Source organism: Holdemania sp. 1001095H_141210_F2 (assembly GCF_015558105.1).
In the GTDB taxonomy this organism is placed as follows: Bacteria; Bacillota_I; Bacilli_A; order Erysipelotrichales; family Erysipelotrichaceae; genus Holdemania.
On the sequence record NZ_JADNPO010000026.1, the window covers coordinates 1 to 44,040 of the forward strand.

Here is a 44,040-nt window from a genome sequence, read left to right on the forward strand (position 1 = left end):
AATCATGACAAACCCGGAAACAATGACCACAAAAACGACAATTCCCCTTTTGAAAATGGCACTGAGGCTGACAGACAAATTTTAGCCGGCATTCAAAGCGATGGAGGCAATCGTTCATCATGCGAGACTGAGGGTAAGAAGAACGATCGCGAATCAGCAGATGATTTCGAATCTCGCGGGAGAGAGTGGTAGAACTCTTGGAAATCAAACGAGCAATTGTGTTGAAAGAAGAACCCTGATTCAATTCGGATTGAATTGTAATCCGATCTTGCAAAGTTAAGTGACTCATAATGAGGACTCCTATCTGTACAGAGAGATACAAGATAACTATAACTTATTTGCACGAGTAAATGCAGTCCGCGTCTTTGCAAAAGTAAATGCAATTTCTTTTAGTCTTAAGGCTGCGTTTACTTTTTCAATTCACAACACTCTATCTTTAAGATACTTGCTTCAAATATCCAAGCAGTTTACTAAATTTCTATGTTATGATTGATATAGGTTTATGAATTAGATTTGAGGGATGGAAGATGGACGCAAGACAGTACCTGAAAAAATATTTTGGCTATGAATCTTTCCGAGAAGGTCAGGAGAAAATCATTAATGCAATTCTTGCGGGGCGCGATGCATTGGCAATCATGCCGACAGGGGCAGGGAAATCAATCTGCTATCAAATTCCTGCTGTGATGTTGCCTGGGATTACATTGGTAATTTCACCGCTGATATCACTGATGATGGATCAGGTCAAGGCTTTAAATGAGGCTGGAATTCGCGCCGCTTTTATTAATTCATCCCTGAGCGAAGCTCAATTTGCTAAAGCTTTACTGTTTGCTGAAAAAGGAGTCTATAAGATTATCTATGTTGCTCCGGAACGATTAGAAAGTCACGATTTTATTCATTTTGCCCGTCAAGCTGATATTTCCATGATTACCGTTGACGAAGCTCACTGCATTTCTCAATGGGGTCAAGATTTTAGACCAAGTTATTTGAAAATCATCGGATTTGTCAAAAGTTTGCCAAAACGCCCGATTGTCAGTGCATTTACGGCAACCGCAACGCAAGAAGTAAAAGTAGATATACTCTGTGTTTTAAATCTGATTGAACCGGAGGTGGTCGTGACTGGATTTGATCGGAAAAACTTATTTTATAGTGTAGAAAAAAGAAAAGATAAAGATCGTTTTGTTATAGAGTATGTTCAAAAACATGCGAAGGAAAGCGGAATTATCTATTGCGCGACTCGCAAAAACGTAGATAACCTTTTTATGTTGCTTTCCAAACAAGGTGTTTCTGTCACCCGCTATCACGCCGGATTAGACAAAGAGGAAAGAAAAAGAAATCAGGATGATTTTATCTATGACCGAACTCCGGTCATTGTGGCAACGAATGCTTTTGGGATGGGCATTGATAAATCGAACGTTCGGTATGTGATTCATTATAATATGCCTCAAAGCATGGAAAGTTATTATCAAGAAGCAGGCCGTGCAGGTCGGGATGGCGAGACTTCACAATGCATCCTATTATTTTCAGCCCAGGATATCATGATCAACAAGTTCCTGCTGGAAAATAAAGATTTTTCTGATCTTTCTTCTGAGGAAATTGAGATTATAAAACAACGGGATGCCAGGCGTCTTAAAATTATGGAAAATTATTGCAGAACCAATGAATGTCTGAGAAATACCATTTTAGATTATTTTGGGGAAAAAGTAATAAAACCTTGCGATAACTGCGGTAATTGCATGAAAGACTATAAAAAAATCGATATGACTGAAGAAGCGAAACAGGTTATCAATTGCGTTGCAGAAACAAGAGGCCGGTACGGATTAACGATAGTATTGGGAACCTTAATCGGTGCAAATCGTGCAAGACTCAAAGAGGTAGGTACGAATCGTTACAAAACCTATGGAGCATTAAAGGAATACTCTGTGTCACAGATCCGAGAGCTCATCTATGAACTTATTAATCAGAGATATTTGGTGCAGACAGAGGACCAATATGGAGTTTTGAAGCTTGGCGATATCACGATGCTGCAAGATGAGAATACCCATGTGATTTTAAAAGTCACTGAAGAAAAAACACAGGAAGCTGGAAAAATAAAGAGTAAGCAAAGAAATACAGACAAGCTTACTTCCGCTGGCTATGTTTTATTTGATGCTTTGCGTAAACTTCGGACAGATATTGCGAGGGAGGAAGGATTACCGCCATATATCATTTTCAATGATAAGACATTGATTGAAATGTGTGTTAGATTGCCGCTTGATGAAGAGGCCATGTTAGATATCGCAGGCGTCGGCGTTAATAAACTACAAAAATATGGACAACGATTTTTAGCGGTCATTGTGGACTTTAAAAAGACGCATCAAGAGGATAAAACCTCAATTCAAGATAATGTTTAAGTTTACGATATTTGAGTTAAAAGAAGAAAAATAAGTATTGTGAGATGAGTGGAAAGCAAGGAGTTCCCATAAAAGATTGAATTTAATGAGAAATGATGTTATAGCCATTGTAATTTGAATGATTGAATAAGAATCAGCCGGATAAATGTTTTAATCATAAAAGGATAAGAAAAAGGCCGGTAAAGCAGAGTGAGATTGTCTCTGCCTACCGGCCTCTTATATATGATTTTAATTTCTATTCATGTATTCTGACAGACAAGGATAAACCGTGATGGACATACTTTGAAAAAGCTTCTTCTTTACTCCCTACTGAAACACCAGCTGCTCCATCATCCGCGCGGCCCCGTCTTCTTTATGCGATAACGCATGATGCCGCGCCATCGCCAGCACTTCCTCCGTCGCGTTGGCGACAGCGACGCTGTGTCCGGCGACGTTCAACATCGGCAGGTCGTTGGCGTTATCACCAAATGCCGCCGTTTCCTCCGGCGTGCAGTTCAGCTGCCGCATGACCCATTTCAACGCTTCGCCTTTATTCGCCTGCGGATGCAGAATCTCCAGGTTTGACGGATGCGAAGACGTCAGTTCAATTCCCTCTTCATCCGATAACAGATTGATCAGCGCCTGCTTTTTTTCCGGATAATCGCGGCTGGTAATAAAATGAATCTTCGCGATCTGCGCGTCCGGCAGGGCATCCAAGAAATCCTTCCCCGATTCCCAAATCCGGTTTTTCAAAATATTTTTCAAATAAGAACCGTCGATCTTCAACGCCTTCCGGTCGTCCAGAATCGCCAGATGACTGTGAAGCCGGCCTTCAATCAAACAACTCCAATGTGGATTCATCGGTTCCGCCTTTGTCAATAACGCTTTGGCTCTGGCCGCAGGCAGCGTATTGGAAACCAGCGTCTCTCCCGTTTGATTATCCACGATCAAGCCTCCGTTGGCCGTGACGATCCAGCGAATTTTTTTCTGCTCCCGCAGCCATTGCGGAATCTCCCCTAAGGGCCGGGAACTGCACGGCACAAATTCCACGCCGCTGTCCAAAATTCGGCTGAGAATTTCCTTTGTGGTTTCGGTTAAGACAAAATGTTCGTTCAGTAATGTGAAATCCAGGTCGGTGGCGATCAGGCGTATTGAACTCATAAACAAAAATCCTCCTCTTTCCTCTTTCCGAATATTTTCTAACTATGATACCAAAGCCGCCGAAGGAATACAAGCCTGAAAATACAAATGGGTGGCAAGCTTCGCAAAATTCAAATCAAGCTCAGGCAGAAAGCCGGAAATGTCTGGAATTTGCGGATTATGTAGAGAAATCCTTGCTTTTTACCACCAGGTATGGTTTACTATTCCTGGTCTTTTTATCAAGAATGAGGGAGAGAGTCAGCTCGACGAACTCATACCAACCTGCTTGAAAGCAAGGTGGTAATGCTGGCAACGATAAGAAAGCAGGACGATGAATCATGAAGCCTTCTTTCTGAAGGCTTTTCTTATGCGTCATATCTGCCTTGATAAAAAAGACAAGGAGGATAATCTATGAAAAAATTTTTTACCAGCGAATCCGTCACCAGCGGACACCCGGACAAAATCTGCGACGCCATTTCCGACGCGATTCTGGACGAAGCACTTCGTCAGGATCCTGCCAGCAAGATGGCGGTGGAAACGACGATCAAAGACAATCTGATTTTTATCTATGGCGAAGCGAACACCAGCGCCGATCTGCCGTTTGAGAAAATTGCGAAGGACAAAATCCGCGAAATCGGCTACACAGAAGAATTTGAAGTCTTGACCAAGGTGTCGAAGCAGTCGGCGGAAATCTATGAAGCGGTCATGCATGATGAAGCTGATATGGGCGCGGGCGATCAGGGAATTATGTTCGGTTACGCCTGCAACGAAACAGAAAACTATATGCCGATGCCGATTGCGCTGGCTCACCGGCTGGCGGAACGGCTGGAACAAGTCCGCAAACAGGAAGCTTACTCCATCCTGAAACCCGATGGCAAAACTCAGGTCACCGTGGAATATGATGATAACAAACCAGTCCGGCTCGACACCATTGTCGTTTCCACGCAGCATATTGCCGAAGCGACCCAGGAAGAAATCCGGGCCAAGATCATCAATGAGGTCATCAAGCCGGTGATCGACGCCAACCTGATCGACAAGGACACGAAGATCCTCGTAAATCCAAGCGGATCCTTCGTCGTCGGCGGACCATTCGGCGACAGCGGCACAACCGGCCGTAAGATCGTCGTCGATACCTACGGCGGCATGGGACGGATCGGCGGCGGCTGCTTCAGCTCCAAGGACCCGAGCAAGGTTGACCGCAGCGCGGCCTATTACAGCCGTTTCGTCGCCAAGAACCTGGTGGCGGCCGGTCTGGCGGATCGTTTGGAAATTGAAGTCTCTTACGCTATCGGTAAGAGCGAACCGATTTCGATCTATGTCGAAACCTTTGGTACCGGCAAGGTCAGCGACGAGGAAATTCTGGAAATTATCCATAAGAATTTCGATTTCCGCGTCTCCAGCATCCTTCGCCAGTTAGATCTGAAAAAGCCGATTTACAGCCGCTATTCCGCTTACGGTCACTTTGGCCGCAGCGACTGCGCCTGGGAAAAGTTAATTGAGTTAAAGCGCTGACCGGCGCTTTTTCTTCGTCGCCGAGGAAGACAAAACGACAAAATTCAAGTACAATTAAAATGAACAAGTCGTTTGAAAGAAATTCAAATGGAGTTCAGACTGGACTGTGAGGCGGCAAAGTAACGCGGAACAACCCGCCAAGGAGGAAGACAATGACTGATTTTTTACCTGTAACCCGTGAAGAAATGGAACAACGCGGCTGGACCCAGCCCGATTTCGTCTATGTCAGCGGTGACGCCTATGTTGATCATCCGTCCTTCGGCCCGGCGATCATCACACGTATGCTGGAAGCTTACGGCTATAAGGTCTGCATGATCCCGCAGCCCGACTGGACGCGCGACGAACCCTTTATGGAATTTGGCGAGCCGCGGCTGGGCTTTCTGGTGTCCTCCGGCAACATCGACTCGATGGTCAATCATTACTCGGTCTCCAAACGCCGCCGTGATAAAGATAATTACACGGATAACGGCGAGATGGGCAAACGCCCGGACCGCGCGACGATCGTGTATTCCCAGAAAATCAAACAACTCTATCCCAAGACGCCGGTGATTCTGGGCGGGATTGAGGCATCACTGCGGCGGTTAGCCCATTATGACTATTGGGATGATCAAGTCCGGCGGTCGATCCTTTTAGATTCCGGCGCCGATCTCGTATTGTACGGCATGGGCGAGAATTCGATCATCGAGCTGGCGGAAGCACTGGACGGCGGCCTGCCAATTCAGGATATCATCTGGATTAAAGGCTCCGTCTACAAATGCAAGACGATCGATCATCTGTTTGAGCATAAGCTGCTGCCTTCCTTTGAAGAAGTGTCGCAGGATAAGCGCAAATATGCCGAGAGCTTCCGTATCCAGCATCTCAACATCGACGCCCTCAATGCCACGGTGCTGGTCGAGCCGTATCAAGGCTGGTATGTCGTCGCCAATACTCCGGCGCTGCCTCTGACGCAGCAACAGATGGATTTTACCTATTCACTCCCCTACAAACGAACCTTTCATCCGATGTATCATCACATCCCGGCGATTGATGAAGTCCGCTTTTCGATCATCGCCAACCGCGGCTGTTTCGGCAGCTGCGCTTTCTGCGCGCTGACCAATCATCAAGGCCGGGTGATTTCTTCACGAAGCAAGCAGTCGATTCTGGAGGAAGCAAAAAAGATAATCCAGGATCCGGATTTCAAAGGTTACATCCACGACGTCGGCGGACCGACCGCCAATTTCTACCATCCTTCCTGTCAGGATCAGCTGAAGCGCGGAACCTGTCCTGGTAAGGAATGCCTGCATCCCAAGCCATGCAAAAATCTTGAGGTTTCTCATCGCGATTATCTCAGCATCCTGCGCGATCTGCGGGTATTGCCGGGCGTGAAAAAGGTGTTTGTGCGCTCGGGCGTGCGGTACGATTATCTGATGTACGATCAAGACGATACCTTTTTCCGCGAGCTGGTGCAGTATCACATCTCCGGTCAGCTGAAGGTAGCGCCGGAACATGTCAGCGACAAGGTGCTGGATACGATGGGCAAATGCAATCACGCCCTGTATGAAAAATTCAGGGAGAAGTATCTGGCGCTGAACAAGGAATATGGAATGAATCAATTCCTCGTTCCATATCTGATGAGCTCGCATCCCGGCTGTGATCTGAACGACGCGATCGAGCTGGCCTGTTATCTCAAGTCGATCAATCACATTCCGCAGCAGGTGCAGGATTTCTATCCGACCCCGGCGACAATTTCCACGACGATGTACTGGACGGGGCTGGATCCGATGACGATGAAACCGGTCTATGTCGCCCGGGATCCGCATGAGAAGCAGCTGCAGCGGGCATTAATGCAATTCAACGCCCCGCGGAATTATAAGCTTGTGCATGAAGCGCTGACCCGCGCCGGCCGGACCGATCTGATCGGTTATGGCCGCGACTGTCTGATTCCGCCTGTTCCCTGGGGAAAACAGGAGGCAGGCAGTCGGCAGAAAACGGGACGGAGTGCAAAGGAAGAAAGCAAGCGGTCGGGGAGAAACAGTGGGAACTCCAGGTCTGGAAGCCGCTCGCAAAAGCTCACAAAGGGGCGTGAGAAAGCCGCTGCTGATGGAAAAAAGCAGGCTGCCTCAGACAAGCGTTTTGATCAGCGTGGGAAAACGTCCAAAAGCTCGATTTCATCTCAAGGCAAACGCCGGGGATAATCCATATCCAGACAAACAGAAATTAAATAAAGCAAGTAAAAACGCCGCAATCACCCCGCGGCGTTTTCTTGAAGCTTGCCTTCGGGTCTTCTCAGAAACAGCTGCCGTCGATTTTTTGTTTACCACTGCATCGCAAGATCGTGGTTGAAACGATTCATCCAATCGCATGCCGGACATTCAGACTGCCGCAGATCCCTCCTGTACTCTGAGCTGCAAATCAAAAACTGAATTTGAAAAGCGGGAATTCAGCGGCGACTCATTCGCGATTTGCCGCCTGTTTCCCGGTATTTTTCCAGGCAAAACCAAACCGCTTTCATTGCTGAAATTATTATCACAAATTATTGATGGATCAATGAATAAAAAAGCCATTTTTACAGTGTGCTATTGTTGAATTCAATTTTCAAAGGGGATATAATAAGAACATCAAGGGAGGACTAAAAGATGATTATTCAAAGTAAGCAGGTTTGGGTTTCCAGTACGTTCATTGAAGCGCAGCTGGAGATCATAGACGCGAAGATCACAGGAATTTACCCGTATGGAACCAAGCCGGTCGATAAGGATTACGGCGAGGATCGGATCCTGCCGGGCATGATTGATATTCATTGCCACGGAGGTCTGGGTTTTGATACGAACGACGCTAATCATGAAGGTCTGCGGACCTGGGCTGCCGGACTGCCGAAGGAAGGCATCACCGGTTTTTTGCCGACCACAGTCACGCAGAGTGAAGAAGTGCTGACCAAAGCGCTGATCAACGTCACGGAAGTCGTTGACGAAGGCTACGAAGGTGCGGAAATCCTCGGCATTCATTTTGAAGGCCCATACCTCAACGCGAAAAACAAAGGCGCGCAGCCGGAACAGTTCATCGTTACGCCGGATGTTGAGCAGTTCAAGAAGTATCAGGAAGCCGCCAAGGGCATGATCAAGGTTATCACACTGGCAACGGAAAAGGATCCGGACTGGGCTTTAACACGCTACGCCTCCAGCCATGGCGTCTGCGTATCCATCGGTCACTCCGGCGCAACCTATGAAGACGCGCTGATGGGCATTGCCAACGGCGCAAATTCCATGACGCATGTCTTTAACGGGATGAATGGTCTGCATCACCGCACACCGAATCTGGTCGGCGCCGCGATGCGCTGCCGCGACACCTATGGCGAAATCATCTGCGACGGCAACCATGTCAACTGGGCGGCGGTCAATGCTTACGTTACCGCAAAGGGCCGCGACTATGCCGTCATGATCGACGACGCGCTGTGCGCAAAAGGCTGCGAACCAGGCTACTATGAACTGGGCGGCAATCAGATTGATATCCGTGAAAACGGCTCCGCTTATCTGCACGGCACCGACACGCTGGCCGGCGGCACTTTGAAGTTTAACCGCGGTCTGCAGAACCTGGTTGAAAAGGCGCTGCTGCCGTTTGACTGGGCGGTCAACATGGTTTCCCTGAATCCGGCCCGTCTGTTGAAAATGGACGACCGCAAGGGTAAAATCATGGCGGGCTACGACGCCGATCTGGTTGTTCTCAACCGCGATTACGACGTGGTTCAGACATACTGCCTCGGAAAAGAAATGCTGTAAAAACCTGAACCTTTCAGGTTTTTCTTTGTAGTTGGACTTTGCCGGAGCAGAAAAACGGGACAGATTGCAGCGAATGCTGCCGGGGATTTCTGTTTTTCCCCCGCTTTCAGACTCCTTCCGCGCTCTGCGATGGCGAAGGTTTTTGTCCAAGCAGAAAAAACTGCTTCCATAACGTTCCGCATTTGAATAAGCGATTGATTTTAATTCCAAGATGCGTTTCCATTTTCACGAGTCTTAAACAAACAGCCTGTCCAGCTTCAATCTATCTCCATTATAAAAGCATATAAGAGTACAAAATAGAGACAAACTCCAAAGAAAAGAGGGAGCAAATATGAGAATTCAAAGCACGCGCGTCTGGCTGAACGAACAATTCGTTCCAGCTCAGCTTGTTTTTGACAACGGAAAGATCACGGCCATCGAATCCTATGATGCGCAGAAAGCCGACGTGGATTACGGCGATAAGCGGATCCTTCCAGGTCTGATCGACATTCACTGCCACGGCTACAACGGACTGGACTGCAACTATGCGACCCGCGAAGGTCTGCTGAACTGGATTGAATATCTGCCGCAGGACGGCGTCACCAGTTTTTTAGCGACGACCTCGACCGCTCCGGAAAGCAATCTGCTGGAATCCTTCGCGCTTATCAGCAAGATCATTGACGAAGATCACCGCGGGGCAAAAATTCAGGGCATCCACGTCGAAGGCCCGCAGATTTCCCATGAATTCAAGGGCGCGCACAATCCATACTTAATTCAGAAACCCAACATTGAACAATTTGACCGTTACCAGAAGGCGGCTGAAGGTAAGATCAAGATGATCTGCATCGCGCCGGAAAAAGATGACGATCACGCGTTGATCCGCTACTGTGTTTCCCAGGGCGTCAAAGTCGCGATGGGGCATACCGGAGCGAAATTTGATGAATGCGCCAAAGCGATCGAAGATGGCGCCGACAGCTTCACGCATACCTTCAACGGCATGCTCGGCCTGCATCACCGCGAACCGGGAACCGCCGGGGCCGCGATGTTCTTTGAGAACATTTACGCCGAGCTGATCGCCGACGGCGTGCATGTGCATCCGGCCGTCGCCAGTGTGCTGGGCCGCGTCAAGGGCAAGGATAAACTGATTCTGGTTACCGATTCCGTATCAATTAAGGGCCTGAAGCCGGGCTTCTATCACATGAAGGGCCGCGACGTGACGGTCGGCGAGGATGGCTGCGGACGGCTGCCTAACGGTAAGCTGGCAGGCAGCTCCAACCGCATGAACGTGCTGGTCGGCAACCTGATCGAAATGATGAAGCTGCCGCTGGCGACGGCGATCAACGCCGCGACAATCAATCCTGCCACGCGGATGGGCTTTGCCAACAAGGGCTTGATCGAAACCGGCTATGACGCCGATCTGTGCGTGCTCAATGACGATTACAGCGTAGCCCAAACCTGGGTGCTGGGCGAGGCCATGCTGCATGAGTAAAGCCCGCGCCGTCTTTTTCGACATCGATCACACGCTGTTCTCCCACACCCTTCACGATGTTCCCGCCTCGGCGTATACCGCGATTGAAAGGCTGAAGCAAAACGGCAGTCAGATCGCGCTGTGCACAAGCCGGGCGGTGGAGGAATTGGTCAATCTGCCGCCGAAGCTGACGGATCTGCTGGACGGGGTCGTCTGCGCTCAGGGTGGAATCATTATGGATCATGGGAAAATCATCGCCTCTAAAATCATTGACGAAGGCGATGCCGAACGGGTGATCGATTACTGCCGCCGCAACGATTTAGTCGTGCGTTACAGCGGCGTCCATGGTGAAAACAGCCACGATCTGCACTACACCCAGGAAATCAGCGATCTGTTCTATTTTCTGTATAAGATGCGTCCCGGCCAGACGCTGTGGAAGCACCAGCCGTTAGTCAATATCATCTTTTACACCCGGGAAGCCCAACATGTCGACGCGATCCGGCCGCTGCTGCACAATTCCCATCTGATGGTCATGCATTTCGCCAACGAAGTCACCGCAGCAGATGCGAACAAGGCCAGCGGAATGCTGGAACTGGCGGCGCACTGGGGCTTTGATCAACCTCAAACAGTGGCGTTTGGCGACGGCTACAACGATGTGGAAATGATCCGCCGGGCCGGGCTGGGCATCGCAATGGGCAACGGCTGCGACGAAGCCAAGCAGGCGGCCGACTACATCGCTGACGACATTGATCGTGACGGCGTCTACAAAGCCTGTCTGCACTTTGGATTGATCGAGGAGGAAAATCATGCCGAGAATTGAAAATGAAGTCGCCGCGGTGGAAGTAAAAACGCTGGCGGCGGAAATCACCAGCTTTTATGACAAAGAAAAGAATATCGAACACATGTGGCAGGGCGACCCGCAGTTCTGGGCCGGGCGCAATCCGATCCTGTTCCCGATGGTCGGCAGCACCTGGACCAAGGACTATCAGATCGACGGAAAAACCTATAAGATGGGCAACCATGGGTTTGCCCGTCACAGCGAATTCACCGTCGAAAGCGTGAGCGAAGACACGATCGTTTTATCTTTAAGCGACAATGAGGAAACTCGCGCGCAGTATCCGTTTGAATTCAAACTGACGGTGACCTATCGGCTGTCCGGCCGGAAGCTGACGATCACCTACCGGATCGACAATCATTCGCCGCGGATGATGCCGTTCTCCTTCGGTCTGCATCCGGCGTTTAACTGCCCGATGGCGCCGGGGGAACGCTTTGAAGACTACAAGATCGTTTTTGCGTGCCCGGAAACGCAGACAACCGCCAGCTCCAACGCGTCGCTGTGTTTAAAGGAAGAAAAGGAAATTGCGCTGGACTACGCAACCTTCAACAACATCCCGACGCTTCTGTTCGAGCATCTGCGCTCGCCTTACGTTACCCTGACTAACGGTAAAAACAGCGTTAAAGTCAGCGTCGCGGGCTATCGCTGGCTGGCTTTCTGGACCAAGCCGAACGCTCCGTATCTGTGCATCGAGCCATGGCATGGACACGGCGATTTTGCGGAAGTTCACGTTCCGTTTGAAGAACGCGAAGGCACGATTCAGCTGCGTGAAAACGCCAGCTTCACGACGTCCTACACGATCGAAATCGGCTGATTTTAATTTGGCAACAACAGCCCGAAGCGTTGAGTTTACACCGTTTTCGTGCTATTGTTATAGATGTAAAAGGGAGGAATTTCAAATGTTCAAAATTATTGTGACGGAAAACTATGACGAATTAAGCGAAAAAGCTTTTGAAGTCATGAAGGAAGTCATCACATCCAAGTCCAATCCGGTTCTGGGTCTGGCGACAGGCTCCAGCCCGATCGGTCTGTACCAGAATATGATCAAGGATCATAAGGAAAACGGGACATCCTATAAGAATGTCGTTACCTTCAACCTGGATGAATACATCGGCCTGAAGCGCGACCACAGCCAGACGTATTGGACGTTCATGCATGAAAACCTGTTCAACGGCCTGGACATTCCGGAAGCCAATGTTCACGTTCCAGTCGGCGACAGTGACAACATCCAGGCGGAGTGTGAAAAGTACGAAGAAGCGATGAAAAACTTTGAAGTCGATATCCAGCTGTTAGGCATCGGCGCCAATGGTCACATCGGTTTCAACGAACCGGGGACCTCGTTTGATACGCTGACCCACACCGTCGTTCTGAAGGAAAAAACACGTCAGGACAACGCGCGTTTCTTTGATCCATTAGGGGAAAAAGTTCCGACTGAAGCGATCACCATGGGGATCGCGACGATCATGAAAGCCAAGAAAATCCTGCTGGTTGCCAATGGCAAGAACAAGGCAGACGCGATTTACGCCATGATCAAGGGCCCGGTTACGGAAGATTGCCCGGCCAGCATCCTGCAGAACCATCCGGATGTGACGGTCATCGTCGACCGCGGCGCCGCAAGCAAGCTGTAAGCCGTTCCGAGTTTACATCAATAACTTCAAAACAGCCTCCGGGCTGTTTTGTTTTGGCGCAAATGAAGTCGGCCGCAAGGAAATACCGTTGATGTCCGCTGTGAGCATTTCGGTATGCAAAGGAAAAAACTGTGATATACTTAGATTACTGAACAGGAGGATGAAGACAATGAAAATTGTAAATACGCAGGAATTTGATGAAATAACAGCGAAGGACGGGCTGGTACTCGTGGATTTTTTTGCCGATTGGTGCGGACCATGCAAGATGCTGGCGCCGGTGCTGGAGGAAGTCGCGGCGAAATATGAAGGCAAGCTGGAAATTGTTAAGGTGAACGTCGATCAGTCGCAGGATCTGGCGCAGCGTTACGGCGTCATGTCGATTCCGACGTTAATCGCGTTCAAAGGCGGAAAAGCCGTGAAGCAGAGCGTTGGTTTCCAGCCGAAAAACATGCTGGAAAACATGATCGAAGGTCTGTTGTAAGCGGTCTGATTCAACAGATAAGGACTTTCGATTGTCATCACAATGCCGGGTACTCAGTGTATCCGGTTTTTTTGTGTTTGTCTGTTTGGACGTCCAAGCGGGATGAGACTGCCGGATTCGGGAAAACTGAGTACAGGCAAAAGGAGAAGACGAAGCAGGAAGCAGGCACACATAGGCCTTGAGTGCGGCCGGGGATCAAAAGGAGGGAGCGGCAGCGGGGCAGGAAGACATGAAAAGCGGAAATGTTCGCTCTGAGGGGAAACTGAATGGAAAGAGGCCATTTTTGAAACCTTGAAATCGGAATGCGTTTCAGCACGTTTTCAAGGTTTCCTACGCTTGGATTTTCCATCCCCCCCCCCTGCCAATGCGGCATGACAGCTGCGGTAGAATTCAGGAAAAAGTTTAACCGCAGTAATCTTTTTGTTTAAAACTATTGAATTTTACAGGCGCGTATGTATAATAATATCTGTGTTTATTAAATGCTTCCGGGAAGTTTAGTGTTACTAAACATCTGGGCGAAAAAGGAGGGGTTGGATGGATATCGGATATCGGATCAAACAGCTGCGGACGAAAAACAACCTGACGCTGGAGGAACTGGCCAGCCGCTGTGAGTTAACCAAGGGTTTCCTGTCGCAGCTGGAACGGAATCTGACCTCGCCTTCGATCGCGACGCTGCAGGATATCGTTGAAGCGCTGGGCACGACGCTGGCGAAGTTTTTCCAGGAAGAAACAGAGGAAAAACTGGTGTTTACCGACGACGACTACTTCGTCGACGAACGGGAAGACTGCACGATCCACTGGATCGTGCCCAATGCCCAGAAAAACGAAATGGAGCCGATTCTGCTGGAACTGCCGCCGCAGGGCCGGTCACACGAGGTCGCTGTTCACGAAGGGGAGGAATTCGGCTACGTGCTGTCCGGACGGATCAAGCTGATCAATCTGGATACGGGGAAAGTCTATATCGTCAAAAAGGGGCAGACGTTTTACATCAAGGGTTCGTTCAGCCATTGTCTGAAAAACGATTCGGCGCAGCCGGCCCGCGTGCTGTGGATCTGCACGCCGCCGATCTTTTAAGCCATTAGAGAAAGGGGATTTACGGATGAAAAAACTAATTCAGTTTAAGAATATCGTGAAGGAATTCGACGGCCAGATCGTCTTGAAGGGCGTCAATCTGGATATCTATGAAAACGAGTTTGTCACGCTGCTTGGCCCATCGGGCTGCGGCAAAACGACGCTGCTCAGAATTCTGGGCGGATTTCTGGAGCCGACAGAAGGAAAGATTATTTTCGACGGTCAGGATATCAGCCAGGTGCCGCCTTACAAACGGGAGATCAACACCGTGTTCCAGAAGTACGCGCTGTTTCCGCACATGAACGTGTATGAAAACATTGCCTTCGGCTTGAAAATCAAGAAGCAGTCCAAGGACGTCATCGAACAGAAGGTCATGCGGATGCTTTCCTTAGTCGGTCTGGAAGGCTTTGAAAAACGCAACGTCACCCTGCTTTCCGGCGGTCAGCAGCAGCGTGTCGCGATTGCCCGCGCGTTGGTCAACGAGCCGGAGGTTCTGCTTTTGGACGAACCGTTAGGCGCGCTGGATCTCAAGCTGCGCAAGGAAATGCAGCACGAGCTGAAAAAAATTCAGAAGGAAGTCGGCATCACGTTTATCTTCGTTACCCACGATCAGGAAGAAGCCCTGACGATGTCTGATAAGATCGTCGTCATGAAGGATGGCGAAATCCAGCAGATAGGCACCCCGGAAGAAATCTACAACGAACCGGAAAACGAATACGTCGCCCGCTTTATCGGCGAATCGAATATCATCGACGGGGTCATGAAGGAAGACTACCGCGTCATGTTTGACGATAAGATCTATGAGTGCGTGGACTTCGGCTTTAAAAAGAATGAAAACGTCGATATCGTGATCCGCCCGGAAGACATCGACATCGTGCCGCGCGGTCAGGGGATCCTTACCGGCGAGGTCAAGTCGCTGTTGTTTAAGGGCGTCCATTACGAAATCATGGTCCAGACGGTATCCGGTACCGCGAAGACGGTTAAGATGCACGTTCTGGCCAACCATGATAAAGTGAATCCGGAAGCGCATGAAAAAATTTCTGCCAACGACTTCACGATGGACCTGGAGGACGTCGCGGAGATGACCGACGCCGACGTCATCGCCCGCGCCAACGCACAGGCCTGGGATGAGGAAGATGAATTTATTTCTCTGTCCACCGTCGATTATGACATCAAGCCGCAGCCCGGCACCTATCCGGCGACCTTCGGCACCTCCAAGGGCACCTCGATCACGATTAAAATCAGCGTCGTCGAGCCGAAGTATGTCGAGGACAACAAGCATAACATCGGCATTACCGCCTTTGACTTCTATAAAACACCGGATGAAATCAAAGAGAGCGTCGCGCTGAACACCGATTTGAAAATGTGGGCCAGCGCCGAAGCCTGGGATCTGGAGGACGACAGTCCGATCGAGATCAGCGAAGTGAAATATGACTTCGATCCGGAAACGATCACGGAAGGCGACTTCGACATCACCTTTGCGACCAAAGGCCGTATCTTCAAGATCCACACTACGGATTTCCAGGAGGAAGGCAAGAAAGTCGATCTCAAATTCGCGCCGGAGGACATTCACGTCATGTCCAAGATGGGAGTGTAAGCCGCTATGAAATCATTTGCGCGCATGCTGTATCCCTATCTGATCTGGATCGCAATCATGATTCTGGCGCCGATGCTTCTGATCGTGCTGTACGCGTTCACCAAGCAGGGCAACTCCGTACTGACGCTGCAGTTTACGCTCGATAACTTCGCCCGCTTTTTCTCCGACAGTATTTTTCCCAACGTGCTGTGGCGGTCGTTAAAGATCGCGCTGATCACGACGGTCATCTGCGTGTTGTTAGGCTATCCGGCGGCGTATTTCATCGCCAAGCTCGACGGCAACCGCAAAGCGATCATGGTTCTGCTGATCACGCTGCCGATGTGGATCAACATGCTTGTCAGAACCTACGCCTGGCGCGGCATTCTGCTGAACTTTCCGGTCAGCAGCGAATTCAAGGTGTTTGTCGGCATGGTTTATAACTTTATTCCCTTTATGATTTTACAGATCTATACGTCGCTGACTAAAATGGATCAGAGCCTGTTAACCGCGGCGGAGGATTTGGGCGCCAACAAGGTGCAGACCTTCCTGCGCGTCACGCTGCCGCTGTCAATGCCGGGCGTCATTTCCGGCATTACGCTCGTCTTTCTGCCGGCGGTATCGAGCTTCTTCATTCCGAAGCTTCTGGGCGGCGGCGATTACGTTTTGGTCGGCAACCTGATTGAGAACTACTTCATTTCTACCGGCGACTGGAACTTCGGCTCGGCGATTTCGCTGATCATGGCGGTGATCATCATGATCTCGATGTTTATCACCAAGAAGGTCGACTATGAGAATAAGGGGGAAACCCGCGCATGAAAAAACTGAAATCCTTGTTTTCCCGGTTTTATCTGTTACTGGTTCTCGCATTCTTCTATCTGCCGATTCTCTATGTCATCGTCTTCTCCTTCAACGACAGTAAGTCGTTAAGCAAATTCACCGGTTTCTCACTGCAGTGGTATGAAAAGATGTTCGCCAACCGCACGATTATGGAGTCGATCTATTACACTGTGGTCATCGCGGTCATCGCAACGGTGGTTTCCACGATCGTCGGCACGATCGCGGCGATCGGTCTGTCCAAATCCAGGCGGATCGTCAAGGAACTCACGCTGCAGATCAACAATCTGCCGATGATGAACCCGGAAATCGTCACGGCGATCGGCTTGATGCTTCTGTTTACTTCGTTAAATATTAAAACCGGCTTCATGACGCTGTTATTGGCGCATATCGCATTCTGTATTCCCTACGTCATGCTCAGCATCATGCCCAAGCTCCGCCAGATGGATCCCAACCTGCCGGAAGCCGCGCTGGATCTGGGCGCGACCCCATGGCAGGCCCTGACGAAGGTCATCGTTCCGGAGATCATGCCGGGCATCGTTTCCGGTGCTTTGATCGCCTTCACGATGTCGTTTGACGACTTCGTCATCTCATTCTTTACAACCGGTCCGGGCATCAACAACATCTCGATTTACGTTTATTCGATGTACAAGCGGATCAATCCGAGCATCAACGCGCTGTCCACGATCATTGTGGTGATGATCACCGTCGTTCTGATTCTGGTCAACGTCGTTCCGCTGATGAAAGAAAGGAAATTGAAGAAAAATGAAAAACTGGGTTAAACTGGGTTTGTGCGGCCTGATGGTCGTTGCGCTTGGCGGCTGCGGGGGCGGCGGCAAGAGCGACATTGATCCGCAGGAGGTCTACGGCTGCAGCACGCTGAACGTCTACAACTGGGGCGAATATGTCGGGGAAAACGTCCTGTCCAACTTTGAAAGACAGTACAATGTCAAAATCAATTACTCCATGTTTGCCTCCAACGAGGAAATGTATACGAAGCTGCTGGGCGGCAGTCAGTATGACGTGCTGGTGCCTTCCGATTACATGATCGAGCGGATGATCGACGAAAATATGCTTCAGCCGCTGGATAAGTCGATGATTCCGAATCTGGCGAACCTGGCCGACGGCGTCAAGGGTTTGTCCTACGATCCGGATAACACCTACTCTGCGCCATATTTCTGGGGCATGGTCGGAATTGTCTACAACAAGAACAACGTCGATCCGGCAGATGTGGAATCGCAGGGCTTCGACGTGCTGCGCAATGAGAAATACAAGGGACATGTGTTCGTCTATGACTCCGAGCGGGATTCGTTCATGATGGCGTTTAAGGCGCTGGGGTATTCGATGAATACAGAAAATGAAGACGAGATTCAGGCAGCTTATGAATGGCTGCTGGACATGGATAAGAAGGTCGATCCTTCCTATGTGACAGATGAAGTCATCGACGGCATGGTCACCGGCGAAAAGGATATCGCCGTCGTTTACAGCGGCGACGCGGCTTATATTCTGTCTGAAAATGAGGACATGGCTTACTGGCTGCCGGAGGAAGGCACGAACCTGTGGAGCGACGCAATGGTCATCCCGGCGAATGCGAAATGTCCGAAGCTGGCCAATGAATTCATCAATTACATTTTGTCTGACGACGCTTCCTATGACAACTCCAGCACGGTCGGCTATGCTTCCAGCAACAAGAATGTGCTGGAAGAAATGAGCGCCGTGGGTGGAGAATATGATGGAAATCCGGCGTATCTGCCGCGCGTTGGTTATCCGAAGGATGAAGTATTCAAGCACAATGAGGTTTTAAAAAAGAAACTGGCAGATCTGTGGATCAAAGTTAAAAACAGTTAAAAAGCTGAGTCTTTGTGGACTGAGCGTATGAAAAAAGGCGTCGCAATCGGCGCCTTTTCCGTTTTGAAAAACGCCGAAAATCGTTTCATTTTAGCCTTGCATTTTGATAGGAGTTCATATATAATAATAAAGCACAGCGAAATGGTACCTTAGCCAAGTGGTAAGGCAATAGACTGCAACTCTGTGATCGCCAGTTCAAATCTGGCAGGTACCTCCAACAAATGGGGATGTGGCGGAATCGGTAGACGCATCGGACTTAAAATCCGGTGATGGAAACATCGTACGGGTTCGAGTCCCGTCATCCCCACCAATCCTAAAAATCAAGCTGTGAAAAAATAAAAAAAGTTGTTGCAAATCAACACGAACTCTGTTATAATAACAAAGCGTTGTTGATAAGAACAACAAGATACGCGCCCATAGCTCAACTGGATAGAGCGTTTGACTACGGATCAAAAGGTTGCGGGTTCGATTCCTACTGGGCGCGCCATTTTATTAAAAAAAACAGTTCCCATTGGGAACTTATATTTCGGGATGTAGCACAGCTTGGTAGTGCACTTGATTTGGGATCAAGGGGTCGCAGGTTCGAATCCTGTCATCCCGACCATGATTTAAATTTATGGCGAGGTAGCTTAGTTGGCTAGAGCGTTCGGTTCATACCCGGAAGGTCGTGGGTTCGAGTCCCACCCTCGCTACCATTTGATTGTTTAGGATCTGCGGACCCTTAGCTCAGTTGGTCAGAGCTGCCGGCTCATAACCGGCTGGTCGTAGGTTCGAGTCCTACAGGGTCCACCAAGTCATTCTGGAGGAATACCCAAGTGGTTGAAGGGTCCGGTCTTGAAAACCGGTAGGTCGGGAAACCGGCGCCTGGGTTCGAATCCCAGTTCCTCCGCCATTGAAAATTTCATACTTAGTTATCGCGGGGTAGAGCAGTCTGGTAGCTCGTCGGGCTCATAACCCGGAGGTCGTTGGTTCAAATCCTTCCCCCGCAACCAATGGTTCTGTAGCTCAGTTGGTAGAGCAATGGACTGAAAATCCATGTGTCGCCGGTTCAATCCCGGCTGGAACCACCACTTACTAAAAATCCTGTCGCTGGACAGGTTTTTTTGTTATCGGGGACAAAGTGAAATGAACGGCAGACAAAGCGCGGAAGGATTCCGAATGAGCCCGGCGACCCCGGCTGATCGCTGTACGTTGCTGCAATCTTAGCTAAAGTGAATTACATCTCAGGTCAAGAAACTGATAACAGTGTTGAGATTCGAAAGCAGAAAGCAGAACCAAAATGCAGCTGGCTCTCTCCCTTTTATTAAAAACGGCAGAAGCAACGGACTGGGCTGAACTGAAACAGGCGGATGATAATGCAGGAGGAAACACAATGACAGATCAACAAGTTAAGCGGATGAAACTCAATTCCGCGATGACCCAACTCGTTGCCGATTATCTGCAGGAAAATCCCTGCGCCATTGAGCGGAGAATGGTGGAGTCCCTGTGCTCTGGCTGCGGACTCTCGCAGACAGACGCCGTCTATACTCTCTTTTGTATTATCGCAGGGCTGGATCTTGACGAAAATCCCCAGCACCGCATGCTGGCCGAACAATATTTCAAGCCGGGATTCCGGCACTTGTCCGCGGCTGACTATGAAGCTGACGCCTATTTGCGCAACATTCATTTCCCGGACAGCACGCAAGGCGCCTGGACGGTGCGCTGGGAATGCTATCAGCCGTTTGAAATTTTGATCTATGACGATTACCGCGTGGATGAAACCGGGGCGGAATGTCCGCAGTTGGGCTATTTCGATACGGAATACCGTTATCCCTGTGTTTATGAGAATGGCGTTGAATGGATGAGCGTGATTCCCAGCGAGATCAACACGATGCGGCCGCTGCTGAAACAAGCCAGCGGAAAAGTGTTGGTTTGCGGACTGGGCTTGGGTTATTTCGCTTATCACCTTTCACGCAAAGCAGACGTTGAACAAATTGTTGTGGTTGAGAAGGAAGCGGCGGTGATCGCCTGGTTTACCCGCTGGATCCTGCCGCAATGGGAGAATCCTGAAAAATTAACAATCATCCATGACGACGCTTTCGCTGTGGTGGATCGTCTGAAACCCGGCGAGGCCGATACAATCTTTGTCGATCTGTGGCACAATGCGGCAGATGGCGCGCCGCTTGTCCAGACGATGCAAAAGCGCGAACCGCGTCTGCCGGGCACCCGTTTTCTTTACTGGCTGGAAACGTCCGTCAATTCCGTTCTGCGATGGAATCAGCTGATGGACGAACAGCACGCCTAATCAAAAAAGAGGAATTTCCAGGTGGGGCGCCAGACGAAACATGCGCTTTCTAATCCCGGAGTTCCTCTTTTCAGGTTTAAGCTTTCAAGGGTTTACTTTTGTAGATGATCGACGTCGATCAGTTCGTATTCACGCGAGCCAATCCCCAACGCGGCCGCCGCTTCGATAGTATAAATTCCATGGCGGGATTCAATTCTTTCAATTAAATCCTTCTTTCCCGGATCCTCGCACTGATAAACAAGATCGAGGCATGCCTGATCCAGTGCAACCGGATCGAGTGAGGACAGAATACCGATATCTCTGACCTTCGGATCCTCCGCTTTTGCGCAGCAGTCGCAGTCGACCGACATGTTGCACATCACGTTGATAAACGCAATGTTTTCTTTTTCATAATCCAAAATTGACTTTGCGGCGTCGGCCATGGATTCCAGGAACTGATCATGATCCGCGGTCCAGATGTTTTCCGCGACGCCAGCCCCATGGATGTAAGCTTTACCATAACTGGACGCCAGGCCAATCGAAATATTTTTCAGCGCTCCGCCGTAACCGCCCATCGGATGGCCCTTAAAATGCGTCAGCACCAGCATGGAATCATAATTTTTCAGATGATCGCCGACAAAGTTTTTCTGGATTACCTTTCCGCCGTTCACCGGCAATTCCAAATCGCCGTCTTCGTCGAGAATATCGACGGAAAACAGCTTGGACCAGCCATGCTTTTCCATTGTGTGCCAGTGGGCTTCCGTCGTATTGCGCTGTCCTTCATAAGCGGTGTTGCATTCCACGACCGTGCCGTTTACTTTGTCGATCACCGGTTTCATGAATTCCGGACGCAGAAAGTTCTGGTTGCCGACTTCGCCGCTGTGCAGCTTCACCGCGACCTTGCCTTTAAGCTGCCGGCCGAGAATTTCTTCCATTTCGATCATTTTCTCCGGAGTGATGATTTTGGTAAAATAGACCTTAGATTTTTCCATTGGATGTGCCTCCCTTACTTTGCAGACGGGGTAGTTCGTTTCCCCGTGGCTTTATTGTAACGCCTGAAGTTCACTCCAAGTCAATTCTTTTTTGTCAGATCAACGAACATAATCAAAAACTTTATAATTCTGACCGAAAAGCAGCCGCTGCTTTTTCTTTTTGGTATACTGAAAGCAGAAAGCAGAAAGCAGAAAGCAGAAAGCAGAAAGCAGAAAGCAGAAAGCAGAAAGCAGGTGAAATGATGAAACTGATATGGCAGGATGCAGGTCCGGTGCTGACCCGGATTGATCGGGGCTTACCCAACGTACTTCCGATTCCGATTCTTATTCAGGGTTATCCCGCAGTGGTTCTGTTTGATACCGGCGCCTCCTGCAGCGCTGTGCGCAGATCCATCGCCGAGGCGGCCAATCTGCGGCCGCTGCATGAACAAGTCGTTGGCGGGGGCAGCGGATTGGGGCGGATTCAAGCAGAAAAATGGCGGGCGGAGACCGTACAGATCGGGCCGCTTCTGGTAATGGATCAGACCTGGATGGTGCTGAGGGATGAAGCTTTCGACTTGGAGCTGGCAGCCGGACAGAGCGTAAAAATCGACGGACTGCTGGGGTGGGACGTCCTTCAATTATGTTGCTGGCAATGGGATGAGAAACGTCAGCGGTTGTCAGTGAGGGCTTCGGTTGCGGATCCAAGTGCTGAGCAGGAGTTGATCGGCTGGGATAATATGCCCATGGTGCAGGCGGAAACAGAAGGGCAGCTCATGCGCTGGGGATTTGACAGCGGCAATACCGATACTATAGGCGGTCCCCTGCTCGATCAAGGATTGCCCGATTCGCTGCCGCTGGAATTTGAAACGCTGACAGGTGTCGACGGTTCAACGCAGGTTCCCGCGCGCCGGCTGCCGGCGCTTTCTCTGCGGATCGGCAATGCAAAAATCATCCTTGACGGCATAGCGGTGATCAACCGCCCATTATATCCCGTACAGGGAGAGGCTGTCGCCGGCTTGTTGGGCGCGGATGTGCTGGCAGGCCGCGGTTGGCGCCTGGATTATCCTAACCGCCGGCTGATCCTCGAACCGAAAACGGCGGAATAAATTCACACAAACCGGGATCATTCTCTTTATTCATGCAAAAAGCGGAAATCACAAAAAAAACGCCGCAGATCAGAAAGCAGGGAGGACGTTCCACTTTGGCGTTTTCAGAGAATCAGAGATCAGTCAGGAATTAAAATCTGCGACAGCGGCATGTTCGGAGCGTTTAAATTCGGCGTTTGATTCAGCGCTCCGGATGAAAAATAGAAAACAGAGGCGATCACGATCAGAATAGCAGCTAACTTGTAGAGTGCAGTCAGTTTTTTTGGCATTGGGGAATCCCTCCTTTTATTTTCAGCATAAGCGCCAGACGCTCTTTTATTCTTGATCTTACTATATCATATCCTTTGGTCAGGGAAATGAAGTGCAGCTTAACAATTTATTACAGATTCCTGACAAGGGCTCAAAAAAGGGTTGAATTTAAAGAATAACCGTATGAATGCAGGAAGTCCGGCGTTTTGAAGCTATTCGTCCTCCATTTGAAAAAGGGCCGCAATGCGCTCAGCGGTCCGCGCGCAGCAGAATTCGACAATCTTCGTCGCAATCAGCCACTACAATAAATCTGATACGAGGTGGAATTTTGATGAAGGGAAACGCTTGTTTTTTAGAAGAATTAATGCAGCTGATCAAAATGGGAAAGCTGACGGAGCTTCACCATCGGCTGCGGCCGGAAGTAGCTATCCTGAGCGGTGATCTTGAAATTTATGGCCGGGAAGTGGCCGCGAGGTGGCTGCGGGAACAACCGCCGGTTACCGTCCGCGGCAATCCGAGGGTCCAGATGCTTTCCGGGCAGCTGATGCTGCAGCAGGGACAGGTTCTCTGCGAAGAAAAAACACTGCGGTATCTGCTTGTGATCGACGTACTTCTGGATCAGCTTGTCCATCTGACGCTGGTTGAAGAACCGGCAGTGAATAAAAATCGCAGTCTTGAAAAGAGCCGGTCCGCCCCTCTGGAACAACTCCTGATGCAAACGCGGAAATTCTGGCTGGAGTGGGATATCCGTCAGGATACGCTGCAGGTGTCAGAAAACTGGTTTGCGCATTTTCATTTCCAGCCTTCGCTTGTGGGACAAGTTCAGGATCTGCCTGACAGCCATCGTCGTTCTCCCTCCGCCGCTCAGATTGCGGAAATCCGCAGCCAGCTGCAGCGGGGGAATCTGGTTCCGACTGTGGATCTCAGTCTGGAATGTGGAAAGGAAGGCATTCGCTGGTATCGGCTGGAGCTGACGTTGGAAAAGGATGCGCAAGGTGAGCCGGTCAGAGTTCTGGGCTTGTTAAGCGATATGGATCAGCAGCGGCGCGAGCTCCAATGGCTGCGCCATCTGGCCCATCAGGACTGTCTGACCGGATTATATAACCGGTTTAAGATTCAGCAGCTGATTGAGGAAGCGCTGCGGCAGGCTCCGGTGGGAAAAAGCATGACGCTGGCGGTGATGGATATCGACAATTTCAAGCAGATCAACGATGCATATGGGCATGACTGCGGCGATGAAACGCTGCGGCGGACGGCGGCCGAGATCCGCGCTCTGTTTGCGCCGGAGGATTTGGTCGGACGGATCGGCGGCGATGAATTCGTCGTTTTAATGCAGGAAGCAGGCACATGCGATCAGGTCGGCGCGCGTCTGGATCACATTCGCCAGCAGCTGCAGCATCTGCGTCAGGCGCCGGCTGCGCTGCCGAAAATTTCCTGCAGTATTGGCTGCGCCTTCTTTCCCACGCAGGGAACGACGTACCGGCAATTATTCCTGAAAGCCGACGCGGCGATGTATCAGGCCAAGCGCCAGGGGAAAAACAGCTGCGTCTTTTACTGATGCGTTTCCATATATCGTTTTATTTCGCTGTCTCGGACCTGTTTTTCACTTCTTCTTTTAATTCTGTGAGGTTGCCGTTCGTTTTGCGGACCGGCATGGTATGATAAAACCAACGGAAAAAATAAGGGGACAAGAAAATGAAAACAACACTGATACTGGGATCAACCGTGATCGACATGATCGTCCGGGTACCGCATCTGCCGGTAACCCAGGAGGATATCAATACGCGCTCCATGACGATGGCGCTGGGCGGCTGTGCGTACAACGCAGCGCGGATGCTGCGGCTGTTCCGGCTGCCGCTGTTTCACTGTTCGCCCACCGGCGACGGTATTTTCGGCCAGATAACCGGGAAGCTTTTAAGCGAGGAGGGACTGTCGCCGGCGATCGTGGTGAAGGGATGGGATAACGGCTGCTGCCTGTGTCTGGTGGAAGACAGCGGCGAGCGCACATTTTTGTCCACGCACGGCGCGGAATATGGCTTTTGCGAAGAATGGCTGGCAGATCTGGATCCGGCGCAGCTCGATTACGTGTATGTCTGCGGGATTGAACTGGAGGAACCGACCGGGCTGGCAATGCTGAAATGGCTGCGTGAGCATCCCGGACCGCAGGTTTTCTTTGCGCCAGGAGCCCGGCTTATGCATTTGGACTCATCGCGCTGGCAGGCGATCGAAGCATGCCGGCCGATCCTGCATCTTAACGAAGCGGAAGCCTGCTGGTTAAGCGGGAACCAGTCAGTTGAAGCGGCAGCGAGAACGCTGCGCGGCCGCTTCGGCAGCGCCGTGATCATCACCCGGGGTGAACTGGGCGCGGTATGCTGCTCAGCGGATGGCAATTATCAAGCGCTTCCGGGGGTCAAGAGTGAAGTTGTGGACACGATCGGCGCCGGCGATTGTCATGCAGGAACCGTGTTAGCGGGATTGAAACAAGGATGGCCGTTGGCAGCCGCGGTGGATCTGGCTAACGCAATGGCCGCCCGAGTCGTCGCCCGGCCTTCCGCGCGTCTGGATGAAAACGAATTCCGCACAGTGCTTGGGGCATGGCGGCAAAAAATCGGAAAGGACTTGCCGGGGAACGGAAAGTGCGGTATCCTGTAACCAATTCATAGTGAGGTGGGAAACAACATGGAAAAAATACAAATTCAAGACTTAACAGACTATCGTTTCGTGCACAGTCTGGCTGCTTCCGGAGCGCATGTCCTGTGCCTGCAAACTCAGATGGACAAGGCGGAAAACAGCTACCGTACCAACTTGATGGAAGTCAATCCGCAAACAATGCAGCTGAAGCCGCTGATCAGCGACGGTCAGGTTTCGTCATTCTGTTTTGAGGATGAAGAAACGATCCTGTTTGCGGCGGAGCGCAAGCCGCAGGACAAACCGGAATCCAATGAACAGAAAACTGTTTATTACCGCTTGACGCTGAATCAGGGCGAGGCTCAGAAAGCCTTTGAAGTCCCTTATGCCGTGGTGCAGATGACGCCGGTAGCGGACAGCGATTGGGTTGTTTTAAAAATTCAGGAAAATCTGCATGCCCTGGATCCCAAAACCACGGCAAAGGAAGAACTCGACGACGCGCAGGACTATGTGATTCTGCACGAAGTCCCGTTTGTCGCCAACGGCGCCGGATTCATCGACTCAGACCGCTGCGGCTGTCTGATCTGGAATAAATGCACAGGCCGGCACCTGCGGATTACGCCGCAGGGCTATGATTGCGCAAGGGTGATCGTCAACGGTCATCAGGTGATCTATACCGGGAAAAACTGGCGCGACGTCCAGCCGAAAACATCCGAACTGGTCTGTTACGATCTGGAAAAGCAGACTTCGCGCACGCTTGTGCCGCAGGGACAGCTGCGGATTGGCGCGATCGCTGCGGAAAACGATGAACTGATGTTCATGGCGACGGACATGCAGGCTTATGGCAACGGAACCAGCTGCGATTTCTACCGCTGCGATTTAACGAGCGGAGCAGTCCGCAAAGTGCTGGATTACGAATATTCCATCGGCGGCTGCGTCAACAGCGACGTTCGTTACGGATCAGGCAAAACATTCATGTTGAACAACGGCGTGCTCTATTTTACATCGACGATCGGCTATCGTACGGAACTGATGCGGCTGCACGAGGACCGGGTGGAAAAAGCGGTCGAGTTCAACGGCGCTGTCAGCGGCTTTGACATCACAAAATCCGGTATTGTGTTCTGCGCGATGGAACCCGGCCGGCTGCAGGAAGTCTATACGGCCGACATGACAGGCGCGGTCACCGGCCGCACACAGATCAGCGAACAGTGTCTCAAGGATAAGGCCGTTCAGCCGGTTGAATACGCGGGCTTTGTCAACGCCGCGGGGCAGACGATCGACGGGTGGCTGATCAAGCCGGTCGGCTGGCAGCCGGATCAGACCTATCCGGCGATTCTGGACATCCATGGCGGGCCGCGTACGACCTATGGCGAACTGCTGATCCATGAAATGCAGGTCTGGGCGAGCGCGGGGTATTATGTGTTCTTCTGCAACCACCGCGGCTCGGATGGCTATGGCGATGCCTTTGCCGATCTGCGGCTGAAATACGGTACGATCGACTATGAAGACATCATGGAATTCACCGATCATATTCTGGCGCAGAATCCGCAGATTGACCCGCTGCGCTTAGGCGTGACCGGCGGCAGCTATGGCGGCTATATGACCAACTGGATCATCACGCATACCCATCGCTTTGCGGCGGCGGCCAGCCAGCGCAGCATCGCCGATTGGATCAGCGATTTTGGTACTTCCGGGATCAGCTATGACGACGATCTGCACCAGGGCGGCAAGCCATGGGATCACATGGAAAAGATGTGGGATCATTCGCCGCTGAAATACGCGGATTTCTGCCGTACCCCGACGTTGTTTATTCATTCTTTCGAGGACTATACCTGCGCTGTGTCGCAGGCGATGGAAATGTTCACGGCGTTAAAAGTGCTGAACGTCGAGGCTCGCGCCTGTCTGTTTAAAGGCGAAAATCATGAACTTTCCCGCAGCGGCAAGCCGATGCACCGCTTCAAGCGGCTGCGCGAGATCACCGACTGGATGAATCAGCATTGCCAAAAATAAAGAAATTTAAGGAAAAAGTTTAACTTCAGCCTGCGTAACAGCGGGCTGAAACCGGAATTTTAATTGTGGTGAAAGATTAAAGTTCCGCCACCACAGTGGTTTTCAAACTGCGTTTTGTGTATAATTAAGATCAGAAAGCTGCCGGCGAAGCCCGGCAGTTTGCATGAGAAAGTGGGGGAAACAAACATGGAAACAGGGATATTCATTCTGGCAGCCATCGCCGCCGGATTGGCGTTATTCTGCGGGATTCAGCTGACCGCCCTCAACCGCCGACTGGCAAAGCTTGAAGCGCAGGATTTCGATAAGAAACTGACTGTGCTGCAGACAACGCTGGCGGAACAGGACCGGCAGAGCCGGCAGGAAATCGTCGATGGCGCGCAGAATGCCGTGCGGCTGGTCGGTGAAATGCTGAGCGCCAATCAGCAGACTGCTTTTCAGGCGGAAAGTCAGAAGCTGGACGCGATGAATCACAGCGTTTTGCAGCAGCAGGCGGCCCAGCGTGAAATGCTGCAATCTTTAAGCGCGCTGCTAAGCTCCAATCAGCAGCAGATTTCCGAGCTGCAAAGCCGGAAGTTCTCCGAGATCAGCCAGTCGCTCTCAGAGAAGCAGAATACGCTCAACACCGCGATGGCCAACCAGTTCAGCGTGTTGGAAAACCGTTTGAAAACCTTTGAAACCGGCAACGAACAAAAACTGGAAAACATGCGCCAGACGATAGAAAAGCAGCTTACTGCGATCCAGCAGGACAACAACCGCCGGCTGGATGAAATGCGTCAGACCGTTGATGAAAAACTGCAGAAGACGCTGGAAGACAAAATGACGCAGTCGTTCCAGTTGGTGAACGACCGTCTGGAACAGGTCTATAAGGGGTTGGGAGAAATGCAGACGCTGGCGGTCGGCGTCGGCGATCTGAAAAAAGTGCTGTCCAACGTCAAGGCCCGCGGCATCGTCGGGGAAATCCAGCTGGGCGCAATCCTCGAAGAAATTCTGTCGCCGGAACAATATGCCACCAACGTCGCAACGGTGCCGGGAAGCAAAAACGTCGTCGAGTTTGCGATCAGACTGCCGGGCGATGATGATCAGCCGGTCTGGCTGCCGATCGACTCCAAATTCCCGGCGGACGCTTACGCCAATCTGCAGGACGCCTATGATTCAGGCAATCAGGAAGCGGTGACGCAGGCGGTCAACGTACTGTCGCAGCGGATCCGCTCGTTCGCCAAGGACATTCACGATAAATATATCGAGCCTCCCTACACGACCGATTTCGCGATCCTGTTTCTGCCCTTTGAGGGCTTATATGCCGAAGTCGTTAACCGCGGACTGGTCGAAACGCTGCAGCGGGATTACCGCATCAACATCGCCGGACCCAGCACGATGGCGGCGCTGCTCAACAGCTTACAGATGGGCTTCAGGACGCTGGCAATCCAGAAGCGCAGCAGCGAGGTCTGGACAATTCTGGGCGCGGTAAAAACCGAATTCGACAAGTTCCACGATGTGCTGGCGATGACCCAGCAGCGGCTGAATCAGGCGAATAATGAACTTGACAAGCTTGTCGGCACGCGCACGCGGATGATTCAGCGTAAACTGAAGGCAGTCGATAAGCTGGATCCGACCCAATCGGCACAGCTGCTGGAGGCGAATACCGAGGACGACAATCCGGTCGAAGCCTGAGTCAGTTAAGCATTTAAATCAATTCCCAGAGTTTTGATAGGCAAGGAAACTTGAAGTCAGAAACCAGAAAAGAAGCGCAGAGGGAAGCGCGGTTCTTACTCGAATTTGGACAACGATCAAAAAGGCAGGCAGGATGAAGCGTTAGATAACACATTATTCTGCCTGTTTTTTTGTATGGAAATTCCATGCCTGCCCTGAACTGAGTAAGAACGGAAGAAATCGACGCTTCTTTTTCTTGTGATGAGAAATTGGATATTCTGGCATGTAAGGAAAAAGGACAACGGACTTCAGGTTCATGGACTGCTTTACAGAAGGTATCGCCGCCTCGTTAAAAGATCGGAAAATGATATTTCTTTACCTGCGAATACCTTGATGAAGAATGTAAACGTGCAGTACAGGCATGCGTACTTTCTGAGGCTTCAATAATGAAAAGACGCAAATCTGATCATGGCTGTCTTTGAAATAAGCGGAGATCATTGAAAATCATTCTCCAGCTTGGCAAATCAGGCCGCATTCGAAAAGGATTTTCCTGCTTGCAAGATGTGCCTGAATCCTTTTTTACTGCGCAGTTTGAGCCGAACGGAAGAGAAAACGGAAAATTGCATCGGATCCGACTTCTGGATAAATTTGTTTCTGTTCGTTACGATCAGAAGCAAAGGTCATTGTGTAAGAAAGACTGGTTGGAAAGCTCTGGAAAACGATAATTTCTCCTGTTTGTTGATTGTATTTTTAAGCGGAAAGGAATACAATAGCGAAGTGACCGACCAGTCGGTCGGATAAAAGGAGAGGCCTATGTTTTCTAAGTTTAGTGTTAAAAAACCCTATACTGTAATTGTGGGCGTGGTTATGTGCCTGTTATTGGGCGTGATTTCATTTATGAATTCAACAACTGACCTCTTGCCCGAAATGGAGCTGCCCTATGTCGTCATCTATTCGACCTATCCGGGGGCCAGCGCCGAAAAAGTAGAAACCAGTCTGACCCGGATTTTGGAATCCGCCGTCAGCACGACAGAAAACCTGTCGAATATGAGTTCGATTTCTTCGGACAATTTATCGTTAATTATTCTGGAGTTTGCCGACGATACCAACATGGACACGGCGATGCTCGATCTGAACGCCAAGATCGATCTGGTGAAGGGCTATCTGGACGAAACGATTTCCAGTCCGACGCTGATGGCGATCAACCCGAACATGATGCCGATCATGATGGCGACGGCAGATTATGATAGTCATGACCTGCAGGGATTGAGCGACTTTGTCAATGAGAAGGTCGTGCCGGAGCTGGAGAAGACCAAGGGTGTCGCATCGGTCGATCCAACCGGTTTATTGGAAGAAACCGTGCAGATCGTGCTCGATCATGACAAGATCGACCAGATCAACAACAAGGTGCTGGACAGCGTTGATTCCGAGCTGGCCAAGTCGGAGCGGGAGCTGCGGGAAAAGCTGCAGGAGGTCAACGACGGTCTGCAGAAAATCGCCGACGGGGAATCCGAATTGTCCAGTACAAAAAATGAAACCTATGACAAGCTGGCGCAGTCTTCCGTCCAGCTGCAGCAGGCGGCGACGAACCTGATCGCGATGGATTCGCAGATCATCCAGCTGAAAGCAGAGAAGGCAGCCTTTGAACAGATCGTCAGCGGCGTGGATCAGTTAAGAACACAGGTTCCGGATAATCCAGATGCTACAAATGAGGAATTAATAGAATATCTAGAAAGTTTGCCTGCAAAAATTGCTATGTTGACACAAAGTAAAGATGCACTTGCAAACTATCAAATTCTTATTAATGAAATATCAGATGATACTTCGTTAGCTGATCAGCCATTACCTGAGGAAATAACTTTCATTTTAAGCCAATTTAAAGTTGATTTGACTAAAATAACAAATTATGGAGAGGTTAAAGCCGCTTTGTCAAACGCTGTAGCAACTATAGATCAAATTTTAACCCCTTTAAATGCGCTTTCGTCCAATTTAGACGCCATGAAAGAGATGGTAGGAAAGTACGACGATGCGAAGGTCAAGTTAAGCAATGTTGAAATCGAAATCGCGACGGCTGAAGGCGTGAAGCAGGCGGCCAGCAGTATGCTGACAAAAGCCGGGATCGACGTTTCCGACCTCAACAGTCTGCAGTCCAAGCTGGAATCCGGCAAATTGACCGCGGCCGGTGAGATCACCAAGGGCGAAATGACGATCTCCACGACCAAGACAACGCTGGAATCCGCTAAGACGCAGATTGAGGACGGCTTGAAACAGATTGCCGACGCACGTGATGAAGCGTTGAAAAAAGCGAATATTTCCGAAGCCCTTTCGCCGAGCATGATCTCGACGATGCTGACGGCGGAGAACTTCTCGATGCCGGCCGGTTATATCGCCTCCAATGACGATTCGCTGCTGATCAAGGTCGGGGATCAGTTCGCTTCTCTGGAAGAAGTGGAAAATCTGCTTCTTATGTCAATGGATATCGACGGGCTGGAAGAAGTCCGGCTGAAGGATCTGGCCAGCGTCCAGATCGTTGATAACAGCGAAGAATTATATACCCGTGTCAACGGCAATCCGGGCATCATGCTTTCCTTCCAGAAAAGCTCGACCGCCTCGACCGCGGACGTCTGCAAAGCCCTGCATAAAACCTTTGACAAGCTGGGCATGCAGTATGAAGGTCTGCATTTTTCAACCCTGATGGATCAGGGCGTCTATATCGACATGATCGTCAATTCCGTTCTGGAGAATTTCCTGTACGGCGCCATTCTGGCGATTATCGTTCTGATCTTATTCCTGCGCGATCTCAAGCCGACGGTGATCATCGCCCTCAGCATTCCGATCTCGCTGATGTTCGCGATGGTGCTGATGTATTTCAGCGGCGTGACGTTGAACATCATCTCGCTGTCCGGCCTGGCGTTAGGCGTCGGGATGCTTGTCGACAACTCCGTTGTTGTTATTGAAAACATCTACCGGATGCGCAACGAGGGCGTCGGCTTGATCGACGCGGCGATTGAAGGCGCCAAACAGGTTGCCGGAGCGATCATCGCTTCGACGCTGACGACGGTCTGCGTCTTCTTGCCGATTGTGTTTGCGACCGGTCTGGCCCGTCAGCTGTTCGTCGATATGGGGCTGACGATCGCTTACTCGCTGCTCGCCTCACTGATCGTCGCCTTAACTTTGGTGCCGATGCTTGCCAGCAAAATGCTGAAAAAGCAGAATGAAAAGAAGCACGGCTTCTTTGAGAAGCTGGTCAGCGGATATACCGGGCTGTTGAAATGGTCGCTGGGTCACAAGCTGATCGTCATGGGCGGCGTCATCGCGTTGTTGATTTTCAGTACGATCGGCGTTATGAACATGGGGATGACGCTGATTCCGTCAATGGATTCCGGCCAGATGTCGGTCAGCGTAACGATGCAGAATGAGGAGGCTTCCGATCAGGAATGCTTCGCGATGTACGATCAGGTCATGGAACGGCTGATGCAGGTGGAAGGCGTCGAAACCGTCGGTGTTACCAGCGGCGGCAGCGGCCTGTCCACGATGATGGGCGGGGGCGGCAATACCTCCACGACTTTCTATATCATCACGGAAGAAAAAGCGAATACGAAAACAATGGAAGCGGAAATCCCGCAGGTTCTGGCGGATCTGCCTGTTGATGCGGCAGTTTCCACAAGCAATATGGATTTAAGCGTGCTGGGCGGCAGCGGCGTCGCGATGACGCTGTATGGCGATGATCTGGACGAACTGCAGGAGGCCGCAATCCAGATCGGCAATCAGCTGAAGCAGATCGACGGCATCGACGTTGTGGACGACGGCCAGCAGGATCCGGTCAAGGAAGTCCGCGTCATCGTCGATAAAAACGAAGCGATGAAATACGGCCTGACCGTAGCGCAGGTTTATCAGAGCGTCGCTTCCAGTATCAAAGAAGAAACGACCAGCACGACCCTGGCGATTCAGGACAAGGACTATCCCGTCGTCATCGTCCAGGACGCCGCTTCCTTAACCCAGCTGGATAACCTGCAGGACATGAAGCTGAAGGGAACTGAAAATCAGGAAGAAAAGGAAGTTGAACTGTGGCGGATTGCCGACATTGAAAACGGCACCGGCATGAACAGCATTTACCGCGAGAACTCCCGCCGCTTCGTCAACGTCAGCGGCACGATCAAGGAGGGCTACAACGTAACAATCGTCAGCCGGGAAGTACAGAAGCAGCTGGATACCAGCGGACTGCCGGAGTCGGTGAGCTTGGAATTCAGCGGTGAAAATGAGACGATTATGGAAACGATGGTCACGATGATCCAGATGATTCTGTTGGCGATCGCGTTCATCTACATGATCATGGTCGCTCAGTTCCAGAGCCTGTTATCGCCGTTTATCGTCATGTTTACGATTCCGCTGGCCTTTACCGGCGGTTTCCTGGGCCTGTTGATCACCGGTCAGGAATTGAGCATCGTCGCGATGCTGGGCTTTCTGGTGCTGTGCGGCGTCGTCGTCAACAACGGCATCGTCTTTATCGACTATGCCAACCAGCTGAAGGAACAGGGCTATGCCACCCGCGAAGCGATCATTGAAACCGGCCGGACCCGCCTGCGTCCGATTTTGATGACAGCGCTGACGACGATTCTGGCAATGACGACGATGGCGCTGGGAATCGGCACCGGCAGCGATATGATGCAGGGCATGGCGATCGTCACGATCGGCGGTCTGACTTATTCCACGGTGCTGACGCTGTTTGTCGTGCCAATCATGATCGAAGTGACAAGCCGCCGCAAGGACCGCAAAAAAGCAAAGGCAGAACCGGCGCATGAGTGAGGAGAAAAAGATTCAGGTCTATCTCGGCGTGATCAGCCTGGTTCAGCAGGGCCGCTCGCTCAATGAGCTGAAGGTTTCGGAAATTGCCGAAGCCAGCGGGATCGGCAAGGGCACCTGTTACGAATACTTTTCTTCAAAAGAGGAAATTATCCGGGAAACGTTGTTGTATACGTTCCATAAGGAATTCGACAGCTTCTGCGGCCTGCTTCAATTCGATCAGGGCTTCGAGGCCGGCTTCCGTCAGATCCTGGCGGCGATGGAAAAAGCGCTGAGCCAGTTTTCGCCGTTTCAGACGCTGCTGTCCAGCGTCGGCAAGCGGGAACTAAAACAATATGTCAGTGAAGAAACGATGGAAAATATTATGCGCCAGATGATTCGTTTGATTGATTTATTGCTGGATCAGGCGCAGGGTGACGGATGGATTCAGCCGCAGCGGCCGCGGGAATACCAGCGCTTTGTGTTGATCGGCGTCATGCAGGCATATTGCTTCCAGATCACTAACCCGCAGTTGAAAATTACCGCTGCCCAGGCCGCAGATTATGCCTGTCAGAGCTTGCGGGAAGCGTTGTCTTAGCGGAAAATCAATGCGAAAATGAGAAATCGACAGACAAGGCTTTAAAAAAAGAGATCATAAAAGCTGTAAAGGACAATAAAAAAAGAAGCGGAAGAGTACAGCCAACCTGTAAATTTCCGCTTCTTTTTCATTACCGGATAAAAACTTAATTAGCGCCAGTGACAAACTGGAACGGCGTTGCCGACGTGTAAGCGTCCGCTCCTTCCGCAAGCAGGTTGATGGTGACGTCTTCAAGATGAAGTGTCTGGAAGTTATTTTCAACATGTCCGCTCTCGTTGATAAATTCCAAAGTCTGTGCATAACCTTCGGCTTCCTCTTTTTCCGCTTCGACTTCAATCGTCACACTCTGTCCATCCGCAAGACCGCCTTCAGCGTAATTCTTGCCTTTGTCTTCTGAACCGGTCTTGTAAATATACAGTTCAGTAATTGTTTCGCCTGTCGTATTATTCACGATATACGTTCCGTGCGTCGTCATTTCCTTTTCCGTTTCATTGGTTTCTGCGGCTGGCGTTGTTTCTGCCGTTTTTGCCGGCTCTTTTTCCGCAGGTGCACTGCATCCTGCAAGCAACGCCAAGACTAAGAACAAGGATAAATATTTTTTCATTGTCTGTTACCTCCTATGCTTATAAGCATCCTGTGCTTTTTACGATAAACTGTATTGCTGCAATACAGTCAAGTTATTTCAATTTGTTAAATTTTGAATAATCAAGTTTACTGAATCTTTTTTTCCAGGTCTCGGATATCGAAGCGGCCTTTCTGTCAGGCTGACATCACTTTGAACAAGTTTTTTTTCTAAAATGAACTGCTGCCGATAAAAAAGTACAGCCGTAAAAGGGCTGTACTGCTTGCAGGCGCAACGCTTATAAGTATGTGCGTCTTATTTTTCAAAATCAAGTTTTCGAACCGGGACTTCCAGAAGGCTTAAATCATTTTTGCCGACGATATAATGATTTTCAACGATATTATGAAAAACCAGACTGCCGGTTACTTCGTAATGATGGTCCGCAATATAATGCATGACGTCGCAGATAAGATCAAACTGTCCGGGATTGCCATAGAAATATTTTTTAATCTTTAACCCTCCGGGAAGCGTAATCAGATTCGGATGATCGGCAGAAAGATTGTCGATCATGAAGAAGACACCGCTACCGCGGTAAGGATCGTCGCTGTGACATGCGCCTTTCCGGAATACGATCCCGCAGCCCTGAAACTGGACGTTCGCATACTGAAGTGTTAATTCTACGCACCGGCGGTAGGCCGCGTCGATCATCGGATCCTCGTCCAGGGATAAATCGAAAGGTGCGTAAAATGCGGTTCTCTCTTTTTCTTCACTTATAAATATTTTATTGAGTTCATATTTTCCAAATAATGATTGATAATACATTTTCCGGTGGTGGGTAATGAGTTTGTTCATCTGGAATTGAACGATTTGTTCATCCAGCTTGGCGATTTGCGCATCGAAAATGGATAAAATGGAATCAGCGCTTTTTGTTTCCATCACCCGCATGATGTCGGACAAAGACATGCCTGAATCTTTCAACTGCATGATCTCGATCATTTTCGGCTTTTGTTCCCGCGTATAGATACGATAGCCGCTTTGATTGATCCGGGCGGGCTTGAATAAACCGATTTTATCGTAATGAATTAATGTTTGCCGAGTCAGATTAAACATCTCTGCAAACTCTGTAATGGTATAAAATTCTTTGCTTTCCACAACATTCACCTTATTTCATAGCTGAGATTGAGCTTGTCTTTATTATAATCTTCAGGTTCGATGGGATTCAAGAATAAGGCTCAGCGGCAAAGACAGTCCGCCTCAACAGACTCTGCAGCCCTTATTGGCATCATAAAAAAAGACTCAAAAAGAGTCTGATGCAGGGCGTGGGTACGCTGGAGCTTTGGCATTCGATGAGCGCAAAAGCTTCTTGTTCATTCTCTGAAGCTAAGCGGCGCATTGACGGCGTGTCCTGAGCAGCAGCCAGGCCATTGCAGTGGTATAAAACATTTCCAGCAGGGAATTGACGCTGAGAAAGCGCATATAGATCAAAGCGCAGATGACCAGAATCACTGCGGTCATTTCCATTCCCCGGCGGCCTAACGACCAGCGCCGTTTTTGTCCTTGATAGAAGACACGCAGGATTAAGAGATTCAACGCAATGAAGGCAAGGTTGCTGATCAGGATATGCAGCTGCGCCAGAAGAGGAAATGTTTCGGGCAGATAAGGCACGACCATCGAAAGCACCATCAGAAGAAACGTTAAATCCTCCCGGGGCTTTAATGAAACATGGAGGGCTTCTGCCAACGCACGGATCATCGCGCGGAAAACAAGCGCGCCAGCCACAGCCCAGATCAAGAGCAGCAGGCGATAACCCAGGCCGTTTCCAATCCAGGACAGATTGGTTTTCAGCGGGTCGTCGCGCAGGATCAGAAATAACGTGAACAATGGAAATAATACGCCGCCCAGCAATTCAGTTTTGTCGAAAGAAGAAGCTTGTTTTTTCATGCATTCATTATAGCGAAAAGCACGAGGCAATTCAAATCCAGACTTCGCAGCGGAAAAAAGTATGATACAATAAAACCACTTCGGAGGATGAACATGAATAAACAAATAAAAGTGGGATATCAGGGAGCGCACGGCACCTTCAGTGAGATCGCGGTTCAGGAATTTTTTAAGGACAGAGCATTCGAAGCATGCAATTATACCAATTTCAAATCCATCATTGCCGACGTGGAAAGCGGCGTGATTGATTACGCGCTGCTGCCGGTTGAGAATACGACGACGGGAATTATTTATCGGACTTATGATTTGTTGAAGGATAGCGATATCTTCGCAGTCGGTGAAATTTTAGTGCGGATTGACGAACAGCTGATCGGTCTGCCGGGAACCAGAATCGAGGATTTGTGCGAGGTCTATTCCCATCCGGAACCGCTTGATCAATGTTCCGGTTTCTTTGCGGCGCACCCATGGATCAAACCGGTGACCTATCAGGATACGGCGAAAAGCGTGGAATATGTGGCGCAGTGCCAGGATCCGTCGAAAGCGGCGCTGGGGAGCTGGCTGGCGGCGGAATATTATCATCTGCCTATATTAAAAGAACGGGTTCAGGATAATCAGCTGAATACTACGCGTTTTTTCTGCGTGGCAAAAGGCGTACAGGCCGTCCAGGAGGCAGATAAGATCAGCATGTATTTCGTGGTCAATCATGAACCGGGCGCGTTGTACGAGGTCATCCGCGTGTTCGCTCAGCGGGGCATCAACATGCTGAAACTGGAATCCCGGCCGATCCGCGGACGGATGTTTGAGTATTGCTTCTATATTGATTTCGACGGCAGTCTGCTTCAGCCAAAGACGCAGGAAGCGATTGCCGAGGTTCGCGAGCATTGTCTGGAGGTCAAAGTTCTGGGCAGCTACAAACGGGCGTTTAATGGAGAGCTGTTATGAGAAGAAAAATTGTGATCCTGTTGAGCGCGCTGATTCTCAGCGGATGCGCCGGTGCGCCGGAAGTGAAACCCATGCCGTCCCTTACGCCTTCGCCGGAAATAGAACAGACGCCGACATCGTCGTCTTCGCCAATGGCGACTCCCGATCAGACGCTGAACGACAAGCCCGCAGACCTGAGCGCTTATGAAGGCTTCGCGGACGAGCAGAATGCTTTCGTTGAAATCAGTCTGGAAGCTTCGTTGGAAAAAATCGAACAGGGCGAATCGTTCATGATCTATTACGGCAAGCCGAATTGTCCATGGTGTATCGAAGCAGTGCCGGTTTTAAATGAAGCGGCCAAGGAAAACGGCGCAGTTGTTTATTATGTCGACACAAGCAAGCCTGAAAATTACTCGGAAGCGATGATTGAAAAGATCATGACGCTTTTTGAAGGCTGGCTGCTGAGGGACGAGGAAGGCGAAGAAGGGTTTTATGTGCCGGACGTCGCGTTGATTGTTAACGGCCGGGTCGCGGCCAATCACATCGCGACCGTTGATTCACACGATCCGTATGTCGCGCCGATGAGCGAAGCGGAACAGGCAGAGCTGAAACAAATTTATACAGAGATGATAAAAAAGTTGACCTCTGCGGCTTAAAACTCTGGATTTCTACAAGACAAAAAGATTCGGTTATTGAAGCTGTAATGATATAATGAATATGGAGTTCCGGCAATGTTGATCGTCGGAAACAAGATAAGGCAGGGATAAACGATGAAACGGCGGAAAAAGGGGTTTACATTAATTGAATTGATCGTCGTTGTGGCGATTTTAGTGCTTTTGATGTTGATGCTGGTACCGAAACTGACAGGTTTTACCGAAACGGCGTCAGATACAGTTTGCCACGCCAATCAGGCCAACGCGTATAAAATCATGGTCATGGAATATACTTTAGGTGAAAAACCGTTTAATGAGGAATCTGCCAGTAAAGCTATTGAAGAAAAGTTAGGCCCTTTGACCAAACTGTGTCCTAATGGCGGAACAATTACCGTTCTGGTTGATCCTGTGGATCCAAGTAAATTTTCAATCACCTGTTCCAAGCACGGCGGTTCAGAACAACAGATTCTGGGGAATTATTCCAAAGATATGTTGAAAATGGCGGTTAGTGAATTTTATGGAAGCAATAAAACCGGTCAGCTGGACTCTACAGGGCCGAACTTTGGAAAAGGATTTAAGCAGAGAATCGCGGAGAAATATGGTTTAAATGCCGATAACTTTGATTTCACCGTTATGAAAAATAACAATGGCACGTATTCCGTTTATATTTTTGATGGAATTTCGGATATGAAAGTAGGAGATTCAGTTCAAGGGGTGGTCTATGAATACGATAAAGATCAGAATCCCATCGGCAATTCTTCAGGAACTACTTTTACCGGAAAGATTACGTCAAAGGAAGTAAGCGGCGTTAAATTTAATTATCTGGATTTGGGATCTGTGAAATAATCGTTTTCTCAGGTTGTAACAAAGAGCTGAAGTTTCAGAAAAAGATTGCATTTCAATCGAATTGTGATATAGTAAAAACATCGAGGTGTTGAGTATGCTGAAAAATATCTGCGAAAAAATTGAACATCCGAGTTCTTCTTACTTTTATTTTACCTTTAGATAGAGGGCTGGTTCACTTTGGACATTAGCCCGTTTTGATTTGAAATCAGGCTAATTCTGAAGGGGAATGCGAAAAGAAATGCTGAACCGTACAGGATAAGCCTGTACGGTTTTTTTGCAGGTTGTGTGAGAGGGGAGAAGTTAATATGATGAAAAAAATCACAGTCAATCTCAAAGACAAGAGCTATCCGATTCTGATTCAGCGGGGACTTCTGAATCTGGTGGGACAGTATCTCGAAGGTCACCGGAAGGTGATGATCGTGACGGACGAGGGGGTGCCGGAGGAATATGCCCAGCGCGTGTTGGCGCAATGCGCTCAGGGCTATGTCGAACGTGTGATTCAGGGCGAAGGCGCTAAAAGTATGGAAGTCTATCAACAGATTCTGAGGCGGATGCTGAAAGAACGGTTTTCCCGCAAAGATCTGATCGTCGCTTTAGGCGGCGGAGTGATCGGCGATCTGTCCGGGTTTGTCGCCGCGACGTATATGCGGGGGATTGAGTTTATCAACATCCCGACGACGACGCTGTCGCAGATTGACAGCAGCATCGGCGGGAAAGTCGCGATCAATCTGGACGGCATCAAGAACTGCGTCGGCGCGTTCTGGCAGCCGAAAATGGTACTGATCGATCCGGACGTACTGGCCACTTTGCCGCAGCGGCATATTAACAACGGTCTGGCCGAGGCGCTGAAAGCCGGTTTAATCCGCGACGAATCGTTGTTTGAGTTGTTTGAAACGGACGATCCGATGGAGCACATCGAGAAGATTTTATACAAGTCGCTGATGATGAAAAAGAAGGTCGTGGAGATTGACGAACGGGAAATCGGCGTTCGCCGGATCCTGAATTTCGGACATACGATCGGCCACGGTATCGAGAGCTATTACCATCTGCACGATGTGTACCATGGCGAAGCGGTTGCGCTGGGCATGATGAAAATGATCAAAGATGAAACGATCCGCGAACGGCTGCATCCGATTTATCAGCGACTGAATCTGAAAGAAGATATCGACTACGACCGCCAACAGGTTTACGACTTTATCACCAAAGACAAGAAGATCGACGGCGGAACGTTAACGATCGTGCTGCTGCGGAAGATCGGCGAAGCGTATTTAAAAGATATCCCGACGGAGAAGATCAAAGAATATTTGTAATCGAAAACTTCTTTTAATGAAAAGAATATAAGGAAAATAAGCCGTTCTGCGTTCAGGGCAGAACAAGGAAAGACAACAAAAAAGCCAGAAAAAACAAGGAGATCAAACGATGAAAAGTGCGATTGGACAGTGTATCGAGCTATCGCTGTTCGGCGAAAGCCACGGTGAAGCGATCGGCGTCGTGATTCAAGGTCTGCCTTCGGGCATCCGCATCGACGAAGCCTGGATGGGCAAGCAGATGGAGAAACGCAAACCTAAAGGCAAAATATCGACTCAGCGGCAGGAAGCAGACGTTCCGGAAATCGTCAGCGGCGTTTTTGAAGGCCGGACGACGGGCACACCGCTGTGCATTCTTATCCGCAACGAAAACATGCGAAGCAAGGATTATTCGAAAACACGGTATATTCCACGCCCTTCGCATGCCGATTACACGGCCGAGATTAAATATCTGGGCTATCAGGATTACCGCGGGGGCGGTCATTTCTCCGGCCGAATCACCGCGCCGTTAGTGGCAGCGGGCGCAATTTTCCTCCAGATGCTGAAAGCGAAAGGCATCGAGGTCGGAACGCATGTCGCGCAGATGCAGGAATTAACGGACGCTCCGTTTGCGGACGAGGAAGCAGAGCTGCGGGCGCAGCTACTAGGCTTAGAGGATCAATATCTGGCATGTCTGAGCGGTTCAACGCGGACGGCGATCCAGCAGCGGATCGAACAGGCTCAGGCCCAGGGCGATTCGATGGGCGGGATTCTGGAAAGTGCGGTTGTCGGCATGCCGGCCGGAGTGGGCGAACCCTTCTTTGATTCGGTGGAGAGCCGGCTGGCGCACCTGTTGTTCAGCATCGGCGCCGTGAAGGGCGTGGAATTCGGCGATGGTTTCGACTTTGCCGCAAAAAGGGGCAGCGAAGCCAACGACGGCATCACGATCGACAACGGGCATATCCGGACTCTGACCAATCATAACGGCGGGATTAACGGCGGGATTACCAACGGCATGCCGCTGCGCATCCGCACGGTCGTTAAGCCGACCCCTTCGATCTACAAGCCGCAGCCCAGCGTTAATCTGAAAACCGGCGAACCGACGACGCTGCAAATTGAAGGCCGGCATGATCCGGCGATTCTGCATCGGGCGCGGGTCGTCGTCGACAGTCTGATCGCTTTCGGGCTGGCAGATCTGTTGACTGAGCGCTTCGGCATTCTGTGGTGGGAAGGAGAACGGCCATGCGGCGAGGACTGATCGGCGAACATCTGGGTCACAGCTATTCCCAACGGATTCATGAAACGCTGGGCGGCTATCCTTACGAGCTGATTGAGGTGGCTCCCCAGGACTTGGACGCCTGGATGAAAAACAAGGATTTCGCGGCGCTGAACGTCACGATCCCCTATAAGAAAGCAGTGATTCCTTATTTAGAAGAACTGGATGAACGGGCGCGGCGGATCGGGGCCGTCAACACGATCGTCAATGACCATGGCCGCCTGATCGGCAAAAATACTGACTATTACGGCTGTCGGTTCATGCTGGAACAAGCGGGCATTGAAATTCAGGGCCGGAAAGTGATCCTGCTAGGCAACGGCGGGGCGGCGCAGGCCGTACAGGCGGTGCTGGAGGATTTAGGCGCGGCGGCGATCGTCAAGGTCAAGCGCAATCCGTCGCCGGAAACACTGACCTACGAAGAAGCGTACCGCGATCACAGCGGCGCGCAGGTCATCGTCAATACCAGCCCGGTCGGCATGTTTCCGGCTCAGGAAGGCATTCCCGTGGAACTGGATCGGTTCCCTCAGCTGGAAAGCGTTGCGGATGTGATCTACAATCCGCATCGAACCCGCCTGATTGTCGAAGCACAGAAACGCGGCTGTCGGACAGCGACGGGATTAAGCATGTTAACGGCGCAGGCCGCCGAGGCGATTGAAGCGTTTATCGGCAAGCCGGTCGCTCCAAAATCCATTCTGCGCATGACGGCGGAACTGGCGCGGGAAAAAATGAATCTTGTCTTAATCGGGATGCCGGGCTGCGGCAAAAGCACGATCGCCAAAAAAATGGCGGAAATCAGCGGCCGTCCGGCAGTCGATATTGATCAGCGGATCGTTGAGCGGATCGGCATGCCGATCCGGGATTTCTTTGCCCAACAAGGCGAAGTTCGGTTCCGTCAGATCGAAGCGGAAATTCTGGCGGAAGTCACGCTGCAGACGGGGCAGATTATCGCCACGGGCGGCGGCATTGTCAAGGATTGGGAAAACGTCAGACGGCTGCGGCAGAGCGGCAAGGTTTATTTTTTGGACCGCAGTCTGGATCAGCTGGAAACCGATCCGAGCCGGCCGCTGAGCTCCAGCCGCGAAGCCCTGCGGCAGCTCTATGACCAGCGGATTGATTTATACCGGGCAGCCTGCGACCAACAGATCGAAAACAACGGCAGCGCTGATGAAACCGCCCGCCGGTTATGGCAGGACTGGCTGATGGAAACGACGGGATTGATTGATCAGAATTAACTAAAATAAAAGTGAGGATCCACCCTCATTGAATTGGAATAAGGAAGGACTAAGAAACAAGTCTGACAGCAAAAACGAGTGGAGAAACTTAACAGCGGTCACGGACATGGAAGGAATCACACCATGGAAAGATCGAATTATATTTGATCAAAGGACCGAATGGAGATTGAAATAACAGGGGGAATAAAACCATGATTATCACATTAAAAAAGAATACGCCGCAGCCGGAAATCGACCGGCTGATCCAGAACTTTGAAAAACAGGGCGTTCAGGTCAACATGATCTCCGGCGCCAATTACAACGTGTTTGGATTGGTCGGCGATACGGCGAAGCTGGATGAGCGGCGGATTATGGCGAACGAATGGATTGAAGACGTCACACGGATTGCCGCTCCATACAAACTGGCCAACCGGATGTTCCATCCGCAGGACTCGGTGATCGACGTCAGCGGCGTCAAGGTCGGCGGTCAGGAGAAGATCGCCGTGATCGGCGGCCCCTGCTCAGTCGAGGGCGAGGCCATGATCTGCGACATCGCCCAACAGGTCAAAGACGCCGGCGGCGTGATGTTGCGAG

35 protein-coding genes, 9 tRNA genes, 2 pseudogenes and 1 riboswitch are annotated in these 44,040 nt (G+C 50.4%); of the genes and pseudogenes, 39 read left to right on the forward strand and 7 right to left on the reverse strand.

What is annotated here, in order from left to right:
• Window positions 1-192, forward strand: a 192-nt coding sequence (locus I2G61_RS16530; protein WP_229100760.1) for a hypothetical protein, incomplete at its 5' end; no start/stop codon positions are given.
• 31 nt (window positions 193-223) lie between these two features.
• On the opposite strand, the pseudogene I2G61_RS16790 reads toward I2G61_RS16530, so the two are convergent.
• A pseudogene (locus tag I2G61_RS16790) lies at window positions 224-289 on the reverse strand (hypothetical protein); the annotation flags it as partial.
• Window positions 290-527: 238 nt separating this feature from the next.
• Here I2G61_RS16790 and recQ point away from each other — a divergent pair.
• On the forward strand, window positions 528-2,390 hold the full coding sequence (recQ, locus tag I2G61_RS12910; protein ID WP_072684876.1) for a DNA helicase RecQ: 1,863 nt from the start codon (window positions 528-530) through the stop codon (window positions 2,388-2,390).
• Window positions 2,391-2,696: 306 nt separating this feature from the next.
• On the opposite strand, the gene I2G61_RS12915 is transcribed toward recQ, so the two are convergent.
• Window positions 2,697-3,530, reverse strand: a complete 834-nt coding sequence (locus I2G61_RS12915; RefSeq protein WP_072684877.1) for a Cof-type HAD-IIB family hydrolase — start codon at window positions 3,528-3,530, stop codon at window positions 2,697-2,699.
• A 212-nt stretch (window positions 3,531-3,742) separates the two neighbouring features.
• Window positions 3,743-3,831: riboswitch (SAM riboswitch) on the forward strand.
• Window positions 3,832-3,920: 89 nt separating this feature from the next.
• Between I2G61_RS12915 and metK the strand changes: the two genes are divergently transcribed.
• The 23 genes from metK to I2G61_RS13030 all read left to right on the forward strand — a co-directional run bounded on the left by metK (window position 3,921) and on the right by I2G61_RS13030 (window position 20,777).
• Entirely contained in the window at window positions 3,921-5,021 is a 1,101-nt protein-coding gene (gene metK, locus I2G61_RS12920) for a methionine adenosyltransferase (RefSeq protein WP_072684878.1), read from the forward strand.
• 152 nt (window positions 5,022-5,173) lie between these two features.
• Window positions 5,174-7,195, forward strand: coding sequence for a YgiQ family radical SAM protein (locus I2G61_RS12925; RefSeq protein ID WP_072684879.1), 2,022 nt, complete (start codon window positions 5,174-5,176; stop codon window positions 7,193-7,195).
• Between the two features lie 441 nt (window positions 7,196-7,636).
• On the forward strand, window positions 7,637-8,773 hold the full coding sequence (gene nagA / locus I2G61_RS12930) for an N-acetylglucosamine-6-phosphate deacetylase (protein WP_072684880.1): 1,137 nt from the start codon (window positions 7,637-7,639) through the stop codon (window positions 8,771-8,773).
• Window positions 8,774-9,104: 331 nt separating this feature from the next.
• Complete coding sequence (gene nagA / locus I2G61_RS12935; protein ID WP_072684881.1) at window positions 9,105-10,241, forward strand: N-acetylglucosamine-6-phosphate deacetylase; 1,137 nt, start codon at window positions 9,105-9,107, stop codon at window positions 10,239-10,241.
• A complete protein-coding gene (locus I2G61_RS12940) occupies window positions 10,234-11,040 on the forward strand; it encodes a Cof-type HAD-IIB family hydrolase (RefSeq protein ID WP_072684882.1) in 807 nt (268 codons plus the stop codon). Before nagA (I2G61_RS12935) ends, I2G61_RS12940 begins: the two co-directional genes overlap by 8 nt.
• Window positions 11,027-11,869 (forward strand): aldose 1-epimerase family protein, encoded by an 843-nt coding sequence (locus I2G61_RS12945; protein WP_072684883.1) that lies wholly within the window; start codon window positions 11,027-11,029, stop codon window positions 11,867-11,869. Before I2G61_RS12940 ends, I2G61_RS12945 begins: the two co-directional genes overlap by 14 nt.
• Window positions 11,870-11,954: 85 nt before the next feature.
• Complete coding sequence (nagB, locus tag I2G61_RS12950; protein ID WP_072684884.1) at window positions 11,955-12,683, forward strand: glucosamine-6-phosphate deaminase; 729 nt, start codon at window positions 11,955-11,957, stop codon at window positions 12,681-12,683.
• A 160-nt stretch (window positions 12,684-12,843) separates the two neighbouring features.
• Window positions 12,844-13,164 carry a thioredoxin gene (gene trxA / locus I2G61_RS12955; RefSeq protein WP_072684885.1) on the forward strand — a complete coding sequence of 107 codons (321 nt, stop codon included), beginning with the start codon at window positions 12,844-12,846 and terminating at the stop codon, window positions 13,162-13,164.
• Between the two features lie 534 nt (window positions 13,165-13,698).
• Complete coding sequence (locus I2G61_RS12960) at window positions 13,699-14,238, forward strand: helix-turn-helix domain-containing protein (protein WP_072684886.1); 540 nt, start codon at window positions 13,699-13,701, stop codon at window positions 14,236-14,238.
• 25 nt (window positions 14,239-14,263) lie between these two features.
• Window positions 14,264-15,832, forward strand: a complete 1,569-nt coding sequence (potA, locus tag I2G61_RS12965) for a spermidine/putrescine ABC transporter ATP-binding protein (RefSeq protein ID WP_072684887.1) — start codon at window positions 14,264-14,266, stop codon at window positions 15,830-15,832.
• A gap of 6 nt (window positions 15,833-15,838) precedes the next feature.
• The gene (locus I2G61_RS12970) at window positions 15,839-16,627 is read left to right on the forward strand and encodes an ABC transporter permease (RefSeq protein WP_072684888.1); all 789 of its coding nucleotides are present in this window, start codon (window positions 15,839-15,841) and stop codon (window positions 16,625-16,627) included.
• Complete coding sequence (locus I2G61_RS12975; protein WP_072684889.1) at window positions 16,624-17,427, forward strand: ABC transporter permease; 804 nt, start codon at window positions 16,624-16,626, stop codon at window positions 17,425-17,427. Before I2G61_RS12970 ends, I2G61_RS12975 begins: the two co-directional genes overlap by 4 nt.
• Entirely contained in the window at window positions 17,411-18,493 is a 1,083-nt protein-coding gene (locus tag I2G61_RS12980; RefSeq protein ID WP_072684890.1) for an ABC transporter substrate-binding protein, read from the forward strand. The genes I2G61_RS12975 and I2G61_RS12980 overlap by 17 nt, the downstream gene beginning before the upstream one ends.
• A 143-nt stretch (window positions 18,494-18,636) precedes the next feature.
• Window positions 18,637-18,710: transfer RNA gene (locus tag I2G61_RS12985), tRNA-Cys, on the forward strand.
• Window positions 18,711-18,716: 6 nt separating this feature from the next.
• Window positions 18,717-18,803, forward strand: a tRNA-Leu gene (locus I2G61_RS12990).
• A gap of 100 nt (window positions 18,804-18,903) precedes the next feature.
• Window positions 18,904-18,980 (forward strand) — tRNA-Arg (locus I2G61_RS12995).
• Window positions 18,981-19,020: 40 nt separating this feature from the next.
• Window positions 19,021-19,097, forward strand: a tRNA-Pro gene (locus tag I2G61_RS13000).
• A gap of 14 nt (window positions 19,098-19,111) precedes the next feature.
• A tRNA-Met gene (locus I2G61_RS13005) sits at window positions 19,112-19,188 on the forward strand.
• A gap of 20 nt (window positions 19,189-19,208) precedes the next feature.
• Window positions 19,209-19,285 (forward strand) — tRNA-Ile (locus I2G61_RS13010).
• Between the two features lie 9 nt (window positions 19,286-19,294).
• A tRNA-Ser gene (locus I2G61_RS13015) sits at window positions 19,295-19,385 on the forward strand.
• A 23-nt stretch (window positions 19,386-19,408) separates the two neighbouring features.
• Window positions 19,409-19,485, forward strand: a tRNA-Met gene (locus I2G61_RS13020).
• Between the two features lie 2 nt (window positions 19,486-19,487).
• Window positions 19,488-19,563, forward strand: a tRNA-Phe gene (locus tag I2G61_RS13025).
• 302 nt (window positions 19,564-19,865) lie between these two features.
• The gene (locus I2G61_RS13030) at window positions 19,866-20,777 is read left to right on the forward strand and encodes a hypothetical protein (protein ID WP_139248630.1); all 912 of its coding nucleotides are present in this window, start codon (window positions 19,866-19,868) and stop codon (window positions 20,775-20,777) included.
• A gap of 92 nt (window positions 20,778-20,869) precedes the next feature.
• On the opposite strand, the gene I2G61_RS13035 is transcribed toward I2G61_RS13030, so the two are convergent.
• Entirely contained in the window at window positions 20,870-21,748 is an 879-nt protein-coding gene (locus I2G61_RS13035) for a DUF362 domain-containing protein (protein ID WP_072684892.1), read from the reverse strand.
• Between the two features lie 242 nt (window positions 21,749-21,990).
• On the opposite strand from I2G61_RS13035, the gene I2G61_RS13040 reads away from it, so the two are divergent.
• Window positions 21,991-22,836: a retropepsin-like aspartic protease gene (locus tag I2G61_RS13040; protein WP_195548322.1), complete on the forward strand. Its 846-nt coding sequence runs from the start codon at window positions 21,991-21,993 to the stop codon at window positions 22,834-22,836.
• Window positions 22,837-22,955: 119 nt separating this feature from the next.
• On the opposite strand, the gene I2G61_RS13045 is transcribed toward I2G61_RS13040, so the two are convergent.
• A complete protein-coding gene (locus I2G61_RS13045) occupies window positions 22,956-23,105 on the reverse strand; it encodes a hypothetical protein (RefSeq protein WP_159432807.1) in 150 nt (49 codons plus the stop codon).
• A 311-nt stretch (window positions 23,106-23,416) separates the two neighbouring features.
• Here I2G61_RS13045 and I2G61_RS13050 point away from each other — a divergent pair, with 311 nt between their 5' ends.
• The 6 genes from I2G61_RS13050 (at window position 23,417) to I2G61_RS13075 (ending at window position 34,753) form a co-directional block, all read left to right on the forward strand.
• Window positions 23,417-24,643, forward strand: coding sequence for a GGDEF domain-containing protein (locus I2G61_RS13050; RefSeq protein ID WP_072684894.1), 1,227 nt, complete (start codon window positions 23,417-23,419; stop codon window positions 24,641-24,643).
• A gap of 137 nt (window positions 24,644-24,780) precedes the next feature.
• Entirely contained in the window at window positions 24,781-25,737 is a 957-nt protein-coding gene (locus tag I2G61_RS13055) for a carbohydrate kinase family protein (RefSeq protein WP_072684895.1), read from the forward strand.
• A 27-nt stretch (window positions 25,738-25,764) separates the two neighbouring features.
• Complete coding sequence (locus I2G61_RS13060; RefSeq protein ID WP_072684896.1) at window positions 25,765-27,723, forward strand: S9 family peptidase; 1,959 nt, start codon at window positions 25,765-25,767, stop codon at window positions 27,721-27,723.
• A gap of 186 nt (window positions 27,724-27,909) precedes the next feature.
• Window positions 27,910-29,394 (forward strand): DNA recombination protein RmuC, encoded by a 1,485-nt coding sequence (gene rmuC, locus I2G61_RS13065; RefSeq protein ID WP_072684897.1) that lies wholly within the window; start codon window positions 27,910-27,912, stop codon window positions 29,392-29,394.
• Between the two features lie 792 nt (window positions 29,395-30,186).
• Window positions 30,187-34,179 carry an efflux RND transporter permease subunit gene (locus I2G61_RS13070; RefSeq protein WP_195548323.1) on the forward strand — a complete coding sequence of 1,331 codons (3,993 nt, stop codon included), beginning with the start codon at window positions 30,187-30,189 and terminating at the stop codon, window positions 34,177-34,179.
• Window positions 34,172-34,753 (forward strand): TetR/AcrR family transcriptional regulator, encoded by a 582-nt coding sequence (locus I2G61_RS13075; RefSeq protein WP_072684900.1) that lies wholly within the window; start codon window positions 34,172-34,174, stop codon window positions 34,751-34,753. The genes I2G61_RS13070 and I2G61_RS13075 overlap by 8 nt, the downstream gene beginning before the upstream one ends.
• A gap of 145 nt (window positions 34,754-34,898) precedes the next feature.
• Here the strand turns inward: I2G61_RS13075 and I2G61_RS13080 are convergent, their stop codons facing one another.
• The 3 genes from I2G61_RS13080 to I2G61_RS13090 all read right to left on the reverse strand — a co-directional run bounded on the left by I2G61_RS13080 (window position 34,899) and on the right by I2G61_RS13090 (window position 37,256).
• On the reverse strand, window positions 34,899-35,357 hold the full coding sequence (locus I2G61_RS13080) for a lipoprotein (protein ID WP_072684901.1): 459 nt from the start codon (window positions 35,355-35,357) through the stop codon (window positions 34,899-34,901).
• 273 nt (window positions 35,358-35,630) lie between these two features.
• Window positions 35,631-36,467: a MerR family transcriptional regulator gene (locus I2G61_RS13085; protein ID WP_072684902.1), complete on the reverse strand. Its 837-nt coding sequence runs from the start codon at window positions 36,465-36,467 to the stop codon at window positions 35,631-35,633.
• Between the two features lie 228 nt (window positions 36,468-36,695).
• Window positions 36,696-37,256, reverse strand: a complete 561-nt coding sequence (locus I2G61_RS13090) for a hypothetical protein (RefSeq protein WP_072684903.1) — start codon at window positions 37,254-37,256, stop codon at window positions 36,696-36,698.
• A gap of 93 nt (window positions 37,257-37,349) precedes the next feature.
• Between I2G61_RS13090 and pheA the strand changes: the two genes are divergently transcribed.
• The 7 genes and pseudogenes from pheA to I2G61_RS13125 form a co-directional block, all read left to right on the forward strand.
• Window positions 37,350-38,195, forward strand: coding sequence for a prephenate dehydratase (pheA, locus tag I2G61_RS13095; RefSeq protein ID WP_072684904.1), 846 nt, complete (start codon window positions 37,350-37,352; stop codon window positions 38,193-38,195).
• Complete coding sequence (locus I2G61_RS13100) at window positions 38,192-38,830, forward strand: thioredoxin family protein (RefSeq protein WP_072684905.1); 639 nt, start codon at window positions 38,192-38,194, stop codon at window positions 38,828-38,830. Before pheA ends, I2G61_RS13100 begins: the two co-directional genes overlap by 4 nt.
• Window positions 38,831-38,944: 114 nt before the next feature.
• Window positions 38,945-39,673 carry a prepilin-type N-terminal cleavage/methylation domain-containing protein gene (locus I2G61_RS13105; RefSeq protein WP_072684906.1) on the forward strand — a complete coding sequence of 243 codons (729 nt, stop codon included), beginning with the start codon at window positions 38,945-38,947 and terminating at the stop codon, window positions 39,671-39,673.
• Window positions 39,674-39,978: 305 nt separating this feature from the next.
• Window positions 39,979-40,983, forward strand: a complete 1,005-nt coding sequence (aroB, locus tag I2G61_RS13110) for a 3-dehydroquinate synthase (protein ID WP_072684907.1) — start codon at window positions 39,979-39,981, stop codon at window positions 40,981-40,983.
• A gap of 109 nt (window positions 40,984-41,092) precedes the next feature.
• Window positions 41,093-42,217 (forward strand): chorismate synthase, encoded by a 1,125-nt coding sequence (aroC, locus tag I2G61_RS13115; protein WP_072684908.1) that lies wholly within the window; start codon window positions 41,093-41,095, stop codon window positions 42,215-42,217.
• Complete coding sequence (locus I2G61_RS13120) at window positions 42,202-43,467, forward strand: shikimate kinase (protein ID WP_072684909.1); 1,266 nt, start codon at window positions 42,202-42,204, stop codon at window positions 43,465-43,467. The genes aroC and I2G61_RS13120 overlap by 16 nt, the downstream gene beginning before the upstream one ends.
• A gap of 191 nt (window positions 43,468-43,658) precedes the next feature.
• Window positions 43,659-44,040, forward strand: a pseudogene (locus I2G61_RS13125) (3-deoxy-7-phosphoheptulonate synthase); the annotation flags it as partial.

Coding starts and splice junctions, on each gene's coding strand:
- I2G61_RS13050 (WP_072684894.1), top strand. CDS start 23,417: ATGAAGGGAAACGCTTGTTTTTTAGAAGAATTAATGCAGCTGATCAAA.
- rmuC (WP_072684897.1), top strand. CDS start 27,910: ATGGAAACAGGGATATTCATTCTGGCAGCCATCGCCGCCGGATTGGCG.
- I2G61_RS13040 (WP_195548322.1), top strand. CDS start 21,991: ATGAAACTGATATGGCAGGATGCAGGTCCGGTGCTGACCCGGATTGAT.
- I2G61_RS13055 (WP_072684895.1), top strand. CDS start 24,781: ATGAAAACAACACTGATACTGGGATCAACCGTGATCGACATGATCGTC.
- I2G61_RS13045 (WP_159432807.1), bottom strand. CDS start 23,105: ATGCCAAAAAAACTGACTGCACTCTACAAGTTAGCTGCTATTCTGATC.
- I2G61_RS12980 (WP_072684890.1), top strand. CDS start 17,411: ATGAAAAACTGGGTTAAACTGGGTTTGTGCGGCCTGATGGTCGTTGCG.
- I2G61_RS12925 (WP_072684879.1), top strand. CDS start 5,174: ATGACTGATTTTTTACCTGTAACCCGTGAAGAAATGGAACAACGCGGC.
- I2G61_RS13090 (WP_072684903.1), bottom strand. CDS start 37,256: ATGAAAAAACAAGCTTCTTCTTTCGACAAAACTGAATTGCTGGGCGGC.
- I2G61_RS13035 (WP_072684892.1), bottom strand. CDS start 21,748: ATGGAAAAATCTAAGGTCTATTTTACCAAAATCATCACTCCGGAGAAA.
- metK (WP_072684878.1), top strand. CDS start 3,921: ATGAAAAAATTTTTTACCAGCGAATCCGTCACCAGCGGACACCCGGAC.
- I2G61_RS12945 (WP_072684883.1), top strand. CDS start 11,027: ATGCCGAGAATTGAAAATGAAGTCGCCGCGGTGGAAGTAAAAACGCTG.
- I2G61_RS13070 (WP_195548323.1), top strand. CDS start 30,187: ATGTTTTCTAAGTTTAGTGTTAAAAAACCCTATACTGTAATTGTGGGC.
- I2G61_RS13120 (WP_072684909.1), top strand. CDS start 42,202: ATGCGGCGAGGACTGATCGGCGAACATCTGGGTCACAGCTATTCCCAA.
- I2G61_RS13060 (WP_072684896.1), top strand. CDS start 25,765: ATGGAAAAAATACAAATTCAAGACTTAACAGACTATCGTTTCGTGCAC.
- I2G61_RS12940 (WP_072684882.1), top strand. CDS start 10,234: ATGAGTAAAGCCCGCGCCGTCTTTTTCGACATCGATCACACGCTGTTC.
- nagA (WP_072684881.1), top strand. CDS start 9,105: ATGAGAATTCAAAGCACGCGCGTCTGGCTGAACGAACAATTCGTTCCA.
- I2G61_RS13100 (WP_072684905.1), top strand. CDS start 38,192: ATGAGAAGAAAAATTGTGATCCTGTTGAGCGCGCTGATTCTCAGCGGA.
- trxA (WP_072684885.1), top strand. CDS start 12,844: ATGAAGACAATGAAAATTGTAAATACGCAGGAATTTGATGAAATAACA.
- aroC (WP_072684908.1), top strand. CDS start 41,093: ATGAAAAGTGCGATTGGACAGTGTATCGAGCTATCGCTGTTCGGCGAA.
- I2G61_RS12975 (WP_072684889.1), top strand. CDS start 16,624: ATGAAAAAACTGAAATCCTTGTTTTCCCGGTTTTATCTGTTACTGGTT.
- I2G61_RS13105 (WP_072684906.1), top strand. CDS start 38,945: ATGAAACGGCGGAAAAAGGGGTTTACATTAATTGAATTGATCGTCGTT.
- nagA (WP_072684880.1), top strand. CDS start 7,637: ATGATTATTCAAAGTAAGCAGGTTTGGGTTTCCAGTACGTTCATTGAA.
- aroB (WP_072684907.1), top strand. CDS start 39,979: ATGATGAAAAAAATCACAGTCAATCTCAAAGACAAGAGCTATCCGATT.
- recQ (WP_072684876.1), top strand. CDS start 528: ATGGACGCAAGACAGTACCTGAAAAAATATTTTGGCTATGAATCTTTC.
- nagB (WP_072684884.1), top strand. CDS start 11,955: ATGTTCAAAATTATTGTGACGGAAAACTATGACGAATTAAGCGAAAAA.
- pheA (WP_072684904.1), top strand. CDS start 37,350: ATGAATAAACAAATAAAAGTGGGATATCAGGGAGCGCACGGCACCTTC.
- I2G61_RS12915 (WP_072684877.1), bottom strand. CDS start 3,530: ATGAGTTCAATACGCCTGATCGCCACCGACCTGGATTTCACATTACTG.
- potA (WP_072684887.1), top strand. CDS start 14,264: ATGAAAAAACTAATTCAGTTTAAGAATATCGTGAAGGAATTCGACGGC.
- I2G61_RS12970 (WP_072684888.1), top strand. CDS start 15,839: ATGAAATCATTTGCGCGCATGCTGTATCCCTATCTGATCTGGATCGCA.
- I2G61_RS13075 (WP_072684900.1), top strand. CDS start 34,172: ATGAGTGAGGAGAAAAAGATTCAGGTCTATCTCGGCGTGATCAGCCTG.
- I2G61_RS13030 (WP_139248630.1), top strand. CDS start 19,866: ATGACAGATCAACAAGTTAAGCGGATGAAACTCAATTCCGCGATGACC.
- I2G61_RS12960 (WP_072684886.1), top strand. CDS start 13,699: ATGGATATCGGATATCGGATCAAACAGCTGCGGACGAAAAACAACCTG.
- I2G61_RS13080 (WP_072684901.1), bottom strand. CDS start 35,357: ATGAAAAAATATTTATCCTTGTTCTTAGTCTTGGCGTTGCTTGCAGGA.